The sequence below is a fragment of the Cellulosimicrobium sp. CpK407 genome, assembly GCF_051844275.1.
GTDB lineage: Bacteria > Actinomycetota > Actinomycetes > Actinomycetales > Cellulomonadaceae > Cellulosimicrobium > Cellulosimicrobium cellulans_G.
Window position 1 is genome coordinate 55,530 of record NZ_JBGNYC010000012.1, and the last position, 49,979, is coordinate 105,508.

Annotated in this window: 33 protein-coding genes and 1 pseudogene (1 of these 34 only partly in view); 31 read left to right on the plus strand and 3 right to left on the minus strand. The window is 74.1% G+C overall.

From position 1 onward, the window contains the following. The 7 genes from ABWU78_RS07755 to ABWU78_RS07785 form a co-directional block, all read left to right on the plus strand. Positions 1 to 3,142, plus strand: partial view of a TIGR03773 family transporter-associated surface protein gene (locus tag ABWU78_RS07755; protein WP_439158031.1) — the 3' portion only. Its footprint begins 989 nt before the window's first position; 3,142 of the gene's 4,131 nt are visible here — the last part of the coding sequence; its start codon lies off the left edge, out of view; its stop codon occupies positions 3,140 to 3,142. 96 nt (positions 3,143 to 3,238) lie between these two features. Next, positions 3,239 to 4,819, plus strand: coding sequence for an anchored repeat ABC transporter, substrate-binding protein (locus ABWU78_RS07760; protein ID WP_439158032.1), 1,581 nt, complete (start codon positions 3,239 to 3,241; stop codon positions 4,817 to 4,819). Positions 4,820 to 4,882: 63 nt separating this feature from the next. Further along, positions 4,883 to 5,959, plus strand: a complete 1,077-nt coding sequence (locus tag ABWU78_RS07765; RefSeq protein WP_439158033.1) for a choice-of-anchor M domain-containing protein — start codon at positions 4,883 to 4,885, stop codon at positions 5,957 to 5,959. Further along, positions 5,956 to 6,813 carry an anchored repeat-type ABC transporter ATP-binding subunit gene (locus tag ABWU78_RS07770; protein ID WP_439158034.1) on the plus strand — a complete coding sequence of 286 codons (858 nt, stop codon included), beginning with the start codon at positions 5,956 to 5,958 and terminating at the stop codon, positions 6,811 to 6,813. The genes ABWU78_RS07765 and ABWU78_RS07770 overlap by 4 nt, the downstream gene beginning before the upstream one ends. Then, the gene (locus ABWU78_RS07775) at positions 6,810 to 7,754 is read left to right on the plus strand and encodes an anchored repeat-type ABC transporter permease subunit (RefSeq protein WP_439158035.1); all 945 of its coding nucleotides are present in this window, start codon (positions 6,810 to 6,812) and stop codon (positions 7,752 to 7,754) included. Before ABWU78_RS07770 ends, ABWU78_RS07775 begins: the two co-directional genes overlap by 4 nt. Positions 7,755 to 7,922: 168 nt before the next feature. Continuing rightward, positions 7,923 to 8,504 carry a hypothetical protein gene (locus tag ABWU78_RS07780; protein WP_439158036.1) on the plus strand — a complete coding sequence of 194 codons (582 nt, stop codon included), beginning with the start codon at positions 7,923 to 7,925 and terminating at the stop codon, positions 8,502 to 8,504. 194 nt (positions 8,505 to 8,698) lie between these two features. After that, entirely contained in the window at positions 8,699 to 12,235 is a 3,537-nt protein-coding gene (locus ABWU78_RS07785) for a choice-of-anchor M domain-containing protein (protein ID WP_439158037.1), read from the plus strand. 84 nt (positions 12,236 to 12,319) lie between these two features. On the opposite strand, the gene ABWU78_RS07790 is transcribed toward ABWU78_RS07785, so the two are convergent. Further along, positions 12,320 to 13,378 (minus strand): CobW family GTP-binding protein, encoded by a 1,059-nt coding sequence (locus tag ABWU78_RS07790; RefSeq protein WP_439158038.1) that lies wholly within the window; start codon positions 13,376 to 13,378, stop codon positions 12,320 to 12,322. 165 nt (positions 13,379 to 13,543) lie between these two features. Between ABWU78_RS07790 and aztD the strand changes: the two genes are divergently transcribed. The 3 genes from aztD (at position 13,544) to ABWU78_RS07805 (ending at position 15,953) form a co-directional block, all read left to right on the plus strand. Next, positions 13,544 to 14,956, plus strand: coding sequence for a zinc metallochaperone AztD (gene aztD, locus ABWU78_RS07795; RefSeq protein WP_439158039.1), 1,413 nt, complete (start codon positions 13,544 to 13,546; stop codon positions 14,954 to 14,956). Between the two features lie 124 nt (positions 14,957 to 15,080). Then, positions 15,081 to 15,494, plus strand: coding sequence for a Fur family transcriptional regulator (locus ABWU78_RS07800; protein ID WP_308202292.1), 414 nt, complete (start codon positions 15,081 to 15,083; stop codon positions 15,492 to 15,494). Between the two features lie 177 nt (positions 15,495 to 15,671). Next, a complete protein-coding gene (locus ABWU78_RS07805; RefSeq protein WP_087470693.1) occupies positions 15,672 to 15,953 on the plus strand; it encodes an HU family DNA-binding protein in 282 nt (93 codons plus the stop codon). Between the two features lie 235 nt (positions 15,954 to 16,188). Here ABWU78_RS07805 and ABWU78_RS07810 read toward each other — a convergent pair whose 3' ends face one another. Next, positions 16,189 to 16,560 (minus strand): hypothetical protein, encoded by a 372-nt coding sequence (locus ABWU78_RS07810; RefSeq protein WP_253051988.1) that lies wholly within the window; start codon positions 16,558 to 16,560, stop codon positions 16,189 to 16,191. Positions 16,561 to 16,737: 177 nt separating this feature from the next. Here ABWU78_RS07810 and rpmF point away from each other — a divergent pair, with 177 nt between their 5' ends. The 12 genes from rpmF to ABWU78_RS07870 all read left to right on the plus strand — a co-directional run bounded on the left by rpmF (position 16,738) and on the right by ABWU78_RS07870 (position 36,662). Further along, entirely contained in the window at positions 16,738 to 16,908 is a 171-nt protein-coding gene (rpmF, locus tag ABWU78_RS07815; protein WP_154797174.1) for a 50S ribosomal protein L32, read from the plus strand. Between the two features lie 61 nt (positions 16,909 to 16,969). Continuing rightward, a complete protein-coding gene (locus ABWU78_RS07820) occupies positions 16,970 to 18,265 on the plus strand; it encodes a YibE/F family protein (RefSeq protein ID WP_439158040.1) in 1,296 nt (431 codons plus the stop codon). 32 nt (positions 18,266 to 18,297) lie between these two features. Beyond that, positions 18,298 to 19,206: a ketopantoate reductase family protein gene (locus tag ABWU78_RS07825; protein WP_439158041.1), complete on the plus strand. Its 909-nt coding sequence runs from the start codon at positions 18,298 to 18,300 to the stop codon at positions 19,204 to 19,206. Positions 19,207 to 19,299: 93 nt separating this feature from the next. Beyond that, the gene (locus tag ABWU78_RS07830) at positions 19,300 to 23,529 is read left to right on the plus strand and encodes an SCO7613 C-terminal domain-containing membrane protein (RefSeq protein WP_439158042.1); all 4,230 of its coding nucleotides are present in this window, start codon (positions 19,300 to 19,302) and stop codon (positions 23,527 to 23,529) included. A 177-nt stretch (positions 23,530 to 23,706) separates the two neighbouring features. Next, positions 23,707 to 24,420, plus strand: a complete 714-nt coding sequence (locus tag ABWU78_RS07835) for a LytR/AlgR family response regulator transcription factor (RefSeq protein ID WP_253051996.1) — start codon at positions 23,707 to 23,709, stop codon at positions 24,418 to 24,420. Beyond that, positions 24,417 to 25,802, plus strand: coding sequence for an ATP-binding protein (locus ABWU78_RS07840; protein WP_439158043.1), 1,386 nt, complete (start codon positions 24,417 to 24,419; stop codon positions 25,800 to 25,802). The genes ABWU78_RS07835 and ABWU78_RS07840 overlap by 4 nt, the downstream gene beginning before the upstream one ends. Before the next feature lie 267 nt (positions 25,803 to 26,069). Continuing rightward, on the plus strand, positions 26,070 to 28,466 hold the full coding sequence (locus ABWU78_RS07845; protein ID WP_439158044.1) for a glycoside hydrolase family 3 N-terminal domain-containing protein: 2,397 nt from the start codon (positions 26,070 to 26,072) through the stop codon (positions 28,464 to 28,466). A gap of 128 nt (positions 28,467 to 28,594) precedes the next feature. Beyond that, positions 28,595 to 29,008 carry a hypothetical protein gene (locus ABWU78_RS07850; protein ID WP_253052004.1) on the plus strand — a complete coding sequence of 138 codons (414 nt, stop codon included), beginning with the start codon at positions 28,595 to 28,597 and terminating at the stop codon, positions 29,006 to 29,008. Positions 29,009 to 29,208: 200 nt separating this feature from the next. Further along, a complete protein-coding gene (locus ABWU78_RS07855; RefSeq protein WP_439158045.1) occupies positions 29,209 to 32,202 on the plus strand; it encodes a glycoside hydrolase family 3 C-terminal domain-containing protein in 2,994 nt (997 codons plus the stop codon). 244 nt (positions 32,203 to 32,446) lie between these two features. After that, positions 32,447 to 34,963, plus strand: coding sequence for a glycoside hydrolase family 3 C-terminal domain-containing protein (locus tag ABWU78_RS07860; protein ID WP_439158046.1), 2,517 nt, complete (start codon positions 32,447 to 32,449; stop codon positions 34,961 to 34,963). A 20-nt stretch (positions 34,964 to 34,983) separates the two neighbouring features. Further along, a complete protein-coding gene (locus ABWU78_RS07865; protein ID WP_353707167.1) occupies positions 34,984 to 35,622 on the plus strand; it encodes a hypothetical protein in 639 nt (212 codons plus the stop codon). After that, positions 35,619 to 36,662: a glycosyltransferase family 2 protein gene (locus tag ABWU78_RS07870; protein ID WP_353707168.1), complete on the plus strand. Its 1,044-nt coding sequence runs from the start codon at positions 35,619 to 35,621 to the stop codon at positions 36,660 to 36,662. The genes ABWU78_RS07865 and ABWU78_RS07870 overlap by 4 nt, the downstream gene beginning before the upstream one ends. Positions 36,663 to 36,717: 55 nt before the next feature. On the opposite strand, the gene ABWU78_RS07875 is transcribed toward ABWU78_RS07870, so the two are convergent. Further along, positions 36,718 to 37,194, minus strand: coding sequence for an Lrp/AsnC family transcriptional regulator (locus ABWU78_RS07875; RefSeq protein WP_253052015.1), 477 nt, complete (start codon positions 37,192 to 37,194; stop codon positions 36,718 to 36,720). Between the two features lie 253 nt (positions 37,195 to 37,447). On the opposite strand from ABWU78_RS07875, the gene ABWU78_RS07880 reads away from it, so the two are divergent. The 9 genes and pseudogenes from ABWU78_RS07880 to ABWU78_RS07920 form a co-directional block, all read left to right on the plus strand. Beyond that, a complete protein-coding gene (locus tag ABWU78_RS07880) occupies positions 37,448 to 38,770 on the plus strand; it encodes a thiamine pyrophosphate-dependent dehydrogenase E1 component subunit alpha (RefSeq protein WP_439158053.1) in 1,323 nt (440 codons plus the stop codon). Then, positions 38,767 to 39,843 carry an alpha-ketoacid dehydrogenase subunit beta gene (locus ABWU78_RS07885; protein ID WP_439158047.1) on the plus strand — a complete coding sequence of 359 codons (1,077 nt, stop codon included), beginning with the start codon at positions 38,767 to 38,769 and terminating at the stop codon, positions 39,841 to 39,843. Before ABWU78_RS07880 ends, ABWU78_RS07885 begins: the two co-directional genes overlap by 4 nt. After that, positions 39,843 to 41,573, plus strand: coding sequence for a dihydrolipoamide acetyltransferase family protein (locus ABWU78_RS07890; protein WP_439158054.1), 1,731 nt, complete (start codon positions 39,843 to 39,845; stop codon positions 41,571 to 41,573). Before ABWU78_RS07885 ends, ABWU78_RS07890 begins: the two co-directional genes overlap by 1 nt. Further along, positions 41,570 to 43,225, plus strand: coding sequence for a carboxyl transferase domain-containing protein (locus tag ABWU78_RS07895; protein WP_439158048.1), 1,656 nt, complete (start codon positions 41,570 to 41,572; stop codon positions 43,223 to 43,225). Before ABWU78_RS07890 ends, ABWU78_RS07895 begins: the two co-directional genes overlap by 4 nt. A 4-nt stretch (positions 43,226 to 43,229) precedes the next feature. Next, a complete protein-coding gene (locus ABWU78_RS07900; protein ID WP_439158049.1) occupies positions 43,230 to 45,815 on the plus strand; it encodes a biotin carboxylase N-terminal domain-containing protein in 2,586 nt (861 codons plus the stop codon). Further along, positions 45,812 to 46,987: an acyl-CoA dehydrogenase family protein gene (locus tag ABWU78_RS07905; protein ID WP_439158050.1), complete on the plus strand. Its 1,176-nt coding sequence runs from the start codon at positions 45,812 to 45,814 to the stop codon at positions 46,985 to 46,987. Before ABWU78_RS07900 ends, ABWU78_RS07905 begins: the two co-directional genes overlap by 4 nt. A gap of 131 nt (positions 46,988 to 47,118) precedes the next feature. Beyond that, positions 47,119 to 47,610 (plus strand): annotated as a pseudogene (locus ABWU78_RS07910) (MaoC family dehydratase); the annotation flags it as partial. Positions 47,611 to 47,774: 164 nt separating this feature from the next. After that, complete coding sequence (locus ABWU78_RS07915) at positions 47,775 to 48,638, plus strand: HpcH/HpaI aldolase/citrate lyase family protein (RefSeq protein WP_439158055.1); 864 nt, start codon at positions 47,775 to 47,777, stop codon at positions 48,636 to 48,638. Positions 48,639 to 48,712: 74 nt separating this feature from the next. After that, the coding region (locus ABWU78_RS07920; RefSeq protein WP_439158051.1) for an immunity protein Imm33 domain-containing protein at positions 48,713 to 49,979 on the plus strand (1,267 nt) is incomplete at its 3' end.

Sequence of the window (49,979 nt, forward strand, 5' to 3'; positions counted from 1 at the left end):
GCGGGTGGTGGGCACGTCCGAGCCGGTCACTCTCGCCGTGACTGCGGCCGCCGCGGCGCACACGGTGCAGATCACCGGGCTCCAGGACTGGTACGCCTTGAACAGCGAGATCCTTCTTGAGGCCGTGATCGAGCCGGCAGTCGAGGATGCGACCTTCCGCTGGGAGCGACGGTTCGTCGACGCCTCGGAGTTCACGCCGTTCTACCCGACCGTGTTCCGCGACGCCGACCTGACGCTCCTGGCGAACGAGTACGCCACCGGCGTCGCATGGCGCGTCGTCGCGCTAGATGCGCAGGGCGCCGAGCTCGCGATGTCCGAGCCGGTCGTGATCCCCGAGGTCCGCGAGGTCCCGTGGGAGGCACCCGTCCTCGACGACACGCCGGTCGTTCTCACCGAGGGCCACATCGACCTGTTCAGCCTGTACCTCGACGCCGGCCGCCTCGTGCTGTCGGTCGTCGACGATACGCGGCAGCACGCGAGCCGGAAGGTCGACCGCGCACCGAGCGCGGTGACGGTGTCCGTCGACCCGGAGCTGAGCGCCACGCCGGTGCCGGACACGGGCTACGACTTCCTCGGCGAGCCCGGGAACGAGGTCTACGTGCTGCCGGGGTCGGGGAAGACAGGGCTGCCGTGGCCCGGGTGGTCGACCGAGCAGCTCGAGAAGAGCCTGCCCGCAGGCGAGACGGTCTCCGACCTGCGCTACGAGATCGAGGTCGAGGGTCCGGGTGACGTGTCCGCCTGGGCCGGGGCGATGAACGGGTCGCCGAGCGTGCACTTCGACAGCGGCGACGACGAGCCCGACGTCATCTCGGTCCACCTGGGCGCGCACGTCCACACCAGCTGGGGCTTCACCGAGCAGGGCACCTACACGCTCCGCGTCACCGCGAAGGGCTCGCTGTCCGACGGCACCTCGCTGGTCAGCGACACCGAGACCTACACGTTCCAGGTCGGTGAGGCGGCACCCGAGCCGGTGACGACGACGGTGACGGTCACGTCGAACAAGGACTCCTACGCCGAGGGCGAGTCTGCGGTGCTCACCGCGTCGCAGGATCCGGTGACGGACCTGGTGACGTACCGGTGGGAGGTCGCGGAGGCGGGCTCGGACGAGTTCGTCGCGGTCGAGGGCGCCTCGGGCGCGTCGTACGAGCGTGCGCTGACCACGGCGGACGACGGTGCACGGGTGCGTGCGGTACTGCTGGACGGTGAGCGGGTCGCGGGCACGTCGGAGCCGTTGAGGCTGGACGTTACCGCGAAGCCGGACCCCGGTCCCGGCCCGAACCCGGACGCGTCGGAGCCCAACCGTGAGTTCGTCCTGAACAAGGGCCACATCGACGGTTTCGAGACCACCTACGACGCCTCGAGCGAGGAGCTCGTGCTGTCGGTGAAGGACGACACGCGTCTCTACGACGCGGGTCCGACGTTCCGCAGGCCCGCGGACGTGACCATCGCCTACGAGGACGCCCGGGCCGTGCAAAAGCTCCCCGCGGCCCAGGGCAACTGGTCGTTCCTCGGCGAGTACGGGGGCGCCGACGCGTGGATCGGCACCCAGACGGGCGAGGACCAGACCTATCTGCCCTGGATGGGGTGGAGCACCGAGCGTCTGCTGTCCACCCTGCAGGGAACCGGCATCACTCCGGCCGCGGGCAGCCCGGTCTCGCTCGCGGTCGAGGTCACCGGCCCGGGCGACGTGTTCACGTTCCAGAACGACTCCTTCGGCAACCCGATCAACCGGTACGTCGACACCACGACGTCGGCGGGCGGCACCATCCCCGTCACGGCCAACGCGCACGTGCACACCAACTGGGTGTTCACGGCCGAGGGTGACTATCACCTCACCGTCACGCCGTCCCTCAAGACGGCCGACAACAGGACGATCACCGGTGACAGCGCCGACTACCACGTCCGCGTCGGTGCCTACATGCCGCCGTTCGAGCCGCTGCCCGAGGACCAGCTCACCGACGCCAACCGGGGCGGGCTGACGCTCGACAAGGACAGCTACCCGCTCGGGTCGGACGCCGTCGCGTCGTCGTCGGCACTCACGGACGCCCGCAGGGTCGTCGCGTACGTCTACTCCGAGCCCACCTCGGCCGGTGAGGCGACGGCGGCCGACGGTGCGGTGACGGTCACGATCCCGTCGACGGTCGGGACGGGCGCGCACAAGCTTGCGCTCTACGACTCGCCCACGGGTGAGCTCCTCGGCTGGGCGCCGTTCACCGCGACCGCCGCCGCGAACGACGTCGGAGGCGCAGGAGATGGCGACGGCGGCGGTGCTGGCGCCGGGGACGGCTCGGGTTCCGATGCCGGGACGGGCGCAGGCTCGACGACGCCGGAGCAGTGCATCCCGACGCCCGTCACGAGCGAGGTCAAGACCGGCGCCGTCAGCGGCATCACGGAAGGTCACTTCGACTTCGGGTCGATGGTGGAGAACGGCACGCTCGTCGCGAAGACGAAGGACGACCGCAAGCAGCCGCCGAGTTGGGTCGACCCAGAGTCCCTGACGTTCCGGCTCGGGGACGCCGCCAAGCGCGAGGTTCCCGCCGGCGCCGACTTCGCCTTCCTGGGCAAGGCCGGGGCGACGATCTGGTCGATCGGCCAGGTCCAGGAGCCCGGTGTGCCCTGGGTCGGGTGGAACACGCAGCACCCTTCGCTCATCGAGGCGGCGGCCGGACCGGTGACGTACACGCTGGATCGCGTCGATGGCCCCGGAAAGCTCGGGGTCTACGCCACCGGGAACTTCGGCGGGGTGGGCACCAAGTACTTCGGGACGATGGAAGGGTTCCCGCGCTCGACGTCGGTGCCGCTCAACCAGCACGTGCACGGCAACTGGGCCTTCAGCGAGCAGGGCGTCTACAAGGTGACGTTCACGCTGTCGGTGCCGCTGAAGAGCGGCGGCACGGTCTCCGATTCCGCGACGATCACGTTCTCCGTCGGGGACAGCTCGGGTACCGCGACGAAGACGACGTACGTCGGCAAGACCGCGTCGGGCGAGGACTGCGAGCTGAGCGCCGACCAGAAGGCGGCACTGGCGACGACTGGTGCCGACCCCGCGAGCGCTCTCGCGCTCGGTGCCCTCCTGCTCGTCGCCGGTACGACGCTCTACGGCGCCTCCCGCAGGCGGCGCGGCGCGCGTTCGACCGTCTGACGCGCCTGCAGCCCGCACCGTCCTGCGACGACACCTCCACCTCCTCCTGTGTCGTCGCAGGACGGTGTGCGCACCACGAGAACGAAAGTTGGACTCATGACCACGGGTAGGTGGCGTCGGCGACGCCGCGCGACCGCTACGGCGGCCCTCCTCGGCCTCGCCCTCGTGACGGCGGGCTGCGCGTCCGGCCCGGATGCTCCGTCGACGGACACGCTCGACGTCGTCACCACGACCGGGATCCTCGCCGACCTCGCGCGCAACGTCGCCGGGGACCGCGCGGTCGTGACGTCGCTCGTGCCGGAGGGCGGGGACCCGCACTCCTACGAGCCCTCGTTGCGCGACGTGCGCGACGTCGTCTACGCGGACGTCGCCTTCAGCAACTACATGCTGCTGGAGGAGCACAACATCATCAAGATGCTCGACTCCAACCTTCCCGAAGGGGTCCCGAACGTCTCGCTCGCGGAGTCGGCGGTGAAGTACGCGGCGGAGATCATCCCCCTCGTCGAGAACGTCAACCTCGACACCATCTGGCTCGGGCTGCGCGTGAGCGGCTCGGGCACCGAGCACGGCGCTACGCGGTCCTCGGACGTGCACCTCAGCGCCACCGGCCTGGAAGGGCCCGGCCAGCTCACGGGCTACCTCACGGAGACGTTCGGCCAGCCACGCACCTACTTCGACTCCGCGGACGGGTTCGACGCCGGCGACGGGTACGCGGCGGACACCGTGACCCTGCCCACGAACGCCCACACCCACATGAGCTGGACGTTCTCCGAGCCGGGCGTGTACCGACTGACGTTGAGCGCCGCGCTCGCACCGACGCCGGACGCCCGTCCGGTCGGCATGGGCACCTCGACGATCACGTTCGCGGTCGGGGTCGACCCGTACTCGGTCCCGGGGATGGAGGACGCGGCGGTGCTCGCCGGCGGTCACGCGGACGTGTCGGTCGAGCTCGACGACGGGCGGGTCGTCCTCGCGGCCGACGACGAGCACGACGTCGGAGGTCACCACCACCTGCACGACCCGGCCGAGACGGTGATCTCCGTGCCGAACAAGGCGCTCGCGCCCGTGCCGGCCGGTCAGGACTTCCGCTTCCTGGGCAAGGCGGGGGAGCAGATCTATCAGCTCCCGCAGGCCGTGCTGGGAAAGCACGTGCACGGCGAGATCGACCCGCACCTGTGGCAGAACGTGCGCAACGCCGAGGCGTACGTCGAGATCATGCGGGACACCCTCGTCGAGGTCGACCCGGACGGCGCGGCCGAGTACCGCGCCAACGCCGCGGCGTATCTCCGGACCCTGCAGGAGACCGACCGGTACGTCGAGGAGACGATCGCCTCGATCCCGCGCTCGCAGCGCTACCTCGTGACGACCCACGATGCCTTCGCCTACCTGGGCGCGGCCTATGGGATCGAGATCGCGGGGTTCGTGACGCCCAACCCTGCGACCGAGCCGAGCATCGCCGAGCGGCGCAAGCTCACCCAGACCGTGCGCACGCTGCAGGTGCCCGCGGTCTTCCTCGAACCCAACCTCATCGCGCGCTCGTCGGTCCTCACCGAGGTCGCGAAGGAGAACGGCATCGAGGTGTGCCGCATCTACTCCGACGCGTTCGACCGCGACGTCACGACGTACGTCGAGATGATGCGCGCCAACGCGGACTCGCTCAGACGCTGTCTCTCCTGAACCACCCACGACCACGCGAGTGCCCGACCCATCGCGGCACCCTGCTAGCACGAAGGATCACCCATGAACACCCGCACCACCGACCGGTCGTACGCCGACGCGTCGTCGCACGGCACCGCGCGACGGCCCGCGCTCGTCACCCTTGCCGTCGTCGGCGCACTCCTCGTCGGCTCGGGGGCGTCGGCACTGCCCGCCGACACCGAGGACGATCCGGCGCTGCAGCAGACCGTCGAGGGCGACGAGGCGAGCGTCGAAGGGCGTGAGGTCATCACCGACGGCCACGTCGACGTCGGCCCGCGCTTCCTCGACGACACGTGGACGCTCCAGGCCCGGGACGACCGGGCCGTGCCACCCGTCTGGCGGTTCCCCGACGAGACGGTCTTCCACGTCGTCGACGAGTCGATCCTCGAGGCACCGGACAGCGAGGACTACGCCTTCCTCGGCGTGGAGCCGGGAGCGCCTCTGTACGTCGTGCCGCAGGTCCAGAACCAGGCCGTGGTGTGGCTCGGCTGGAACACCCAGGACCCCGAGGTGACGCAGCGCATCGACCGGGGCGCGACCCTGCGCCTCGACGGGGTCGAGGGGCCGGGTTCGTTCTTCCTCTTCCTCCAGGAGGGGGTGACGGGCCCGCCCAACGTCCTGTGGAACTCAGGGACGGCGTACCCGCAGGACTTGTGGATGGACGTCAACACGCACGTCCATGCCAACTGGGTATTCACCGAGCCCGGCGTCTACACGCTCGACGTGACGATGCTCGCCGACCTCACCGACGGGACCCACGTCGAGGATCCCGGCGTCCTGCGCTTCGCGGTCGGCACCTCCACCGACCCGCAGACCGCTTTCCCCGCCGCGAACGAGGAACCGGCCGAGGGGACGACCGAGCCCACCACGGACGCCTCGGACACGGAAACCGACCCGGCGGACGACGCCGACGAGGCGGACGAGGTCACCGACCCCGAGAGCGAGGATGCGTCGGCGTCCGGCGTGGCACTCTGGGTCGGGCTCGCGGCGCTGGTGCTCGTGGCCGCCGTCGTCGTGACGGTCGTCCGGGGCCGCCGCGCTCGCGCGCTCGCCGAGCAAGAGGCTGACGGCGGTGACGCCCACGCGGGGTCCGCCGACGGCGCGAAGGACCGCTCGTGAGCGCGCCGGCCGTTGCGGACACGACGTCGTCGACCACGAGAGAAGGCAGCGGGGGTGTTCCGGTGCTCCGGGTGCGCGACGTGTCGGTCGAGCTCGGGGGCCGGCTCGTGCTGCGTGACGCGAGTCTCGACGTGGGTGCCGGCGAGCTCGTCGGGCTGATCGGCCCCAACGGCGCGGGCAAGACGACGCTCCTGCGGGCGGTTCTCGGTCTCGTCCGACGCCGGTCGGGCGAGGTCCTCGTGGACGGCGCGGGCGGGCGTTCCGCCTCGGCGGGGATCGGGTACGTGCCCCAGCGGCACGAGTTCGCGTGGGACTTCCCGATCTCCGTGGAGGACGCCGTGCTGTCCGGGCGGGTGCGGAGCATCGGCTGGTTGCGCAGGGCCGGTGTGGCGGACTACCGCGCGGTGCGTGAGGCGCTCGACCGCGTGCGCATGACGCACCTCCGCCGGCGCCCGGTAGGGGAGCTGTCCGGCGGCCAGCGCCAGCGGGTCCTCGTCGCTCGCGCCCTCGCGCTGCGGCCCCGCGCGCTGCTCCTCGACGAGCCGTTCACCGGCCTCGACGTCCCGACGCAGGAGCTGCTCACCGACCTGTTCGCCGAGCTCGCGCGCGAGGACGGCCAGGCTGTGCTCATGACGACGCACGACCTCGTAGCGGCGATGCACGCGTGCACGCGTGTCTGCCTGCTCAACCGCACCGTCGTCGCGACGGGCACGCCCGCGGAGCTCGCGGACCCCGACCTGTGGATGCGCGCGTTCGGCATCTCGGCGTCCTCGCCGCTGCTCGCCTCGCTCGGGCTCGCTCCCGCTGCCTCCACCTCCGCTGCCCCGACCCACGAGAAGGAGGCGGACGCGTGATCTCGATCGGGGACTTCGTCCAGGACCTGCTCAATCCCGACCTCGCGTTCCTGCCCAAAGCGCTCCTCGTCGCCGTGATGTCGAGCGTCGTGTGCGGCGTCATCGGGTGCCACGTCGTGCTCCGCGGCATGGCGTTCATCGGCGACGCCGTCGCGCACGCCGTCTTCCCCGGCCTCGCGGTCGCCTTCGTGCTGCAGGGCTCGCTGGTCCTCGGCGGCGCGGTCGCGGGCGTCGTCACGGCGGTCCTCGTGGCCGTGTTCTCGCAGAACCGGCGGCTCAAGGAGGACTCGATCATCGGGGTCTTCTTCGTCGCCGCGTTCGCGCTCGGGATCGTCGTCATCTCGACGGCACCCGGGTACGCCGGGTCGTTGCAGCAGTTCCTCTTCGGGTCGATCACGGGCATCCCCGACGAGGACGTCGTCGTGGTCGCCGTCGCGGGGACCGTCCTGCTCCTGCTCGCCTTCCTCCTGCACAAGGAGTTCGTCGCGGTGAGCCTCGACCGGGAGATGGCCCGCTCGGCTGGCCTGCCGGTGTTCTGGCTCGACCTCGTGCTGTACGTGCTCGTGACGATCGCGATCGTCATCTCCGTCCAGACGATCGGGAACATCCTCGTCCTCGCGCTGCTCATCACCCCCGCGGCCGCGGCGCGGCTGCTCACCGACCGGCTCGGCGTGATGATGCTCCTCGCGCCCGTGATCGGCGGCGGCTCGGCGCTCGTCGGGCTCTACCTGTCGTGGAGCCTCGACCTGCCCGCGGGCGGCACGATCGTCCTCGTCGCGACCACCGTCTTCCTGCTCGCCTGGTTCCTCGCCCCGCGCCACGGCCTCCTGGCACGCCGCTGTGCGCACGCGTCGGCGCGCACGCCCGAGGAGGAGGCGGGCTGCCTGGCTCCGGCCCCCGGAGCGTCGGACGACCGAGAACCCGCGACGACGGCGCCGTAGATCGCGCGCCGCGTCGACGTGGCCGGTCGCCCGCCCATGGCTCTGGCGAGCGGTGCCCTCTTCGTCCACAGGGTGAGACGTGGGGGCCCAGGGATTGCGCAGAGTCTAACTGAGAATCATTATCAGTAATGCTCGCTCAGGGTGAGCGGGCTGGACAAGGAGACGACGATGCATCGGATGCGTACGGCAGGGGGTGCCCGGACGGGCGTGACGGTTCTGGGCACGGTCCTCGGGACGGCGGTGGCGACCGTCGGGCTCGCCTCGGCGCTCGCCACGTCGGCGGCGGCCGCCGACCGGACGAGCGGACACTTCGACGTGGCGGCGGAGATCGAGTGCGACGCGAACGGCGAGGTCGTGGACGTGCACGCTCACGTCCACGAGCACGTCGGTGGCGCGCACGTCGAGCTGCCCGCGGGCGACTGGCTGGCCTTCACGGGCGGCGGCGCGAACGGCCCGGCGGTCGGCTTCGCCGTGGAGGAGGACGCGTCGTGCGACCTCTCCGAGGTCGAGTTCACGGCGAACGCGCTCGACGCGGCGAGCACCGGGACCTCGCTCTCGGCGGCCGGGACCGCGGGCGCATTCTCGGCGAGCAAGACCGCCTTCTCGGGGTCGGTCACGCTCGGAGCGGGCGGTCACGAGGACGTCGCGTGGTCGTTCGCCACGACCGGCACGTACGTCCTCACGTTCGACGTGAGCGTCGACGGCGTGCCGTGGGCGACGTCCGAGGAGCTCCCCCTCAAGAGCTCCTGACGGGTGCACGTGCGTGCGGGCGGGGCGCTGTGCCCCGCCCGCACGCACGCCTGCCGCGCTCCGCCGGAGGGAGGCGTCGGCGACGAGGCTCGCGAGCGCCGGCCCGGCGGGTGCCGGACGTGAACGGATGGACGACGCGTCGACGCACGGCGCGTCCCGACGAACCAGGACGGACGAACGCAGTGGGACGACAGATGACAGGACGCCGGACCCCGGCCGGGCGAGCGGCGCGCCGCGCCGCGGTGGCGGGAGTGCTGGCAGCAGGAATCGCCCTGCCCCTCGCTCCGGTGGCCCACGGCCTCGACGGGGCGGGCGCGCTCGCCACGGTCCCCACGAGGGCTCCCGTCCTGATCGACGAGGGGGTGTCGTTCCTCACCGCTGCGTACGCGGACGGCCGGACGACGATCGACCTGGGACACGGGTCGACGACGACCACCGCTCCCAAGGACGTGCAGTCCCGGTACGGCGTGGAGGACGTCGTCGTCTCCGTGCCCCGCCCCAAGCAGGGCATCGTCCCCGCCGACGCGACGTGGGCACCGCTGGGACCGGAAGGGACCATCGTCTACGGGACGCAACGCTCCGTCCCGGCGAGCGGCTTCGAAGGCACGGCCGCGACGATCGTCCTGAGCACCTACGGGATGTCGCGGACCGACGTCGTGGCCGGCGGGGTGCGCTGGGTGGTCGACGACGTCGAGGGGGGCGGCCTGGTCGCGTTCGGCAAGCCCGGTGTCTTCATCGAGGGCACGCCGGCGCGAGGCTGGTACGCCGCACACGACATGGCTGCCCCGTTCGAGCCGTTGACGATGAACCCCGGCCAGCACTCGACGTCCGACTCGGTGTACTTCACCGAGCTCGGGCTCCACTGCGTGCACCTGCGCGCCGAGATCACCACGACCGGCGGCGAGGTCGTCTCCTCGGAGCCGGTGACGCTGCGGGTCGCGGTCGGCAACGTCCCGGACGCCGCCACGGCGGGTTGCGGGGCCGCCGTCGACCCGGGTCAGCAGGTGCTCCCGCCCGAGGGCGAGGAGCCCGTCGACCCGGTGGATCCTGTCGACCCGGTGGACCCCGTCGATCCCGGTGACCTCACCGACCCGCGCAACAACGCCCTGCTCCCGCCGACGCACACGGACCTCTCGTTGCGCCCCGGAGACGACGCGCTGCGCCTGCTGCTGCGCGAGTCGACCACGTCGTCGGAGACGTGGCACGAGCCGGCCACGACGGTCGTGCACGTCCCGGACGCCGCGCGCGTCACCGTGCCCGAGCCCACGGCCTCGGCGGACTCGACGTTCCTCGCGCCCGCGGGCGCGACGATCTACCGGTTGCCCAAGCAGCCCAAGCCGAACATCGCCTGGCTCGGTCTCGCGTCCGAGCACTTCGACGCGACGGACTACGAGCGGCTGCCGAACCTGCGCGTCGTCTCGGTGACCGGGCTCGACGGCCGTGCGGCACCGGGTGACTTCTTCTTCGGCGCGGACGAGGCGTTCGTGCGCTCCGGAGCGGCCCCGTACTTCTCGACGAAGCAGGGGCTTCCGCAGGCGCACCAGGCGCTCCCGCCGAGCCTCGCGCACAAGCACCTGAGCTGGGACTTCACGGCGCCCGGGACGTACTGCGTCCGGATCACGGCCGATGCCACCCAGACGGACGGCACGCGCGTCGGCGACGACACCGTGCTCACCTTCGTCGTCGGCGGGAGGTCGTACGACCCGACCTCGGCGCCCACGTGCCTGCAGTCGGACGTCGACCGCGCCGTCAGCCACGTCGTCGCCCCGGCCGAGGCGCCGGCCGGCGAGACGGCCGTCATCGAGGAGCCCCGCTACCTCGAGCACGTGCACTTCGCGCACCTGACGCCGCGCCTGACCGACGCCGGGCTGGACCTCTCGCTCGTCGAGGGCGACCGGGCGTCGTCGGGCGTGCGCCACGACCTCGCCGACGTCGTCGTCGCGACGGGCGACACCGTGCACTCCCTGTCCGTGGAGGCCCTGCGCGATGACTGGCGCGACGCGGAGGAACCGTACGTGCGCGGCTACGAGCTGCGCGCGCAGTCCGCGGCGACGAACGACCTGAGCCTCGACCTGGCCGGCCTCGACCCGGCCGCCCTCGACGGCGACCTCACCTGGACGCTCGACGACGTCGACGGCCCGGGCTCGTTCCTCGTCGTCGACGAGTGGCAGTCCCTCGTCCCCGGGCACAAGGGCGCCCTGCTGTCGACGCACGCGGACTACCCGGCGACGTCGACGACGGTGGCTCCGGGGGCGGCGAACCTGCTGCGCTGGAGCTTCTCCGACGCCGGACGGTACTGCGTCACCACGACGCTCTCCGGCACGACGGCGGCCGGAGAACCCGTGGCGAGGACCACGACTCTCACCGTCGCTGCGGGTGTCGACCCAGCAGGCGTCGAGCCCTGCGAGCCGGCGGACCCCACGGACCCGACGGATCCGACCGACCCCACGGATCCGACCGACCCGACCGACCCGACCGACCCGGTATGGCCCGTCACTGACCGGACGGTCCTGAGCAGCGGGCACGTCGACCTGCTCGCGCGCGTCTCGGCCCACGCGGCGGGCACGGTGCTCGAGACCGTCGTCCGCGACGACTCCGTGGTGCCCGCGCTGGAGCACGACCTGGACGAGGCCGTCCTCGACGTCCCCGAGGGCGCCCGCCAGCAGGTCCCCGCCGACCCTGCCTACGCGTTCCTCGGCGAGCCCGGCGACCCGGTGTGGCTCCTGCCCGAGAGCCCGCGGGCCGACCTCGTGTGGCCCGGGTGGAACCTCGACGCGGCCGAGGGCTCCGGCGCGAACGCCGTGCGCTGGGACCTCGACGACGTGCGCGGGCCCGGGTCGTTCACGCTCTACGACTCGGCCGGCGACGACTGGGGCGCGCCGCGCGTCCTGCTCGACGGCGCCGAGCACGCGTCCCTCACGTACGCGGAGCACGCGCACGGGACGTGGGCGTTCGCCGCCGCGGGCGTGTACTGCCTCGACGTGCGCCAGACGGCGCTCGACGCGTCCGGAGCGGAGCTCCCCGGTGCGACGGACGGCGGGACGCTCGTGCTCGCCGTCGGGGTCGACGCCCGGCGCGTCGACGAGCAGCACTGCGGCATGACGGCCGACGACGTCGCCGTGGGGCCGACCGACCCGGGTGGCCCCACGGACCCGGGCGCCCCGAGCGAGGACGACCTCACCGATGCCCGCCGCGGCACCGTGCGCGTCGAGGGCGAGTTCTCGCCCGGCGACACGGTCCCGGTGTCCGTGGGTCCGGAGGCGGCGGGCGAGACCGTGGCGTCCTGGCTGTTCTCCGACCCGGTCGCCCTCGGCACCGCGGAGGTCGCGGCGGACGGTACGTACACGGTCGTGCTGCCCGACGACGTCGCGCTCGGTGCGCACCGCCTCGCCGTGACCCAGGCCGACGGCTCGCTCGTCGGCTGGACGCCTCTGAACGTCGTCGCTCCGGCGGTCGACGACCCGGTCGACGACCCCACGGACGGCCCGACCGACGGCCCGACCGACGTGCCGAGCTCCGGCACGTCCGGCGATGGTGCTGGCGGCACCGCCGGCGCCGGGAACGGTGCGTCGGGCACGAGGGGTGGGTCGCTCGCGACGACCGGTCTCGACGCGGCAGCCGCAGCGGCGACAGCCCTCCTCGTCGCGGGACTGGGAACGCTGCTCGTCGCCTCTCGCCGCCGTCTGGCGCCGGCGCCCGGGCGGGAGCGCGCACCGCTGCGCAGGTCCTGAGCGCCACCCCTGCGTCGCGCCGGTCCCGGGTTCACGTCCTGGGCCGGCGCGACGTGGGCGACGTCGTCGCGTGCGCCTGCTGCGCTACCGGCCGGGCAGCCGACCGAGATCGTCCGCGGTCACGGCTTCTCCGGGCCGCAGCGGGCACGCGTCGAGCAACGCGCGCACGCGGGCGTCGTCCATGCCGGCCCCGAGGCACACGAGCCGGCTCGTCCCGTCGCCCGGGCCTCGGCGACGCGTCCAGCGCACCTGCCGACCCACGACCTGCAGCGTGAACGAGGACGCGCTGTCGGGCCCGGCGATGCGCACGACGCCCTTGGCGCGGAACAGGCCGGGCGGTCGCGGGTCGAGCAGCGCCGCGAGGCGCGCGGGGTGCAGCGGGGCGTCGGCGACGAGGTCGTGCGCGGTGTAGAGGTCGTGCACGTGGGTGTGCCCGTCGTGCCGATCGGAACCGTGGGGGCCGGGTCCGTCCCCGGTGGTCACGTAGCCCTCGCTCGCGAGGGCGAGCGACGGCTGCCACGGGGCGGTGCGCGGCGCGGGGTCGTCGAGCACGAGACGCGGGTCGAGCCGACCCTCGACGGTCCGCACGAGCGGAGCGGCAGCGTTGAGCCCGCGGCACCACGCGGTCGTCGCGTCGAGGTCGGGTGCGGTGTCGGCCTTGTTGAGCACGACGACGTCCGCCGCCGCGACGTGGCGCGCCAGGCGGGGGTGCTGGGCGAGCGTCGTCGGCCCCTCGGCGGCGTCGACGACGTGCACGAGCGCGGACACGCGCACGTCGGGGTGCAGCGCGACGCGCCGCGCGAGCGTCACGGGCTCCGCGAGGCCGCTTGCCTCGATCACGACGGCGTCGACCCGTCGTCGTGCGCGGGCGAGCCGCGTCAGCAGGGGTGGGAGGTCGTCGTCCTCGGCGGCGCAGCACAGGCAGCCGCCCGCCACGCTGTCGATGCTCTCGGTGCCGCCCTCGACGAGCAACGGGTCGATCCCCGTCGGACCGAAGTCGTTGACGACGACCGCGAGCCGACGCCCGCCGGCACGGGCGAGCAGGTGGTTGACGAGGGTCGTCTTGCCCGTCCCGAGGAAGCCCGAGACCACGAGCACGGGGAGCGGTGCTCTGCGTGGTCGGGATGTTGGGGCCGTGCTCATCCCGCGCACGATAGCGCGCCGTCGAATCGGTGCACAGTGATGGCGAGGAGATAATGAGAATGATTCCAGTTTCTGTTACGGTGTCGCGCGGAGCCGCCTCGCGGCCACGTCCCCTGCACGGAAAGGAGTGGTCGTCGCGTCCGATCCCGCGACGACCGACCACGCATGACCCCCTCAGCACGCACCCGGACCCGGAGCCTGACGGCTCTCGGTCTCGTCCTGCCGCTCACGTTCCTCGCCGCCTGCTCGTCGGGCGAGACCGACGCGGAGCCCGGTGCCGACCAGACCGCGACCGAGGAGGCGACGAGCGTGCCCAGCGAGGCCGCCACCGTGACGCCGCGGCTCGCCGTCACGTACGACGGCGGCATCCAGGTCTTCGATGCCACGACCCTGGAGGTCGTCGACGACATCGAGCTGGACGGCTTCAACCGCCTCAACGGGGCGGGCGACGGCCGCCACCTGCTCGTCTCCACGTCCGGCGGCTTCCAGGTCCTCGACGCCGGCACGTGGGCCGAGCCGCACGGCGACCACTCGCACTACTACACGGCGGACCCGGAGCTCACCGACACGGTGTTCGAGGCGGAGAAGCCGGGCCACGTCGTCGTGCACGACGGCCGGACCGCCCTCTTCGACGACGGCACCGGCCACGTGACCGTCCTCGACTCCGCCGCGGTGGCCGACGACGCTCGCGAGACGCGCGAGCACACGACCCCCGAGGCGCACCATGGCGTCGCGATCGAGCTCCACGACGGCACGCTCGTCGTGTCCGAGGGGACCGAGGAGGCCCGCACCGGCATCCGCGTGCTCGACGCCGACGACCAGGAGATCGCAGCCTCCGACGAGTGCCCGGGCGTCCACGGCGAGGCCGTCGCGGCCGACGACGCGGTGCTCATCGGCTGCGAGGACGGCGTCCTCGTCTACAAGGACGGGCAGATCACCAAGGTCGCGAGCCCCGACGCGTACGGCCGCATCGGCAACCAGGCCGGTACCGAGGCGTCGACCGTCGTCCTCGGCGACTACAAGTCCGACCCGGACGCCGAGCTCGAGCGCCCGACGCGCGTCTCCCTGACCGACACCGCGACCGGCGAGCTGACGCTCGTCGACCTCCCGTCGAGCTACACCTTCCGCTCGCTCGCGCGCGGTGACGACGGCGAGGCGCTCGTGCTCGGCACCGACGGGCAGATCCACGTCATCGACCCGGAGACCAAGGTGCTCGTCCGCTCGATCCCGGTCATCGAGGCGTGGGAGGAGCCGGACGAGTGGCAGTCCCCGCGCCCGGCGATCTTCGTGCTCGACGGCTCGGCTTACGTCACGGACCCGGCGAACAAGGCGATCCACGCCGTCGACATCGAGACCGGCGAGGTGTGGAACAGCGTCGACCTCGACGTCGAGCCCAACGAGATCAACGGCGTCTCCGGTGCTGCCGCGACGAGCGACACCGCGCACGAGCACGGCGACGAGGGCGAGCACGCGGAGGAGGGTCGCGAGCACTCCGAGGGCGAGCACGCGGAGGACGAGCACTCCGAGGACGGCCACGACCACGAGCACGCCGACGAGGAGACGGCCTCGCAGGGCTGACCCGACCGGGGCCCGCACGGTGCCGACACGCCGCGGTCCGCCCTCCCGGGGGCGGGCCGCGGCGTCAGCGTGCCCCGGAATCCCGTGAGATCCTCGGGCGTTGACCGAGCGGGAGGTGGGTGTCGTGCAGAGGATGACGCGCCAGCGGGCGGCACTGCTCGAGGCGATCGAGGAGCAGGAGGGCTTCCGCAGCGCGCAGGCGATCCACCAGGACCTGCGGGCCCGCGGCGATGCCGTCGGGCTCGCGACGGTCTACCGGGGCCTCCAGGCGCTCGCGGACGCCGGCGTGGTCGACAGCCTGCGCACCGCCGAGGGCGAGAGCCTCTACCGGCGCTGCGCCCGCGCGGAGCACCACCACCACCTCGTGTGCCGCTCGTGCGGCCGCGCGGAGGAGATCGACGGTCCGAGCGTCGAGTCGTGGGCGCGGAGCGTCGGCGGGACGCACGGGTTCGTGGACATCGAGCACGTCGTGGAGCTTTTCGGCACGTGCGCGGAGTGCCGGGCTCGCGACGGACAGGCGCGCTCCGATCGCGCCTGACGGCCCTGCGCGCGGGGCTCACGGCGCGGCGCGCCGGACGCGATCGGCCCGAGAAGTCGCGCGAAACTCCGCGTGTTCCCTAGTGTTGTCCCCGGTGCACGGCCTCGCGGCTGGCACACTGAGACCGTGACGACGGGTGGTGACCACCGCGCGTCGTGAACCGAAGAAGGGATTCGCATGTCGCTCAACAAGTCCGAGCTCGTCTCGGCCATCGCCAGCAAGGCCGACCTGTCGAAGGCGGACGCCGAGAAGGCCCTCAACGCCTTCCAGGAGGTGCTCATCGAGTCGCTGGGCAAGGGCGAGGCCGTCAAGGTCACGGGCCTCCTGTCCGTCGAGCGCGTCGAGCGTGCCGCCCGCACGGGCCGCAACCCCCGTACGGGCGAGGAGATCTCGATCCCGGCCGGCTTCGGCGTGAAGATCAGCGCCGGCAGCCTGCTCAAGAAGGCCGTCGCCAAGTGACGTCTCGCTGACCGGCCGCTGCCGGTCCGGTCAGCAGCACGAAGGCCCGGAACCCCGTGAGGGGCTCCGGGCCTTCGTCGTCCCCGTTCCCCGCCCCAGCGCCGAACACGACATGAGGGTCGTTATGCGCCCGATAACGACCCTCAGGTCGTTCTCGACGCGGGGTGGGGGCGTGTTCGGCGCGAGGGGTGGGGGTCGAGGGCCCGGGGGGGGTGGGGGCCGGGGGGGTGGGGGGTCAGGCGTGGACGACGTTCGCGAGGATGCCGTGCTGGGTCAGGCGCGTGCCGATCGCCTGGTCGACCTCGGAGAACGCCTTGTTCGAGCGGGCCACGCCGATGGCACCGGCCATGGCGCCGTGCCCCGTCGGGCGGTCGATGCGGGCGACGAGCTGGTCGCCGTGGAGCATGAAGTCGACCGTGAAGACGAGGTGCTGCGCCTTGCCGGCGAACGCGCCGAGCCAGAACGTCTTCTGCTTGCTCCCGCGCTCGGCGGCCCACTGGCCCGTCGGGCGCGTGGTGACGGTGAAGCCCTGCTCCTGGAGCGCGGCGTGCAGGTGCTGCTTGGCGACCTCGGGGTCGCCGGACAGGAAGTAGTCGACCGTGGCCATGCTGGCTCCTCGTGGCGTTCGTGGCTGGCTGTGACGGGGTGTGACCGCTGTGTCGCCGCCGGACGGGCGGACGGCCCTCGGGATGCTACCGCCCGCCCGCGTCCGCCCGGCGAACGTCTTGAGAATCGTTCTCATGAACCGCTAGGCTGGGCGTACCACCCACCGGAAGGACTCCCCATGGCCGTGCCCAAGCGCAAGCTCTCCCGCTCGAACACCCGGGCTCGTCGCTCGCAGTGGAAGGCGCAGGTGCCGGAGCTCGTCACCGTCGTCGTCGACGGGCGCGAGGTCACCCTCCCGCGCCGCCTCGTCGCGGGCGTGCGTCGAGGCTACGTGACGCTCCCGGAGTGACCCCGGTGCCCGACGGCGCGTGCCGCCCCGCGCCGTCGGCCCGCCGTGGCAGCATCCTCGGGTGAGCGAGCCGAGCCCCGACCTGACCTCCGGCCCCGTCCCCGGGCGCCGGGAACGGCGCGAGCAGACCGGGTGGTCGCGCGCCGACCTGCACGGGCACGGCCACGCGCACGGGCCGGCGGCCCCGGCGACGCGGCGCGTGCGCCTCACGCTCGCGGCGCTCCTCGTCCCCGCCCTGCTCGCCACGCTGGCCGGGCTGGTCGCGCTGTGGCCCGCGTCGGCGGACGTCCCGGACCGCATCCCCGTCGCGGCCGAGGGCAGCTCGGTCCTGCGCGCCACGGTCACCGGGCCGATCGACGCGGAGACCGGCGAGGTGCCCGCCCGCCTCGACGCCGGTTCCCGCGCGGGCGGCGAGGACGTCGGTGGCGACGCCATCACCGTCAGCGCGCCGCCCGAGTACGTCGCCTACGGGTTCGACGAGGGTGACCGGCTTCGCGTCCTCTACATCGCCGAGGCCGTCGGGGCGGGCGCGAGCCCGTACGTCTTCATGGACTTCGAGCGCGGGCTCCCCATCGGGATCCTCGCGGTCGCGTACGCCGTCGTGGTGCTCGCAGTCGCACGCTGGCGGGGCCTCGCGGCGCTCGCCGGGCTCGCGGGCGCGTTCGTCGTCATCACCTGGTTCACCCTGCCCGCGCTGCTCACGGGGCAGGACGCGCTGGGCGTCGCGCTCGTGACGTCGTCGCTCGTCATGTTCGTCGTCCTCTACGTCGCGCACGGGTTCACCGCGCGCACGTCGACGGCGCTGCTGGGCACGCTCGCCGGGCTCGCGCTCACGGCCGTGCTGGGGTGGTGGGGCTCGGGCGCGGCCAACATCACGGGGCTCACCTCGGAGGAGTCCCTCTGGATACCCCAGTACGCGCCCGCCCTGGACATCCAGGGCGTCGTGCTGTGCGGCATCGTCCTCGCGGGCATGGGCGTGCTCAACGACGTGACCATCACCCAGGCCTCGGCCGTGTGGGAGCTGCGGGCGGTCGCGCCGCTCGCGACCCGGCGCGAGCTGTTCGCGCGCGCCATGCGCATCGGGCGCGACCACATCGCCTCGACCGTCTACACGATCGCCTTCGCCTACGTCGGCGCGGCCCTGCCGCTGCTCATGGCGGTCTACCTCTCCGACCAGAGCCTCGCGACGAGCCTCACCTCGGGCGAGATCGCGGAGGAGGTCGTGCGCACGCTCGTCGGCTCGATCGGCCTCGTCCTCGCCATCCCGATCACCACGGCCATCGCGGCGCTCACCGTGCCGGGCACGGCGTCCGTGGGGTCCGTCCCCGTGGGTAGGGTCGAGGTCCCCGCGGCCTGACGACGGCCCGGCGGGACGACGGGAGGACGACGGTGACGGGGACGACGAGCGGCCGGGACGGCCGGAGCGCAGCGGTGCTGGGGCCGGGAGGGGTCGGTGGGCTGGTCGGCGCGCTGCTCGCGCGGTCCGGGGCCGACGTGACGTTCCTCGCGGGGGAGGCCACGGCGGCGGCGCTGACCGAGCACGGGGTGCACGTGCGCAGCCGGCAGGTCGGCGAGCTCCACGTCCCCGCGCGGGCGGTCACGCGGCTCGACCGGCCGGTCGACGTCGTGCTCGTCGCGGTCAAGCAGACCGCGCTCGACGACGCGCTCGACCGGGTGCCGCCCGAGGTGCTCGGCGACGGCGTCGTCGTCCCGTTCCTCAACGGGCTCGACCACCTCGACGTGCTGCGCGCACGCTACGGGACCGGGCGCGTGCTGCCCGCGACGATCAGCGTCGAGTCGGCGCGCGTCGCCCCGGGGGAGATCGAGCACACGAGCACGTTCGTCGACGTGGGGCTCGCGCCCGGCGCCGTCGAGCCGGAGCGCGTCGAGGCCGTGCGGGAGCTCCTCGACCGGGCCGGGATCGAGACGAGGGTCCACGCGGACGAGACCACGCTGATGTGGGCCAAGCTCTCGTTCCTCGCCCCGTTCGCCCTGCTCACGACGACGTACCGTGCCCCGATCGGGGACGTGCGGACCGCGCACGGTGCCGAGCTCGAGGCGCTCGTGCGCGAGGTCGCGGCCGTCGCCGCGGCGAGCGGGGCGCCGTCGGACCCCGAGCGGACGCTCGCCCGCTACGAGCGCTTCGCGCCGGAGGCCAAGTCCTCGATGCTGCGGGACGCCGAGGCCGGTCTCCCGCTCGAGGTGGACGCCATCGGCGGCGCGATCGTCCGGGCCGCCGACCGTGCGGGCGTGGACGCGCCGCTCACGCGCGCGCTCGTCGCCGGTCTCGGCGGCTGACGGCGGCGTCCGCCGGGAGCCTTCACCGGACCGCCACGCGACCCCCTGTGGACGCGTCCCCAGGCGCCTCACAGGTTCGCCAGGATGTCCGTCATGAGAGAGCCGTGGGTCGACGTCGCGCTGGCGCGGCTGCCCGAGACGCGTTCCTGCCCCGCGTGCGCCGCGACGCTGCGGTCGTCCCGCTGCGACCGGTGCCTGCTCGACCTCACCGGCCCGCTCGCGTTCGAGGTCGCCGCGGCGTCGAGCGAGGCGGCCGACGCGCTCTCGCGTCGCCAGGTCGCCCTCGATGCCCTGCGCGCGGCCCAGCCCGAGGCCGCCGCGTGGGCGGCCCGCACGGCCGCCGCGCCGCCCGGAGCGCGCGCGGTCCCCGCCGGCCCGCCCGGCGCGATGCGCCCGCTCGACCCGACCGGCCGCGGACAGGCGGGCCCGCGCCCGCCCGCCGTCGCGCCGGTGGCCGGGACCGTGGCCGGCACCGTGCCCGCGCCCGGGCCACGCCGTCCGGCGCCGGTCCGTCCCTCGCTGCCCGGGTCGCCCGGGTCGCCGGCCGGGTCGGTCCCGCCCGCACCCGCGGGGTCGCGCGCCGTCGTCGTGCCGGGCGCGGCGCCGTCGCGCTCGGTGGGTCTCCAGCCCGTCCTCGCCGGGGCGGGGGCGGGGCTCCTCGCCGTCGCGACGGTCGTCTTCGTGTTCTTCACCTTCGCGGACGACCTCGCCCTGCGCGCCCTCGTGACCGGGGTCGTCACGGTGCTCACGGTCGGGACCGCGGTGCTCCTGCGGTCGCGCGGCCTGCGCTCGTCCGCCGAGGCCGTCGCGGCGCTCGCCGTCGTGCTCGCGGTCGTGGACGTCGAGCTCGCGCTGAGCGCGTGGGGCCTCGACCGCGTCGGCACCGCGGCGGCGCGCGCGTCGCTGCTCGCCGCGGTCGTGGCCGGCCTCGGCGTGGTCGGGGACCGGGCGCGCGTCCGGGCGTGGGTGACGAGCGCCGTGGTGCTCGGGCCGCTCGTGCCGCTCGTCGCGGCGCCGGCCGCGCAGGCGCCGTGGGGCTGGGCGGCCGCCCTCCTCGCGACGGCGTGCCTCACGGCGCTCGCGGCACCCGTCGCGGCGCGCTCCGGCGCGCGGGTCGGCAGCGCCCTCCGGGGCGAGCAGGCGCTGCTCGGCGTCGTGCGCACGGTCGCCGTGCCGCTCGCCGTGGTCGTCGGGCTCGCCGTCGCCGCCCCGCCGGGCCTCCCGACCGGCTCCGGGGCTGCCTTCGTCGCGCTCGGCGCCGCGCTCGCGGCCGTGCTCCTGCGCGTCACGACCCGCGAGCGGCGCTGGTACGCGGTCGGCGGCGCGACGGCCGTCCTCGCGGGCGCGCTGCTCGGGACCGGGGGTGACGTCGCATGGCTCGGCCTCGTCCCCGCCCTCGCGGCCGGCACGTGGCTCCTCGTCCTCGCGCTCACCTCGCCGCGTGCGGTGTCCGGCGTGCTCGGCTCCCCGGTCCCGGCGGTCGGACGGTCGGACGCCCTCCTCGGCGGCGCGGTCGTCGCCCTCGTCGGGGCCGGGCCCGCGCTGGCCGTCGCGGGGGTGCGCGCGGCGGAGGTCCTCGTGACCGGCACCGCCGGGACCGCCGCGACGCTCGACGACGCGCCGCTCGGCGTCGGGGTCCTGTCCGCCGGGCTGTGGGGGGAGGGCCTCCGCGGCGGCACCGTCGGCGCGGCGCTGCTCGACGGGACGCTTCTCGGCCTGCTGTCCGCGTTGGTCGTCCTCCTCGTCGCCGCGCGGCTCCCGCTGCGCACGCCCGTCCCCGTGCCGTTCCCGCGCCTCGCCGGGGCGCGACGGCTCGGTGCCGCCCCGGTCGTGCGGACCGGGCGCGCGCTCGGACCGTGGGTGCTCCTCGCGCTCGTCGTCGCGCTCGTGCTGGACCCGCGGCTCGCGGGCATCGCCTCCCTGGTCCTGCTGGCGCTGCTCGCCGCGCTGCTCGTCGTCGCGACCGCCCGGCCCGCCACGACCGCTCCGCCCGACGGGCACCGGGCGGGCCTGGCGGCCGGGGCCGGCGACCCGGGGGTCGGCGCCGGCGGCGCCGCGCCGGGCGAGATCGTCCGCGCCGTCCGACGAGGGCTCGGTCGTGCCCTGCGCCCGGTCGCCGGGGCGCTCCCCGCCCCCCGAACCGTCCTGCGGCACGGTGCCGTGCCGGTCGGACGGGCCGAGGCGCGCGCCTGGTACGCGGCCGCCGTCGCGGGCGCGATCGCCGCCGTCCTGCTCCTCGTCGCCGGCTCGTGGGTCGCGCGCCCGACCGCGACGGCCGGGGCGGTCGTCGTCGGCGGGCTCCTGCTCGCGGCGCGGGCCGCCGCGCCGCGCGCTCTGCACGCCCCGCTCGTCGGCACCGCCTACGGCTACGCGCTGCTCGTGCTCGGCGTGACGCTCGCGTGGAGCGGCGCCGGGACTGTCGCGGTCCTGTGCGCGGTCTCCGGGGTCGCCTCGCTCGCCGCGCTCGCGGTGACGCTCGTCCCGCGCGTCGACCGGGACTCGTGGTGGGCCGTGCTCGGCGTGACCGCGGTGCCGTTCGGCCTCGGCGTCCTCACGGTCGTCGACGAGCGCAGCTGGTGGTCCGTCGCCGCGTGCGCCGCGATGCTCGCGCTCGAGATCGTGCTCGTCGGCTCGCGGCGGCCCGGGTCGGTCACCGCGCTGCGCGTCCTCGCCGCGGCGCTCGTCCTGCCGACGGCGGCCGTCGCCGTCGTCAGCGCGGGCGCCCTCCTCCTGCCGGGCAGCGGGTCGCCCGTCGTGCTGCCGGTCGTCGCGCTGCTCGTGGCGACGGCGCTCGCCGCGGCCCGCCCGGTCACGGCCCGGATCCATCTGGCCGCCGGTCGCGTCGCGGTCGAGGCGAGCGCCGCGCTCACGGGGGCGATCGCCGTCGGGCTCGCGTTCGGGCGCCCTGCCGCCGGGCCCACGGTCGCGGTCGCGGTGCTGCTCCTGCTCGCCGTGGGCGCCGGCCTCGCCGCGCGCGACCGGGACCGGCGCGGCGAGTGGTGGCTCGCCGCCGCGCTCGGGACCGCCGCGCTGTGGACGGCGCTCGCCGCCGCGGAGGTCGGGCTCGTCGAGGCGTACACCGCGCCGCCCGCCCTTGCCGCCCTCGTCGTGGGGGCGCTGCTCGCGCGCCGCGGGCGCCGGTGGTGGGAGCTCGCGAGCGCGGGGCTGGTGCTGCTCGTCGTGCCGTCCGTGCTCGCCCTGGGCGCGGCGCCGGGCGCGGGCGACGTCCGGGCGCCGCTCCTCGTCGTGGCCGGGGCCGGGTGCGTCCTCGCCGCGGTGCTGCTGGGCCGCGGGACCGGCGAGGGCGGCTGGCGACGCGCCGCGGCCCTGCGGCTCGCCGGCGCGGGAGTGCTCGCGGCGACCGGCGGGACCGTCGAGTCGCTCCACGTCGCGCACGCGCCGGGCGGCGGCGCGGTGTTCCTGCTCGGGTTCGCCTGGGCGCTCGCCGCGGGCGGGGTCGCGCTCGGCGCGGGCCTCGTGGGCGCCCGGGTGGTGGCGGGTGGCCGGGGCGCCGACGTCGCGCGGCGCTGGGCCGTGGCGCCCGCCGCCACCCTCGCCGTGGTCGGGACCGTCGCGAACGTCCGGCCGGTGTGGGGCGTCATCGCGACCGTCTGGCTCGTCGAGGTGGCCCTGCTCGCGCTCCTCGTGGTCGGGGTGCGGCGCGCGGTGCGCGGTCGGCTCGACCTCCCGCCCGCCTGGTTCACGTGGTCGCTCGCGCTCGTCGCCGCGATCGGCGCGTGGTCGCCGCGCGAGCTGCGCGTGGAGGTCTTCTCGCTCCCGCTCGGCGCCGGCCTGCTCGTCGCCGGGTACCTCGCGCTCGCGGCCGGCACGACGGCGGTGCCCGGCACCTCGGGCGGCACGGCGGGCGACGACCCCGGTGCTCCGGGCGGCCCGGCCGGGGCGGCCCGCCAGGCCGGGGCGCGGGCGAGCGCGACGCCGTCGCGCGCCGGGTGGCCCGTCGGGTGCGTCGGCTCCTGGCGGACCCTCGCCCCCGGCCTGCTCGCGCTCCTCGGGCCGTCGGTCCTCGCCACGTACACCGACGCGCGCACCTGGCGGGCCGTGCTCGTCGTCGTGCTCGCGCTGGCCGCGGTGCTCGTCGGGACGCGCAAGCATCTCGCGGCGCCGTTCCTGCTGGGAGTCGCGGTGCTGCCGGTCGAGATCCTCGTCGTGTTCGTGTCCCAGCTCGGCACGCGCATCTCCGCCGGACCCTGGATGCTGACGCTCGCCGCGGCCGGCGGCCTGCTGCTCATCATCGCGACGTACTACGAGCGCCGGATCGCCGCGTACGACGGCGCCGCGGCGTACGTGCGCGACCTCCGCTGACTCGAATCCCTACCGACTGGCCCGTTTTCGCGCCGCGTGGCCCATAATGATCGGGGCCCGCCGCGTGCCGGCGGGCGAATCGGCAACGGAGGAGCAGGGCGAGGCCGCGACGGCACACGGCAGTGTCCGGTCGGCGCGGTCGTGCCCCGGGGGGCACAGTCCCTGGAGAACGGCATCGTGATCAGGATCGGCATCGTGGAGGACGACCCCGCGAGCAGCGCGCTGCTCGTGGAGTACCTGCGACGGTACGAGCGCGAGCACGACGAGCAGTTCGCGGTCGCCATGTTCACCGACGGCGAGCAGGTCGTCGCCGGGTACCGGCCCGACTTCGACATCCTGCTCCTCGACGTCGAGATGCCGCACCTGGACGGGTTCAGCGCCGCGCAGCGCATCCGGCAGGTCGACGCCGACGTCGTGCTGATCTTCATCACGAACATGACGCAGCACGCGATCAAGGGCTACGAGGTCGACGCGCTGAGCTACATGCTCAAGCCGCTGCGGTACTTCGCGTTCTCGCAGGAGCTCAAGCGGTCGGTCGCGCGGCTCCGGCGCCGGTCGGCGGACTACCTGCTGCTCGCGGTCGACGGCGGTCTCGCCCGCGTGTCGACCGACGACATCGTCTTCCTCGAGAGCGCGAAGCACCGGACGACCGTGCACACGGTGGACGGACGGTACTCCGTCGTCGGGCCGCTCAAGGCGCTCGAGGCGCAGCTCGAGGGCAAGGACTTCTTCCGCAGCAACAGCGGCTACCTCGTCAACCTGCGGCACGTGCTGGCCATCCAGGGCAGCAGCGTGCTCCTGGTGGGCGGGCACGACCTGCTCATCAGCCGGGCCCGCAAGAAGGCGTTCCTCGCGGCGCTCACCGACTACCTCGGGGCGCGGCGCGCATGACCCAGGCACCCTCGATCCTGGAGACCCTGCCGGACATCCCGCGCGCGCTGACCGGGCTGGCCGAGTGGCTCGCGTGCCTCGTCTACGTGCTCCTGCGGCGACCGCGGCTCCCGCGCCCGCGCCTCGTCCTCCTCGCCGCCGCGGCGCTCGGCGCGCAGGTCGGCGTGCAGGCCCTCGCCGACCTGCTCCCGCGGCAGCTCTGGACCGTGGGCATGGCGGCCGCGGTCGCGTGCATGTACGGGTTCATCGTCGCGGCGGCGCGCGTCTCGGCACGGGACGCCGGGTACTTCGCGGCCCGCGCGCTCGTGCTCGCCGAGCTCGTGGCGGCCCTGCACTGGCAGGTCCACTGCTTCTTCTTCCTCCCCGAGGGGCGGCCCGGCACGGCGTGGCAGGTCGCGTTCTTCGTCCTCGTCTACGCGGTCGGGTACGGGGTCGCGTACGTCGTCGAGTCCCGGCACTTCCGCCCCGACCAGGAGCTCGACGTCACGGTCGGCGAGCTCGCGTCGGCCGTCGCGATCGCGCTCGTCACGTTCTTCATGAGCAACATCAGCTTCCTCAACGCCAACACCCCGTTCAGCGGGCGCCTCGGCCTGGAGATCTTCTACATCCGCACGCTCGTCGACCTGTGCGGGTTCGTGGCGCTGTACGCGCAGCAGGGCCAGCGGCTCCAGCATCAGGCGCGGTCGGAGGTGCGGGCGATCGACGAGATGCTCCGCCGCCAGCACGAGCAGTACCTGCAGTCCAAGCGGAACATGAAGATCGTCCACCGCAAGTACCACGACCTCAAGCACCAGATCGGCGTGATCCGCGCCGAGGTCGACCCGCGACGCCGGGCGTCCTACCTGGACGACCTGGAGGCCAGCATCTCGGGTCACGCCCGGCAGGCGGACACCGGGAACGGGGTGCTCGACGTCATCCTCACGACGAAGAGCCAGGAGTGCGCCGAGCGCGACATCGACCTCACGTGCGTGGTCGACGGCGCGCTGCTCGACTTCATGTCCGCCATGGACGTCGCCGCGGTGTTCGGCAACGCGCTGGACAACGCGATCGACGGCGTCATGGCGGTGCCCGAGCCGGAGCGGCGGATCATCAAGGTCGCCGTCTACGCGCGCGACCGGTTCGTGCTGCTCACGGTGGAGAACTACTTCTCCGGCGAGCTCCACACGGAGGGCGGCGACATCGTCACGCGGCGCGCCGACCGGACCCGGCACGGGTACGGCCTCAAGTCCATCCGGTACACCGCGGAGAAGTACGGCGGCTCCATGACGGTCAACACCGAGGACCGCTGGTTCCTGCTGCGCGTGCTGCTCCCGCTGCCGCAGGACCGGCCGCCCACCGCCGCCGCCCGGCGGTCGGCCACGTCGGGGGCCACCACCGGTTAGGCCTTCCGGGCCCGACCCGACGGGACCTCCGGCCCCCGCGCCGTGACCCCGTCGTGACCTCGCCGACCGATCGTGCACGCAAAGCGACGGTTCGTGCACCGCGCCGCCCGGGCCGCCCGCGCCGTCCATAGCGTGGCGGCGCGGCTCAGGACCACGACGTCCGGGCCTCGACGGGTTCGCAGAGCTCGCTCAGCCACGCACGTGCCCCGGTGGGGCGGCGGGGACGGCGCGGTGGCCGACGAGCGCGGAGACGACAAGGGAAGGTCGATGAGGACAACGACAACGGCGGGAAAGCTCGACGGCAGGGCGGCGCGCGTCCGGGGAGCGGCGGCGCTCGCGGGCCTGGCCCTCGTGGCCACCGCGGGGTGCACGGCCGGCACCCCGGACGAGGAGAAGGCGTCGGACGCGTTCACCACGCGGGAGGTCACCGACGGGACCACGGCCTTCGTGGTCGTCGACAACCCGGGTGACGGCCCCACGCTCTCCTACGGCGCGGACAGCGCCGTCGAGCTGCTGACCGAGGAGGTCGACGGTCAGGAGTACGCGTTCAAGGACATGAACGCGAACGGGACGCTCGACACCTGGGAGGACTGGCGCGAGAGCGCGCAGGACCGCGCCGCGGCGCTGTCCGAGGAGCTGACGATCGAGCAGATCGCCGGCCTCATGCTGTTCAGCTCGCACGAGCGGTCGCCCGCCGACGGGCTGACCGACGCGCAGAAGGAGTACCTGACGGACTCCCACCTGCGCAACGTGCTCAACGCCGGCCCGAACGACGTCGAGGCCAACGTCACCTGGTCCAACCAGATGCAGGCCTTCGCCGAGTCGCTCGCGACCGCGGACGAGCCCTACGTGCCGGTGAACTTCAGCTCCGACCCGCGCTCGACCGCCGGCGCCTCGGACTACAACGCCTCGGGCGACATCTCCCGGTGGCCGTCGAACCTCGGCCTCGCGGCGACGTTCGACGCGGAGCAGACGCGGAAGTTCGGGGAGGCGGCGTCCGCCGAGTACCGCGCGCTGGGCATCGCCACGGCCCTCAGCCCGCAGATCGACCTCGCGACCGAGCCGCGCTGGCTGCGCGTGGACGGCACGTTCGGCGAGGACGTCGCCCTCAGCACCGAGATGGCCCAGGCCTACGTGAGCGGCTTCCAGGGCACCCCGGGCCAGGAGGGCTGGGGGACCGAGTCGGTCAACGCGATGATCAAGCACTGGGCCGGCGACGGGCCGGGCGAGGGCGGTCGCGAGTCCCACACGACCGCGGGCAAGTACGGCGTGTACCCGGGCGGCAACTTCGACCAGCACACCGAGCCGTTCGTCGGGGCGCTCGACGCGGCGGCGGTCATGTCCGCCTACTCGATCGCGCTGGACGGCGAAGGGCAGCCGCTGTTCGGCGAGCGCGTCGGCTCGGCCTACGACTCGAAGCGCCTGAGCATCCTGCGCGACGACAACGGCTACGACGGCGTCGTCGTCACGGACTGGGGCGTCACCGCCGGCGGCACCACGGACCCCGACGCGATGATCGGGACGTCGTGGGGCGTCGAGGACCTCACGGTCGAGGAGCGCCACTACGCGATCCTCAAGAACGGCGTGGACATGTTCGGCGGCAACAACGCCGTCGAGCCCGTCCTGGCGGCCCACGAGCTGTGGCAGCAGGACTTCGAGGCGGGGACGAACGACGTCGACGCCGACACCCGCTTCCGCCAGTCCGGCACGCGCATCCTCACCATGCTGTTCCAGCCGGGACTCTACGAGAACCCGTACCTCGACCTCGACGCCTCCACGGCGACGGTCGGCAGCGAGGACAAGGTCGACGCCGGCTACGAGGCGCAGCTCGACTCCGTCGTCATGCTGAAGAACGACGGGACCGTCGCGGCCTCGGACGCCGAGGCGTGGAAGGACAAGACGGTCTACATCCCGCGGTCCTACGACACCGGCTTCGCCGGCGTGTTCGGCCCGGGCGAGTACACCGAGGGCACGGGCATCACGCAGGAGACCGCCGAGGAGTACTTCGGGAAGGTCGTCACCGACGAGGCCGTGACGGACGCCGACGGCAAGGTCACGAGCTACACCGCGCCGGACCTGTCCGACGTCGACCTCGTGCTCGTGGGCATGAAGAGCCCCAACAACGGCAACCCGTTCTCGCAGGCCGGCCACGACAGCGAGACCGGCGAGTGGTACCCGCTCTCCCTGCAGTACCGCCCGTACACCGCCGACGGCGCGAACGTGCGCCAGACGTCGATCTCCGGCGACCTGCTCCCGGACGGGACGCAGGAGAACCGGTCCTACTACGGCAAGACCTCGCGGATCGCGAACGAGTCGGACCTCGACGCGTTCGACCGGGCGCTCGCGGCCGTCGAGGCGTCGGGCAAGGACATCCCGGTGATCACCGTCCTCAAGGCGACGAACCCGACCGTCCCGGCCGAGTTCGAGTCGCGGTCCGACGCGATCCTCGTCGGCTTCGGGGTGAGCGACCAGGCGCTCATCGAGTCGGCCCTCGGCCTGCACGAGACGCAGGGCCGGCTGCCGATCGGCTTCCCGGCCTCCATGGACGCGGTCGAGAAGCAGCTCGAGGACGTCGGGGAGGACGCCGAGCCCTACACCGACGCGGCGGGCAACGCGTACGCGTTCGGCTTCGGCCTGAACTTCAGCGGGCCGATCACGGACTGACGGACCGCACGGGCGGGCGGTCGCACGAGCGGCCGCCCGTCCGGGGCGGACGGCGCCCGCCCGGCGCCGTCCGACCCCGACCAGGCCGCGGGGTGGGCCCGCGGCACGAACGAACCAAGGAGCAGGAAGTGAAGCGGAACAAGGCGCTGACCACGGGGATCGGGCTGCTCGTCGCCGTCACGGGGGCCTTCGGGCTGACGGCGTGCGGCAGCGGTGACGACTCCGCCGGCGGGTCCTCGTCGGAGAGCCAGTCGGCCGACGTCGACGTGGCGACCGACCTCGAGAACGCGCGCACGGCGGTCGCCGACGCGCTCGCGGAGGACGACAGCTGGGCGCAGATCATGCTCGCCAGCGACGTCAAGGAGCCGACCGTGAAGTACGGCCTCCTCGTGGTGCCCTTCGTCCCCTCGGACGCCGCCTCGCGCGTCCAGGGCACGGTCGACATCAAGGACGGGAAGTACACGATCGAGGCCGACTCCGCCGCGACCGGCGAGACGTGGCAGATCGACCAGGACGGCACCATCACCCCGGCCGGGGAGTAGCCACCCGTGCCTCGCCCGTCCGGCGGGCTCGTCCGGTCCGCCGGGCGGCACGTCGGACGGACGAGGCACCACCCCGCGCACGGGTCGCGCACGACGACGACCGTCCGTGCCGCAGAAACGACCGATCGTGCAGCCGCGGCGGGCGGCGCCGTACCCCGCTCCTAGCCTGAGGAACGGGCCCGCACTCGAGGAGGAATGCAGTGAACGCCAGGGCGAAGAACGCCGACGGTGGCAGGACGCCGATGTCGAACAAGAAGTTCCTGTGGATCTGGGTACCCGTGCTCGCGACGGTGACCGTGCTCGTCGTCGTCGCGAACGTCGCGCTCAACGTCGCGGGCGGCTGGGTCGCGTCCCAGCTCGGGTCCGGCACCTACACGTTCACCAACTCCGAGGAGTCCTCGGGCTGGGACACCGAGTACTACACGGCCGAGCACGACAGCCAGGAGTCCGTCGACGAGGCCGCCAAGGCGCTCGTCGAGGAGATCGCCGCGGGCGGCATCGTCCTCGCGAAGAACGAGGCCGGCGCGCTGCCCCTCGCCGCGGACGCCCGCGTGACGATGCTGGGCCGCGCGTCCGCCGACCCGGTGTTCGGCGGCTCGGGCTCCGGATCGGTCGACACGAACTCCGCGGTGACCGTCCGCGGCGGGCTCGAGAACGCGGGCCTCACGGTCAACGACCAGGTCTACGCCACGATCGAGGCGTTCGCGGCCGAGAACCCGCGCGGCCACATCGAGATGGACAACCCCGACGCGTCGAGCTACACGATCGGCGAGCTGCCCGTCGGCGAGTACGAGGCGCAGTCCGGGACGTTCGCCGAGTTCGGGGACGCCGCGGTCGTCACGATCGGCCGCCCCGGCGGCGAGGGCGGCGACCTCACGCGCGACATGACGGGCTGGGACGACAACGCCGAGCCGGGGCAGCACCAGCTCGAGCTGAACAAGGACGAGAGGGACCTGATCGCGCTCGCGAAGGCGAGCTTCGACACGGTCGTCGTGGTCGTCAACGCGTCGACGACCCTCGAGCTCGGCGAGCTGCAGGCCGACCCCGAGGTCGACGCGATCCTGCTCGCGGGCTCGCCCGGCGCCACCGGCTTCAACGCCCTGGGGACGATCCTCACGGGCGAGGTCAACCCGTCGGGCCGCACGACCGACGTCTGGGCCGCGGACTTCACCGCCGACCCGACGTTCGCGAACTTCGGCAGCTTCTTCTACTCGAACATCGAGGCCTCCTACCCGGTCTCCGCGGTCGAGAAGGCGACGTCCAACGCGACCGTCACGAGCAACGCCCCGTTCGTCGACTACACCGAGGGCATCTACGTCGGGTACCGCTACTACGAGACCGCGGCGGCCGAGGGCTTCGTCGACTACGACGACGCGGTGGTCTACCCGTTCGGCTACGGCCTGAGCTACACCGACTTCGCGTGGGCGGTCACGGGCACCGAGGCGGGCGACGTCGACGGGACCGTCGCGGTCACGGTCGAGGTGACGAACACGGGCACGGTCGCCGGCCGCGACGTCGTCGAGCTCTACTACTCGGCGCCGTACACGCCGGGCGGGATCGAGAAGTCCGAGGTCGTCCTGGGCGACTTCGCCAAGACGGGCGTCATCGAGCCGGGCGCGAGCGAGACCGTGACCCTGGAGATCGCGGTCGAGGACATGGCGTCCTACGACCACCTGGACGCGAGGGCGTACGTCCTGGAGGCGGGCGACTACACGCTCAGCCTGCGCACCGACTCCCACACCGTCGCGGCGGGCACTGAGCCGATCACGTACCCGGTCGCGTCCGACGTCGTGTACGCGGGCGAGGAGCACCGCGCGTCGGACCTCGCCGAGGTGACCAACCGGTTCGACGACGTCTCGGCGCGCTTCAGCGCCGACGGCGCGGACGGCACGGTCGTCCCGATGTCCCGCGCGGACTTCGCGGGCACGTTCCCGCAGGCCCCGACGGCGGAGCAGTCGGTCGCCGACGAGGCCACGCAGGACGGCTTCGCCGCCTGGGACTACGACGCCGAGGCCGCCGCGTTCGACGGCGAGATGCCGACGACGGGCGAGCGCTCCGACCTGACGCTCGTCGACCTGCGCGGGCTGCCCAAGGACGACCCGCAGTGGGACGAGCTGCTCGACTCGCTGACGGTGGGCGACATGACGGACATGCTGCTGAACGGTGCGTACCAGACGGCCGCGATCGCCTCGATCGCCAAGCCGCAGACGGTCGAGCCGGACGGACCGGCGGGCTTCTCGTCCTTCATCAACTCGTCGATCAACGGCGTCGCCTACCCGTCCGAGGTCCTCATCGCGCAGACGTGGGACGTCGACCTCGGCACCGCGATGGGCAGGATGATCGGCGAGGAGGCGCTCCAGAAGGGCCTCAACGGCTGGTACGCGCCGGCGGTGAACCTGCACCGCTCGCCGTTCGGCGGCCGCAACTTCGAGTACTACTCGGAGGACCCGCTCCTCTCGGGCCAGATGGCCGCCGCCGTGTCGAACGGCGCGGCGAGCAAGGGCGTCTACACGATGCTCAAGCACTTCGCGCTCAACGAGCAGGAGACGAACCGCGTCGACAACGGCCCCGCGACCTGGGCGACCGAGCAGACGATCCGCGAGCTCTACCTCAAGCCGTTCGAGCTGGCGATCAAGGGCGTCACGACGGACGTCCGGTACGTCGCGGACGACGAGGGCACGATCGCCGAGACCACGGTCGGGGCGCTCGGCATCATGAGCTCGTTCAACCGCATCGGCGCGACGTGGACGGGCGGCTCGAAGCCGCTCATGACGGACGTGCTGCGCGGGGAGTGGGGCTTCGAGGGCTTCGCGATCACGGACTTCAACCTGTACCCGTACATGAACCCCAACGAGGGCCTCGACGGGGGCACGGACCTGACGCTCACCTTCCAGCCGTCGAAGTCGTTCGGCGACACGACGTCCGCGAAGGCGGTCACGGACATCCGGAACGCGACCCACAACATCCTGTTCACGGTGGCCAACTCGAACGCCATGAACGGGCTCGCTCCCGGCGCGACGGTCACCTACACGCCGCCCACCTGGGTCTACGTCCAGATCGGCGTGTCGGTCCTCCTCGGGCTGCTCGTCCTGGTCGGCGCCTTCCTCGTGGTCCGGCGCGTCCGCCGGCACCGGTCGGCGGCCGAGGAGGTCGCCGCACCCGCCTCCGAGCCGGCGGTCCCCGCGGCCCGGTAGCCGGTGACCACCGGATCCCCGGGCGGGCGACCGCCCGGGGACCCGGCACCCGGCGCCGTCGGGCCGGTGGCGCCCACCACCGCCGGCCCGACGCCGGGACCCCGGACCGCCGACCGCACCGGGTCCCCACTCCGCACGTCCCGAGCTGCGCCGTCGTCGACGCACCGCCGACGGCAGGCCCCGCCATGCCCGCAGACCGCTCGGACAGACCCCGCACGACCCACGACCACGCAAGGAGAGCACCGTGCAGCTCCACGGCGAGACCACCGCCGCGGCCGGCGAGACGGCCTCGGCACCGGGCACGACGACCGCGACGATCGGCGTCGTCCCGACCGCGAGCCTGACGCTCCTGGAGAAGGCCGCGCTCCTGACGGGGAAGACCGTGTGGGAGACGCACGACGTCCCGCGGCTCGGCATCCGCTCGCTGTGGCTGGCCGACGGTCCGCACGGCGTCCGCAAGCAGCTCGGCGCGGCCGACCACCTCGGCATCGCGGCCTCGCAGGAGGCCACGTGCTTCCCGACGGCCGCCGCCGTGGCGAACACGTGGGACGTCGAGCTGGCCGAGCGCGTGGGCGCCGCGCTCGGCGCGGAGGCCGCGGCGCAGGACGTGGACGTGCTGCTCGGCCCGGGCCTCAACATCAAGCGGTCGCCGCTCGGCGGGCGCAGCTTCGAGTACTTCTCCGAGGACCCGCTGCTCGCGGGCCGGATGGCCGCCGGGTACGTGCGCGGCATCCAGTCCCAGGGCGTCGCCGCGTGCCCCAAGCACTTCGCGGCGAACTCCCAGGAGCTGCGCCGCATGGTCTCGGACTCCGTGGTCGACGAGCGCACGCTGCGGGAGGTGTACCTCACGGCGTTCGGGATCGTCGTCGCGGAGGCCCGGCCCCGGACGATCATGTCCTCCTACAACCTCGTCAACGGCGTGTACGCCCACGAGGACCCGTTCCTCCTCACCCAGGTGCTGCGCCGCGAGTGGGGCTTCGACGGCGCCGTCGTCTCCGACTGGGGCGGGTCCAACGACGTCGTCGCGGCCGCGGCGGCGGGCGGGACCCTCGAGATGCCGGCGGCCGGGCTCGGCTCGGCGCGCCAGCTCGTGGACGCGGTGCGGTCGGGCCGCCTCGACGAGGCCGACCTCGACGCGCGCGCCCACGAGGTGCTGCGCCTCGTGGCGGAGGCCCGCGAGCCGGGCACCGCCCCGGCCGTCGACGTCGACGCGCACCACGCGCTCGCCCGCGAGGTCGCGGCGCGCTCGGCGGTGCTGCTCAAGAACGACGACGCGATCCTGCCGCTCGCCGCCGGGACGCGCGTGGCCGTCGTCGGCGACTTCGCGCGCACCCCGCGCTACCAGGGCTCCGGCTCGTCCGCGGTGAACCCGACGCGTCTCGACAGCGTGCTCGACGTGATCGGGGACTCCGGCCTCGACCTGACGGCCTTCGCCCCCGGCTTCCGCCGCGACGGCACGCCCGACCCCGCGCTGCGCGACGAGGCCGTCGAGGCCGCGCGCGGCGCCGACGTCGTGCTCCTCTTCCTCGGTCTGGACGAGATCGCCGAGTCGGAGGGGCTGGACCGCTCGACGATCGCGCTGCACCGGTCGCAGGTCGAGGTGCTCCAGGCCGTGGCCGCGGCCAACCCCGCCACCGTCGTGGTGCTCGCGGGCGGCGGCGCGATCTCGACCCCGTGGCTCGGCTCCGCCCGGGCGCTCGTGCACGGCTACCTGTCCGGCCAGGCCGGTGCCGGCGGGATCCTCGACGTGCTCACGGGCGTCGTCAACCCGTCCGGGCGGCTCGCCGAGACGCTGCCCGTGCGTCTCGCGGACACCCCGACCGCCGGCGCGTTCCCCGCGACCGGGCGCACCGCCGTCTACCGCGAGGGCCTGTACGTCGGCTACCGGTACTACACGAGCGCCGACGTCCCCGTGGCGTTCCCGTTCGGGTTCGGGCTCTCCTACACGACGTTCGCGCACTCGGGCCTCGTGGTCGACAGCGGCCCTGTGACGGGTGCTGCGACGGTCACCGCGACCGCGACCGTGACCGTGACGAACACCGGGACGGTCGCCGGGGCCGACGTCGTGCAGGTCTACGTGCGCCGCGAGACGCCGGGCGTCCACCGCCCGGTGCGCACGCTCGCCGGGTTCGCGCGGGTCGAGCTCGCGCCCGGCGAGTCGCGCACGGTCACCGTGCCCCTCGGAGAGGCGGCGTTCCGGCACTGGGACGTCGCGACGGGCGCGTGGCAGGTCGAGCAGGGCGCGTGGTCGGTGCTGGTCGGCTCCCACGTGGACGACCTGCCGCTCGGGGCGACGGTCGAGCTCGCCGGCACCGTGCCGCCCCGCACCGAGGACGACCTGCCGGAGCCGTACCGCACCGGGCGCGTCCACGACGTGTCGGACGCTCAGTTCGCGGCGCTCCTGGGTCGCCCCGTCCCGACGGCGGCCTGGTCCGGTCCCCTCGGCGTCAACGACCCGCTGTCGCGCCTCGCGGACGCGCGCTCGCCGCTCGCCCGCCTCGCGTTCCGGATCCTGTCCTGGCGGCGCGACGCCGCGGACCGCAAGGGGACGCCGGACCTCAACATCCTGTTCCTGCTCAACATGCCGTTCCGGGCCATCGGGAAGATGACCGGCGGCCTGGTCGACGCCGCGATGGTCGAGGGCATCCTCCGCATCGTCAACGGCCACCTCTTCCGCGGCACCGGCGCCGTCCTGCGCGGGTTCGTCCGCAACCGCCGTGCCGACCGTCGCACCGCGCGCACCCTCCGCGGCGACGCCTGACCTGCTCGAAGGGAAGACCCATGTTCACCCGCCTCCGCGACGCCTGGCGCCGGTTCTCCGAGAAGCGCCCCGGGACCGCCCAGTTCGTCGTGTTCTTCGTGCTGAGCAACGGCATCACCGTGCTCCAGCTCGCGCTCATGCCCCTCATCAAGTGGGTCTTCGGCATGACCGCCCTGGTGGACGTGGCGTTCCAGGTCTGGCCGATCGGGACGAACCCGGACGGGTCGACGTACTACGTCTTCGACTACGCCGCAGGCCCGCTCCCGGGCGGTGGCGGTGGGCTGGCATACTTCCTCGCCGTGCAGATCACCTTGCTGGTGGCGCAGGTGATCAACTTCTTCGCTCAGCGCAACATCACGTTCAAGTCCAACTCGTCGGTCGCGAAGGCGGCGCTCTGGTACACCATCGCGTACGTCGTCATCTCCGTCGCCGCCGCCGCCGCGCAGGGCCTGTACAAGACGCCGATCTACGAGCTGTTCATCGACACGTGGGGCCTGGGCGCCGCGGGCGAGACCCTCGCGGACTTCACCACGATGATCATCAACGCGGCGATCTCGTTCTGGGTGTTCTTCCCGATCTTCAAGGTCATCTTCAAGCAGGTGCCCGAGGTGCCGGCCACGCCGGAGGCGGCGCCCGCCGGAGAGGTGCGTGCGTCGTGACCCCGCTCCTGACCGTCGTCGTCCCGGCGTACAACGCCGAGCCCTACCTGGCACGCGCGCTCGACTCGCTCGTCGGGTTCGGGCCCGAGGTGGAGGTCCTCGTCGTCGACGACGGCTCGACCGACGGCACGGCCGCGCTCGCGCAGGGCTACGCCGACCGGCACCCGGGCGAGGTGCACGTGCTCCGCAAGGCCAACGGCGGGCACGGGTCGGCGATCAACACCGGACTCGACCACGCGCGCGGGGAGTACCTCAAGGTCGTGGACGCCGACGACTGGGTGGACCGCGCCGCGCTCGCCCAGGTGCTCGCGACGCTGCGCGGGTTCGTGCGCCGGTTCGTGGACGCCGGGACCCCCGGCGGGGAGCCCGTCGACCTGCTGGTGAGCAACTTCGTGTACGAGAAGGTCGGCAAGCGCGTGAAGACGGCGGTCCGGTACCGCGGAGCCCTGCCGCGCGGGCGCGTGCTCACGTGGTCGCAGACCCGCCGCTTCGCCAAGCGCCAGTACATGATGATGCACGCGCTGATGTACCGGACCCAGGTGCTGCGCGACGCGGGCCTCCGGCTGCCCGAGCACACGTTCTACGTGGACAACCTGTACGCGCTCGTCCCGCTCGCGCACGTGCGCACGCTGTACTACCTCGACGTCGACCTCTACCGGTACTTCATCGGCCGCGAGGACCAGTCCGTGCACGAGGCGGTCATGCTCCAGCGCCTCGACCAGCAGCTCCGGGTCAACTGGCTCATGCTCGAGCACGTCTCCCGGACGCCCGTGACCGACCGTCGTCTGCGCCGCTACCTGCTGCACTACGTGGAGATCATCTGCGCGGTGTCGTCGATCCTGCTGGTCCGTGCCGGGACGCCCGCGTGCCTCGTGGAGAAGGAGCGGCTCTGGTCGCGCCTGCGCGCCCAGGACCCCGAGCTCTACCACCAGGTGCGCTGGTCGGGCCTCGGGCAGATCGCCAACCTCCCCGGCCCGGCGGGCCGGCGCGTGACCGTCCTGGCCTACCGGGTCGCGCAGCGCGCCATCGGCTTCAGCTGACGTCCCGCGGCCCGACGCCCGGAGCGGCGTCGCCGCGGACGCGCAGCCGTCCGCGTCAGCGGGCGCCGCGACGCTGCTGCTCGATGAGGGGGCGCAGGCGGTACGGGATGAGCTCGCCCATCGACAGCGAGGTCTCCGTGCGCTCGACGCCGTCGATCGCGAGGATCGCCGCGTCGATGCGGAACAGGTGGTCGGTGTCGCGGCACGCGACGGTGACGCGCAGGTCGGCCGTCCCGCTGCGCCCGAACGCCTGCACGACCTCGGGGATGCGCGCGACGTCGTCGACGATCCGGGCGAGCTCCTTCTGCCGCACCTGGACCTCGACGAACGCCGTGAGCGGGTGCCCGAGCACGTGCGGGTCGATCCGCCGGTCGAGCGCGAGGAACGCGCCCTCGGCCTCGAGCCGTGCGAGGCGTGCGGCGACGGTGTTGCGGGAGATCCGCAGGCGGTCGGCGAGCGCGACGATCGTCGCCCGCGGGTCGTCGGCGAGGGCGAGCAGGAGGTCGAGGTCGACAGCGTCGGCGCTGTGCATGCTGCTCACCCTAGCCGAGTGACGGCGGTCACACTGCGCAGCGTGTCGGAGGTCGGTGGAGCCATGTGCGTGGCAGGGGTTACGTTCGCCCTACCTCGGTCCTCGACGGTGAGGACCGGCTCCCCGAGGTGAGGTGGCGACGATGCCCAGCGAACCTGCGGTGCGGACCGGACCGACGGCGGCGACCCCGCCGAAGGCGCAGAACGGTCACCGGGCGGCAACCCCGCGCGACGCACGAGCAGACCGGAAGACCATGGCCCACGACGTGCGCCCGAACACGCCCGCCGCCCGGCGCGCCGGTGCTCCGGGCAGGCCGCCCCGCGCCGGTGACGCCCCCCGGGACGTCGGGGACACGCCGTCGCGCACGACCCCGACCCTGCGCGTGCTGACCGAGGACGGCACGCGGCGCCCGGACCCCGAGCTCGACCGGTGGCTCGCCGACCTCGACCCCGCGGCGCCCGACGAGGCCGCGCGCGAGGCCGCCCGGACGACGCTCCTGCGGCTCTACGAGGACATGGTCGTCGCGCGCCGCATCGACGCCGAGGCGACGGCCCTCCAGCGGCAGGGCGAGCTCGCGCTCTGGCCCCCGCTCCTCGGGCAGGAGGCGGCCCAGGTCGGCTCGGCGCGCGCGCTGCGCGACGACGACTTCGTCTTCTCCTCGTACCGCGAGCACGCGGTCGCGCGCGTGCGCGGCGCCGAGCTCGTCGACCTCGTGCGCGTGTGGCGCGGCGTCGCGGTCTCCGGCTGGGACCCGTACGCGATCGGCATGGCGTCGCCGCAGGTCATCATCGGCGCGCAGACGCTCCACGCGACCGGCTGGGCGATGGGCGTGCAGAACGACGTCGACGCGGGCCGGGTCGATGCGTCCGCCGGGCTCCCGGTGGGAGTCGCGTACCTCGGCGACGGCGCGATGAGCCAGGGCGACGTCAACGAGGCGTTCGTCTTCGCGTCCACGTACCGCTCGCCCGTCCTCTTCTTCTGCCAGAACAACCAGTGGGCGATCTCCGAGCCGGTCGCGCTCCAGTCGCGCGTCCCGCTCGCCGACCGCGCCCGCGGGTTCGGCATGCCGGGCGTGCGCGTGGACGGCAACGACGTCCTCGCGGTGCTCGCCGTGACGCGCGCCGCGCTCGACCGGGCCCGCCGCGACGGCGGCCCGACGCTGATCGAGGCCGTCACCTACCGCATGGGCCCGCACACCACGGCCGACGACCCGAAGCGGTACCGCGACGCCGCGGAGGTCGAGGAGTGGACCGGGCGCGACCCGATCGCGCGGTTCGAGGCGTACCTGCGCTCCGTCGGCGTGCTCGACGACGCGGGGGCGGCCCGGGTGCAGGGCGTCGCCGACGCCGCGGCGGCCGAGCTGCGTGCCGGGTGCGTCGCGCTCACCGACCCGCCGCCGCTGTCGCTCTTCGACCACGTCTACGCCGAGCCGCACCACGCGCTGGAGCGCGAGCGCGCCGAGTACGCGCACTACCTGGCGTCGTTCGGGGACGGGGACGACGGCGCGGGTGGGCCGGGCACCGCGGGCGACCGGGCGGCGTCGGGCACCGGGACCGTGACGGGGGTGGCGCGATGAGCACCCTCACCGTGGCGAAGGCGCTCGGCGCGGGGCTGCGCCGCGCGATGACGGACGACGACCGCGTGGTCGTCATGGGCGAGGACGTCGGCCGGCTCGGCGGCGTCTACCGCGTGACCGACGGGCTCCAGGCGGAGTTCGGGCCGCGGCGCGTGCTCGACACGCCGCTCGCGGAGTCCGGGATCATCGGGACGGCCGTCGGGCTCGCGTACCGCGGCTACCGGCCGGTGTGCGAGATCCAGTTCGACGGCTTCGTGTTCGTCGCGTTCGACCAGATCCTGTCCCAGCTCGCGAAGATGCACGCCCGCACCGGCGGGAAGGTGCGCCTGCCGATCACGATCCGCATCCCCGTCGGCGGCGGCATCGGCGCGGCCGAGCACCACTCGGAGTCGCCCGAGGCGCTGTTCGCGCACGTCGCGGGTCTGCGGGTGGTGTCGGTCGCGAACCCGCAGGACGCGTACACAGTGCTCCGCCAGGCCGTCGCGTGCGACGACCCGGTGATCTTCTTCGAGCCCAAGCGGCGCTACCACCTCAAGGGCGAGGTCGACCTCGACCCCGTCGACCCGCTGCCCATGGACCGGGCCCGCGTCGTGCGCGAGGGCCACGACGTCACGCTCGTCACGTGGGGCGGGCTCGTGGGGACCGCGCTCGACGCCGCCGTCGCCGCGTCGGACGACGGCGTGTCCGTCGAGGTGATCGACCTGCGCTCGCTCTCGCCGATCGACCACGACACCGTCGCGGCCTCCGTCCGCAAGACGGGGCGCGTCGTCGTGACGCACGAGGCGCCGCGGCAGGCCGGGCTCGGCGCGGAGATCGCCGCGACCGTGACCGACCGCTGCTTCGAGTACCTGGAAGCCGCGCCCGTCCGCGTCACGGGCCACGGCATGCCGTACCCGCCCGCGAAGCTCGAGGGCCACTACCTGCCCGACCTCGACCGCATCCTCGACGGCGTCGACCGCGTCCTGGGTCGCGTCGAGCCGTTCGTGCCGTCGTCCGTGCCCGACGCCGCGGCACCGGTCGGGGCTCCCGGGTCGGCCGGCGCGCCCCGCACCGTCGAGGCGGTGGCCCGATGATGACGATGCGCGAGTTCCGCCTCCCCGACCTCGGGGAGGGCCTCACCGAGTCCGACATCGTGAGCTGGCACGTCCACGCGGGCGACCACGTCGAGCTCAACCAGGTCATCGCCGAGGTCGAGACGGCCAAGGCCCTCGTCGACCTCCCGTCCCCGTACACGGGCGTCGTCGCGTCCCTGCACGCGGAGGAGGGCCAGACCGTCACCGTCGGCGACCCGTTGGTGACCTTCGAGATCGACGACGGCACCCCTGCCGCCCCGACCGGGGACAGCGCCCCGCCCGCGACGCCCCAGGCTGCCGAACCCGGGGTCGCTCCTCACACGGCTGTCCCCGTGAGGAGAGACCCCGGGCTCGGCGAGCAGGGGGACGACGACGGGCCAGAGTCGAACCTCGTCGGGTACGGGGCCGCGCCGGAGCGTGCGGGCAGGCCCACGCGCCGCCGTCGGGCTCCCGTGTCTGCTGCTGGGCGCGCCGGGGGCCGGCCCGAGCCGGCCGAACCCGGGGTCGCTCCCCAGGCGGTCCCGATCGTGAGGACGGATCCCGGGCTCGACGCCGACGCTACGCCCGGCCGGGTCGGCGAGCGGCCCCGGTCGACGCCGCCGGTGCGGGCGCTCGCGAAGAAGCTCGGCGTGCGCATCGACCGCGTGGACGGCACGGGTCCGGACGGGCTCATCACCCGCGAGGACGTCCTCGCCGCGGTGAGCTGCCACCGCGACGTCGTGCGCCCGCCGCGCGACGTCCACGGCACGCTCACCGCCTCGGCCGCCTCGGCCGCCTCGACCGGCTCGGCCGCGTCGGCCGACGCTCCGTCGGCGACCGCGGACGAGAAGGGAGACGTGGCCCCGGGAGGGCTCGGACGAGGGGCCACGTCTCCCGTCTCGGCGGCCGCCGGCGTCGACGCGCGGGCCGGGCTCGAGCCCGAGGTCGTGCCGGTGCGGGGGGTGCGCAAGCACACCGCGGCGGCGATGGTGGCGAGCGCGTTCACGGCGCCGCACGCGACGGTGTTCCTCACGGTCGACGTGACGCGCAGCGTCGAGCTCCTGGAACGCCTGCGCACCCATCGCCTCGCGCGCGGCGAGCGGATCACCGTCCTGGCGCTCGCGGCCCGTGCGCTGTGCCTCGTGCTGCCGCGCCATCCCGCGCTCAACAGCGCGTGGCGCGACCTCGCCGACGGCTCGGCGGAGATCATGCGGCACCGACGGGTGCACCTGGGGATCGCGGTCGCGACCGACCGAGGGCTCGTCGTGCCGCACGTGCCCGACGCGCAGGACCTCGACCTGCCCGACCTCGCCGCCGCGCTCACCGACCTCACGGTCACGGCGCGCGACGGCCGCACGACGCCCGAGCGCCTCACCGGCGGGACGATCTCGATCACCAACGTCGGCGTGTTCGGCGTCGACGCGGGCACGCCCATCCTCGTCCCCGGGGAGGCGGCGATCCTCGGCCTGGGCGCGGTGCGCCGTCGGCCCTGGGAGCACGACGGCGAGGTCGCGCTGCGCGACGTCGTCACGCTGAGCCTGTCGTTCGACCACCGCGTGGTCGACGGCGAGCAGGGCGCGCGCTTCCTCGCCGACCTCGGCGCCCTGCTCGAGGACCCGGCCCTCGCCCTCCTGGCGAGCGCCCCGGTGCCGGGCGGCGGCACCGCGCCCGGTCGAACCCTGGATCCCTCCCCAGGATCGGCCGCGCGTGGGGAGCGATCCCGGCTTCGGCAGGGAGGGGTGACCGGATGACCGTGCTGACGAGCGCCGTCGAGCCCGGGTCGGATGCGGCCCGGGCGAACGACGCCGCGCAGCGGGCGCTCGCCGGCGAGCTGCGGGAGCGCACGGCGGACGTCGCGCGCGGGGGACCGGCGTCGGCGCGCGACCGGCACGTCGCGCGCGGCAAGCTGCTGCCGCGCGACCGCGTCGACCGGCTGCTCGACGAGGGCAGCCCGTTCCTCGAGATCGCGCCGCTCGCCGGGTACGGCGTGGACGACGGCGCGTGGCCGGCCGCGGGCGTCGTCGCGGGTATCGGGGTCGTCAGCGGGCGGCAGGTCATGGTCGTGTGCAACGACGCGACCGTGAAGGGCGGCACGTACCACCCGCTCACGGTGAAGAAGCACCTGCGCGCGCAGGAGATCGCGCTCGAGAACCGCCTGCCGTGCGTCTACCTCGTCGACTCGGGCGGCGCGTTCCTGCCCCGGCAGGCCGAGGTGTTCCCGGACCGCGACCACTTCGGCCGGATCTTCTACCACCAGGCGCGCCTCTCGGCGGCGGGGATCCCGCAGATCTCCGCGGTGCTCGGGTCGTGCACGGCCGGCGGCGCCTACGTTCCCGCGATGAGCGACGAGACGGTCATCGTGCGCGGGCAGGGCACGATCTTCCTCGGCGGCCCGCCGCTCGTGAAGGCGGCGATCGGGGAGGTCGTGACCGCGGAGGAGCTCGGGGGCGGCGAGCTCCACGCGCGTCGCAGCGGCGTCGTCGACCACCTCGCCGACGACGACGAGGACGCGCTCGACACCGTGCGCCGCATCGTCGCGACGCTCCCGCCCGACCCCGCACCCGCGTGGGACGTCGTGGCGAGCGTGCCGCCCGCCGTCGGGCACGACGACGCCCGCGCCCCCGGCCAGGGAACGACGAGCGAAGGCTTGTACAGTGCCGTCCCGATCGATGTACAAGCTCCGTACGACCCGCGCGAGATCGTCGCGCGGCTCGTCGACGGCAGCCGGTTCGACGAGTTCAAGCGCGAGTACGGCGACACGCTCGTCACCGGGTTCGCGCGGATCCACGGGCACCCCGTGGGCGTCCTCGCGAACCAGGGCGTGCTGTTCGGGGCATCGGCGCTCAAGGGAGCGCACTTCGTCGAGCTGTGCGACCAGCGCGGGATCCCCCTGCTGTTCCTGCAGAACATCTCCGGGTTCATGGTCGGCACCGACGCCGAGGCGGGAGGGATCGCGAAGGACGGCGCCAAGATGGTCACCGCCGTCGCGACGACGCGCGTCCCCCAGCTCACCGTGATCGTCGGCGGGTCCTTCGGGGCGGGCAACTACTCGATGTGCGGGCGCGCGTACTCCCCGCGCTTCCTGTGGTCCTGGCCCGCGAGCCGCATCTCCGTCATGGGCGGTCCGCAGGCCGCGTCCGTGCTGGCGACCGTCAAGCGCGACCAGCTCGCCGCGCGCGGCGAGACGTGGGACCCCGACGAGGAGGCCGCGTTCTCCGCCGGGATCCGCGCCGACTACGACGAGCACGGCAGCCCCTACTACGCGACCGCGCGCCTCTGGGACGACGGCGTGATCGACCCCGCCGACACGCGCCGCGTGCTCGGCCTCGCCCTCGGCGTGTGCGCGCGCACGCCCCTCGCCGAGACCTGGACCGGTGACCGGTTCGGCCTCTTCCGGATGTGAGCCGATGACCTCCGACACCCCCCACGAGGCGCCCGCCCGGACGGCGGACCGACCGTCCGAGCGCCCGGCGGACCAGCGCACGGACCAGCCCGGCGGTGGTCCCGGGTTCCGCACGGTCCTCGTCGCGAACCGCGGCGAGATCGCGTGCCGCGTGATCGGCACGCAGCGTCGCCTCGGCGTGCGGTCCGTCGCCGTCTTCTCCGACGCCGACGCCGACGCCCGCCACGTGCGCGAGGCGGACGTCGCCGTCCGGATCGGCCCGGCCTCCGCCGCGCGCAGCTACCTCGACGTCGAGGCGGTCGTCGCCGCGGCCGTCGCGACCGGGGCCGAGGCGATCCACCCCGGCTACGGCTTCCTGTCCGAGAACCCGGCGCTGGCCCGAGCGTGCGAGCGCGCCGGGATCGCGTTCGTCGGGCCGGGCGTGGACGCCCTGGACGCGATGGCGGACAAGCTCGCCGCCAAGCGCCTCGTCGGCGCCCGGGGCGTGCCGGTCGTGCCCGGGGCGGGGGAGCCGGGGATGTCCGACGACGACCTGCTGGCCGCCGCGGGCGACGTCGGGTTCCCGCTGCTCGTCAAGCCGTCCGCCGGGGGCGGCGGCAAGGGGATGGTCGTCGTGCGGACGGCCGAGGACCTGCCGACCGCGCTCGCGTCCGCGCGCCGGGTCGCCGCGTCGTCGTTCGGCGACGACACGCTGCTGCTCGAACGGCTCGTCGAGGCACCGCGCCACATCGAGGTGCAGGTGCTCGCCGACACGCACGGGACCGTCGTCCACCTCGGCGAGCGCGAGTGCTCGCTCCAGCGCCGCCACCAGAAGGTGGTCGAGGAGGCGCCGTCGCCGCTCCTCACCGCGGAGCAGCGCGCCCGCATGGGCGAGGCCGCGTGCGAGGTCGCGCGGTCCGTCGGGTACGTCGGCGCCGGGACGGTCGAGTTCCTCGTCCCCGCCGCGCGCCCCGACGAGTTCTTCTTCATCGAGATGAACACGCGCCTCCAGGTGGAGCACCCCGTGACCGAGATGGTCACCGGCCTCGACCTCGTCGCGCTCCAGCTGCGCGTCGCGGCGGGCGCGCCCCTCGGCGTGGCCCAGGACGACGTCGTGCTCCGCGGCCACGCCGTCGAGGCGCGCCTCTACGCCGAGTCGCCCGAGCGCGGGTTCCTCCCTGCGACCGGCTCGGTCCTGGTCTACGACGACGGCGGCGTCCCGTCCGGGCCTGGTGCGTCGCCGCTGCGCCTGGACTCCGGCATCGCCACCGGGACGATGGTCGGCGGCCACTACGACCCGATGCTCGCCAAGGCGGTCGCCTGGGGACAGACGCGCGACGAGGCCGTCGACCGGCTCGACGGGCTGCTCGCGCGGACGGTCGTGCTGGGGGTCGAGACGAACACGGCGTTCCTGCGGTCTCTGCTCGCGGACGGTGACGTGCGGGCGGGGCGGCTCGACACTGGGCTGATCGACCGGCTCGTGTCTTCCGGTTCGTCGTCGGGGTCTGTGGTCGGGTCCGGTGAGGGGTCGGGGGGTGTGCGCGCCGTCTACCATCCGCGCCCTCGTTCCTCGGGCGCTCCCGCCAGGCCCGACCACGACGGCGCGCACACCCCCCGACCCCTCACCTCTGCGGTCGGCTCGCCCGCCGAGCACGACAGCGTGCACACCCGCCGTCCCCTCGCTTCGGAGGTTGGTTCGCCCGCCGAGCACGACGGCGCGCACACCCCCCGGGTCCTCACCCCGGAGGTCGGCTCGTTGTCCGACGACGCCGCGTGGATCGATCTCGTGGCCGCGGCGCTGTTCGCGACAACCCCGCGCCGTGCCGAATCCGGGGTTGTCGACAGGTTCGCTGACGATTCGCGCGACCACCCCGGGTTCGGCGGGGCGGCGGGGACGGGCGACGACGATCCGTGGCGGGTCAGGGACGGGTGGCGGCTCAACGCGGCCGCTGCGCCGTGGCGGGTCGTGCTGGTCGATGCCGCCGGGAGTGTGCACGAGGTGCGGGTCTCCGGGTCGGCGCGGGACGCCGTCGTGCAGTGTCCGCCGGCGCGCGACACCGACGGCGGGTGGGGACCCGGCGCCGCGCGGCCGCGTGAGGTGCGGGCGTCGATCGAGCGTGACGCCGGGGCCGACGGCGCGTGGTGGCTCACCGTGGACGGCGTCCGGGAGCGCGTGCGGCTCGCGCTCGACGTGCCGTCCGCCGACGGCGAGCCCGCGACGGTGTGGGTGTGGCGCGACGGGCGGACCGTCGCCCTGGCCGCCCCGGACCGGGAGCAGCGCGCCGCGCGGGCGCGGGCCGACCGCCGTCGGGCCCGGGGCGACGCGCCCGGCGCGACCGACCCCGAGGTCCGCGCCGCGATGCCGGGCACGGTGGTGACGGCCGCCGCCGACGGCGAGCCGGTCGCCGCCGGGGCCGTCCTCGTGACGGTCGAGGCCATGAAGATGGAGCACCCGCTCCTCGCCCCGCACGACGGCGTCGCCGACGTGCGCGTGCGCCCCGGCGACCTCGTGCGCCGGGACCAGGTGGTCGCTGTCGTCCACCCCCACGACTCCGGCGCGGCAGACCCCGCCGCCCCGGTCCCGCAACCCGACACCCAGGGAGCATCATGATCGAGGCCGACGTCCTGCTCGACGACGAGCAGCGGAAGCTCAGCCAGGTGGTGCGCGACTTCGCGGACAGCGTCGTCGCGCCCGCCGCGTACCGGTACGACACCGAGCGCCGACTGCCGATGGAGATCATCGCGCAGATGGGGGAGCTGGGGCTGTTCGGGCTCCCGTTCCCGCGCGAGATCGGCGGTCAGGGCCAGGACTACGTGTCGCTGTGCCTCGCCGTCGAGGCGCTGGCGCGCGTCGACCAGTCCATCGCGGTGACGCTCGAGGCGGGCGTCGGGCTGGGGATCGTGCCGATCTTCCGGCACGGGTCGCGCGAGCAGCAGGAGCGCTGGCTGCCGGATCTCCTCGCCGGGCGGGCGCTCGCGGCGTTCGGGCTCACGGAGGCCGACGCCGGCTCCGACGCGGGCGGCACGCGCACGACCGCACGGCTCGACGGCGACGAGTGGGTGATCGACGGCTCCAAGCAGTTCATCACCAACTCGGGGACGCCGATCACGAGCCTCGTGACGATCACGGCCGTCACGGGCGAGCACGTCAGCCAGGACGGCGAGGTGCGCAAGGAGCTGTCGAGCATCATCGTCCCCGCGGGCACGCCCGGGCTCGAGGTCGGGCCGTCGTACGACAAGGTCGGGTGGCACACGTCGGACACGCACCCCCTCACGCTCACCGACGTGCGCGTGCCCGCCGGCAACCTGCTCGGCGAGCGCGGCCGCGGGTACGCGAACTTCCTCCGCGCGCTCGACGAGGGGCGCATCGCGTTCGCCGCGCTGGCGACCGGCGCCGCGCAGGGCTGCCTCGAGGAGGCGCTGCGGTACGCGAAGGAGCGGGTCGTGTTCGGGCGCTCGATCGGCGAGAACCAGCACGTCGCCTTCACGCTCGCCCGCATGCAGGCGCGCGTCCACACCGCGCGGCTCGCGTGGCTCGACGCCGCGCAGAAGCTCGTGCGCGGCAAGCCGTTCAAGGCGGAGGCGTCGGTCGCCAAGCTCGTCGGCGGCGAGGCGGCGATGGCGAACGCGCGCGACGCGTCGCAGATCTTCGGCGGCTACGGCTTCCTCAACGAGAACCCGGTCGCGCGCCACTACCGCGACGCGAAGGTCCTGGAGGTCGGCGAGGGCACCACCGAGGTGCAGCTGATGGTCATCGCGAGGAGCCTGGGACTGGACGGCTAGGCCACGACCGACGCCGAACACGACATGAAGGACGTTATCCGCCTCTTTCCGTCCTTCATGTCGTGCTCGACGGCGGGTGAGGTCGTTCTCGGCGGACGTCGCCGAGGCCGAGGTGAGGAGGGAGGAGCAGCATGCGCGAGGTGGTCCAGCGGGGCCTGTACTACGACGAGCTCGAGACGGGCGTGGTGTACCGCCACCGGCCCGGCCGCACTCTCACGGAGGCGGACGACGTCGTCTTCTCCACGCTCACGATGAACCACCAGGCGCTGCACCTCGACGCCGCGTGGGCCGCGACGCAGCCGTTCGGGCAGCGCCTCGTCAACTCGATGATGACGCTGTCCACGCTGGTCGGGCTGTCGGTCGGGCAGGTCACGCAGGGCACGATCGTCGCGAACCTCGGCTTCCGCGAGGTCGAGTTCCCGAAGCCGCTGTTCCACGGCGACACGCTGTACGCGGAGACGGAGGTCGTCGAGAAGCGGCTGTCGGCGTCGCGCCCGGGCCAGGGCGTCGTCACGCTGGAGCACCGCGGACTCAACCAGGACGGCGTCCTCGTCGCACGCGCCGTCCGCACCGCGCTCTTCTGGACCCGAGCCGCCCACGAGGCGGCATCCGCAGCACCCGGGGCCGGGCACCCCGGTGCTGCCGAACCCGGGATCGCTCCCCAGCCCGGCGCCCGCGTGGGGAGGGATCCAGGGCTCGGCGGCGAGAGCGGGTCTCACGACCCCGTCCTGGAGCGCGGCGACGAGGAGGGCGCGTGGTGAGCGACGCCGTCGGCGTGCCCCGCACCGTGCCCGACGACGCGGGGTCGCCCGGGTGCGGACTCGGGCCGGCGCTGTTGTTCTGCCCCGGCGACCGGCCGGACCGGTTCGGCAAGGCCGCCGAGCGCGCCGACGCCGTCATCCTCGACCTCGAGGACGCCGTCGCCGCGCCCGCGAAGGACGCCGCGCGGCGGGCGGTCGTCGAGGCGTCCGCGACGCTGGACCCGGCGCGGACGGTCGTGCGGGTCAACGCCGTCGGGACGCGCGAGCACGCGCTCGACGTCGCGGCGCTCGCGGACACGCGGCTGCGCACGGTCATGGTCGCCAAGGCCGGGCCGGAGCTGCTGGGCTCGCTCGGTGCGCTCGCGGCCACCCTCCCGGGTGTCCGGGTCCTCGCGCTGTGCGAGACGGCGGCGGGCGTGCTCGCGGCGCCCGAGCTCGCCCGGCGACCCGAGGTCGTCGCGCTCATGTGGGGCGCGGAGGACCTCGTCGCGTCGCTCGGCGGGACGTCGAGCAGGCGTCCGGACGGGAAGTACCGCGACGTCGCGCGGCACGCGCGGTCGGCGGTCCTGCTCGCCGCCGGTGCCGCGGGCAAGGCCGCGGTCGACGCCGTGCACGTCGACGTCGGCGACCTCGACGGGCTGCGGGCCGAGGCCGAGGACGCCGCCGCGTCCGGGTTCGCCGCGACCGCGTGCATCCATCCGAGCCACGTCCCCGTGATCCGCGCCGCCTACGCCCCGACGCCGCAGGAGGTGGCCGCGGCGCGGGCGCTGCTCGACGCGGCGGCCGCGAACCCCGGCGGCCCGGACGCCGTCTTCACGCACGACGGCCGGATGGTCGACGGCCCCGTGCTGCGCCACGCGGAGGCCGTGCTGCGCCGGGCGGCCACCTGAGCGGTGCTCCCATGGGGACCGGTCCCCATGCCGGGGCGGTGCGGTGCGTCGGGGGCGCCGCATAGCCTCTCCCCGTGACCGACGTGAACGCCCCGGACCCGCAGGAGCAGCACTGGACCGAGGGCTTCCCGCACCTCGCCGACCGGGCCGCGACGCTGCTCGGCGTCGACGTCGCGACGGTCGCGCGCCACCACAAGGTCGTCCCGGGCGGGTTCCACGTGTGGACCCCGGGTCGTGGGGGCGCGCAGGCGATCGTCGGGTTCGACGGCTCGGCGTACGTGCGGGAGTCATGCTTCACGCAGGCCCAGATGGTGGAGGCGTTCCACGCCGGTCACCGCAACGACGCGAACGCCGCGACCCTCCCGGTGAACCACGCGGCGTCGGCGGTGGCCTCGATGGTCGGGATCCTGCGCGGAGAGCCGGCGCAGCCCGCGACGCCCGTCGGCCCGAGCGAGGCAGAGCTCGCCGAGCTCGTCGGCGGCGCGTTCGAGCAGACGACGCCGGACGAGATCGCCGCACGGCTGCGCGCCCGCGGCAAGGGCGCGTTCGTCGTCGTGGGCGTGGACCGCGCGCACGGGCCGGGCCACTGGTACGTCGCGTACTTCGACGGCGAGCAGGTGCTCGCGCTCGACCCGATCGCCAACGGCCGCACCGCGTGGCCGCCGCCCGCGGCGGACGCGGTGCGCTGGTGGGCGGACGGGACGCCGACGACGGCGCCCGCGCGGGTCGTGCTCGACGTCCGGTCGGCCACGGGTCGCCGCGTGTGGACGCAGACGACGCCGTTCCTCGCCCCGACGGCGCAGTCGTTCCTGGACTGGGTCGCGACCCTGCCTGCGGAGAAGGTCGTGAAGGGCTACCAGGTCTGGCACGGCTTCTGGTGGGTCGTCCTCTCGGCGTCGGGCGACGACCTGCGCGTCGCCGTCACGGACCTCACGAAGGACGGGATCTCGACGCTCACCTGGGACGTCGACCCGATGCTCGACACCTACCGGCAGCAGCGGGAGATGGTCGCGTTCTGCAAGGTCGGCTCGAAGAGCACGCGCTTCACGGAGACGGTGCTGGTCTACAACGACGTGTACGACGCCCCGGAGATGTTCGTCGAGCGCACCCGGCCGGTGGGCGACGGGGCGTCGGGGTGGGTCGTGAAGTCGATCGCCGCGCAGCCTCGGGGCGGCCTCGTTCCCGTGCCGGCGCACGAGCTGTACCGCCGGGCGCCGCACCTCGTGCGCTACCTCTCGCTCCCGGAGGGCTTCCGGGCGGTGTGGGCGAAGAACCGGACGAACCAGATCTGGAACCCGGACGGCGAGCTCGTCTGGGACGCCGACGCGCGCGACGCGGCGA

Excerpts from the sequence above, each read along its gene's own strand:
- ABWU78_RS07875 (WP_253052015.1), bottom strand. The coding sequence starts at position 37,194 with ATGCACAGCGCCGACGCTGTCGACCTCGACCTCCTGCTCGCCCTCGCC.
- ABWU78_RS07895 (WP_439158048.1), top strand. The coding sequence starts at position 41,570 with ATGACCGTGCTGACGAGCGCCGTCGAGCCCGGGTCGGATGCGGCCCGG.
- ABWU78_RS07760 (WP_439158032.1), top strand. The coding sequence starts at position 3,239 with ATGACCACGGGTAGGTGGCGTCGGCGACGCCGCGCGACCGCTACGGCG.
- ABWU78_RS07885 (WP_439158047.1), top strand. The coding sequence starts at position 38,767 with ATGAGCACCCTCACCGTGGCGAAGGCGCTCGGCGCGGGGCTGCGCCGC.
- ABWU78_RS07900 (WP_439158049.1), top strand. The coding sequence starts at position 43,230 with ATGACCTCCGACACCCCCCACGAGGCGCCCGCCCGGACGGCGGACCGA.
- ABWU78_RS07845 (WP_439158044.1), top strand. The coding sequence starts at position 26,070 with ATGAGGACAACGACAACGGCGGGAAAGCTCGACGGCAGGGCGGCGCGC.
- ABWU78_RS07765 (WP_439158033.1), top strand. The coding sequence starts at position 4,883 with ATGAACACCCGCACCACCGACCGGTCGTACGCCGACGCGTCGTCGCAC.
- ABWU78_RS07785 (WP_439158037.1), top strand. The coding sequence starts at position 8,699 with ATGACAGGACGCCGGACCCCGGCCGGGCGAGCGGCGCGCCGCGCCGCG.
- ABWU78_RS07840 (WP_439158043.1), top strand. The coding sequence starts at position 24,417 with ATGACCCAGGCACCCTCGATCCTGGAGACCCTGCCGGACATCCCGCGC.
- ABWU78_RS07805 (WP_087470693.1), top strand. The coding sequence starts at position 15,672 with ATGTCGCTCAACAAGTCCGAGCTCGTCTCGGCCATCGCCAGCAAGGCC.
- ABWU78_RS07810 (WP_253051988.1), bottom strand. The coding sequence starts at position 16,560 with ATGGCCACGGTCGACTACTTCCTGTCCGGCGACCCCGAGGTCGCCAAG.
- ABWU78_RS07790 (WP_439158038.1), bottom strand. The coding sequence starts at position 13,378 with ATGAGCACGGCCCCAACATCCCGACCACGCAGAGCACCGCTCCCCGTG.
- ABWU78_RS07905 (WP_439158050.1), top strand. The coding sequence starts at position 45,812 with ATGATCGAGGCCGACGTCCTGCTCGACGACGAGCAGCGGAAGCTCAGC.
- ABWU78_RS07880 (WP_439158053.1), top strand. The coding sequence starts at position 37,448 with ATGGCCCACGACGTGCGCCCGAACACGCCCGCCGCCCGGCGCGCCGGT.
- ABWU78_RS07890 (WP_439158054.1), top strand. The coding sequence starts at position 39,843 with ATGACGATGCGCGAGTTCCGCCTCCCCGACCTCGGGGAGGGCCTCACC.
- aztD (WP_439158039.1), top strand. The coding sequence starts at position 13,544 with ATGACCCCCTCAGCACGCACCCGGACCCGGAGCCTGACGGCTCTCGGT.
- ABWU78_RS07865 (WP_353707167.1), top strand. The coding sequence starts at position 34,984 with ATGTTCACCCGCCTCCGCGACGCCTGGCGCCGGTTCTCCGAGAAGCGC.
- ABWU78_RS07780 (WP_439158036.1), top strand. The coding sequence starts at position 7,923 with ATGCATCGGATGCGTACGGCAGGGGGTGCCCGGACGGGCGTGACGGTT.
- ABWU78_RS07830 (WP_439158042.1), top strand. The coding sequence starts at position 19,300 with ATGAGAGAGCCGTGGGTCGACGTCGCGCTGGCGCGGCTGCCCGAGACG.
- rpmF (WP_154797174.1), top strand. The coding sequence starts at position 16,738 with ATGGCCGTGCCCAAGCGCAAGCTCTCCCGCTCGAACACCCGGGCTCGT.